The following is a 42,322-nucleotide window of genomic DNA, read 5'->3' on the forward strand; positions in this document are numbered from 1 at the left end:
AAATTACTACCAGTTGTTGAGAAAATACAAAAACAAACGCCATTAACAGCAATTATTACGGCATCTTTTGAAAACGGTTCCAAATTTGATGATTTTTGCAAGCAAAGTAATTTACCATTACCTGATGTTCACATTCCTGTGGATGATATTGCCGTATTGCAATATACAGGTGGTACAACCGGTAGATCAAAAGGTGCAATGCTAACGCATTATAATTTAGTGGCCAATACGCTACAAGCTTATGCTACCTCGCAATCAAGAACCATGTTAGGAAAAGAAAGGGTACTGACTATTTCTCCATTGTTTCATGTGTATGGAATGACAAGTTGTATGAATTTGACATTTTACATCGGTGGAAATCTTATCTTAGTACCAAATTTTGATGTAGAACAAACGGCAAGAATTATTGAACAAACAAAACCGACTATTTTTCCAGGAGTACCTACCATGTATATTGCGTTAGTTAACTATTGTAAAGATCATCCGTTTGACCTTAGCAGTATACGAACATGTACAAGTGGATCAGCTCCCTTACCAATGGAAGTCATACAAGCATTTAATGAAACAACAGGCTCCAGCGTTGCGGAGGGATATGGTTTGTCTGAGGCATCCCCAGTCACTCATCGTAACCCTATTTCTGGTTTACAAAAGCCAGGAAGTATCGGAATACCTATTCCCAATACGAGAGCAAAAATCGTTGATATTGCCTCAGGTGAAGAGGATCTGCCGATAGGTGAAGTTGGAGAAATGGTCGTACAAGGTCCCCAAATTATGAAAGGCTATTGGAAGCAGCCAGAAGAGACGGATAAAGTACTACGTGATGGTTGGTTATATACGGGTGATCTAGCCAAAATGGATGAAGACGGGTTCTTTTATATTGTGGGAAGGAAGAAAGAATTAATTATTGCTAGCGGGTATAACATTTATCCAATCGAGATTGAAGATGTGATTTATTCCCATCCAAATGTATTGGAAGTAGCAGTTATCGGAATTCCAGATAAGTATCGTGGAGAAACCGTAAAAGCTTATGTCGTACGAAAAGATAGTCAGGATCTTACAGAAACAGAATTAATTCAATTTTGTAGAGACAATTTAGCTTCTTTTAAAGTTCCTAGGTTGGTTGAATTTGTGGAGGATTTACCAAAAACAGCTGTAGGAAAGATTCTAAAGCGTGCTTTAAAAGAGCAGTTAGATACAAATAATGCGACGAAATGATAAATAGGGAAAAGGAGAGAGTGCAATGGATTTACGATTATCGGAAGAGCAAAGAATGGTACAAAAAACGATACGGAAATTTGTTGAGAAGGAATTAATGCCTCTAGAGAATGAAGTACTTCGAAATGAACGAAATGGCATGCCAAGCTTATCTGCAGAAAAACAAGAGGAACTTCAATTAAAAGCAAAAGAAGCAGGATTCTGGGGGATCAATACACCAACAGAATATGGTGGAGCTGATTTGGGTCAGATGATGCAAGCAATTGTTACGATGGAAGTTTCAAAGACATTTGTTCCATTTACATTTGGAGGTTCTGCGGATAATATCCTTTATTACGGTAATGAAGAACAAAAGAAAAAATATTTAATTCCGACAATTAATGGAGAGAAGAAATCATGTTTTGCAATGACAGAACCAGGTGCTGGATCTGACACTCAAAATATTAAAATGACAGCTGTAAAAGATGGTAATGAGTGGGTTCTAAATGGAGAGAAAACATTTATAACAGGTGGAAATGAAGCTGATTTTGTTATGGTAATCGCAATAACTGATAAAGACATGCATCAAAAAACAAAAGGAAGAGACGGTGTCACTTGTTTTATTGTTGATCGGAATATGGGCTGGAAATCAGAATATATTCATACGATGGGAGACTGGGGGCCAGCAAGTTTAGTTTTTGACAATGTTAGGGTCCCAGAAGAAAACATACTTGGTGAACTTCATGCAGGTGGCTATAAACTTGGATTAGAATGGATCGGCTTTGCCAGGTGGATAGTCGGTGCCCGGGCAGTTGGTTCTGCTGAACGCTTACTACAAATGGCAATTGATTATTCTAAAGAGCGGGAGACATTTGGAAGGCCAATTTCTGATAGGCAAGCTATTCAATGGCAGATTGCTGATTCTGCAGTAGAGATTGAAGCAGCAAAATGGATTGTATTAAATGCTGCCTTTACTTTAGACAATGGTGAAGATAATCGCCATCTTGCTTCGATGGCAAAATTATATGGTTCTAATATGGGAAATCGTGTAGTAGATCGGGTTATGCAAATCCATGGAGGCATGGGTTATACAAAAGAGTTGCCAATTGAACGCTGGTATCGAGAAGCTAGATTATGGAGAATTTATGATGGTACAGATGAGATTCAACGATTAATTATTTCTCGCAATCTATTAAAAGGAAATGTGAAGCTAGGGCAATATATTTAATAAACAATTCAAAGAAAAGCAGGAAGGAAGGGGAAACATGGTTAAACGTTTTGAAGGAAAGGTAGTATTTGTAACCGGTGGAAGCAGAGGGATTGGCAAAGGAATCTTGCAATTATTTGCTGAAGAAGGTGCAAAAGTAGCTATCATTGATATCAATGAACAAGCATTGCAAGAAACAGAAGCGGAATTTACTGAGAAAGGCTATGATATCTTGGCTCTTCAAGCCAATGTAGTTCATGCAGAGGAGGTAAGTAACGCAGTAGAAGAAGTCGTTCATAAGTTTGGGACAATTGATATTCTTGTAAACAATGCCGGGGTTATCCGGGATAATATGCTTTTTAAGATGACAGATAGTGATTGGCAGCAGGTCATGGATGTTCATTTGAAAGGTTCATTCCATGCTGCCCGTGCTGTTCAATCTCATATGGTAAAGCAAAAGTATGGGCGAATTATTACGATTTCATCCACTTCTGCCTTAGGTAATCGTGGTCAAGCTAACTATGCAACAGCTAAAGCAGGTTTACAGGGTTTTACCAAAACACTAGCAATCGAATTAGGCAAGTTTGGTATTACAGCTAATTCGGTTGCGCCAGGATTTATTGAAACAGATATGACTAAGGCAACAGCAGAAAGAGTTGGCGTACCATTTGATGAATTCGTCAAAGCAAGTGTTAGTCAAATTCCTGTCGGTAGAAGTGGAAAACCTGCGGATATAGCAAATGCAGTAGCATTTTTTGCGGATGAACAATCTTCGTTCGTTAATGGCCAAGTGATTTATGTTGCTGGAGGACCAAAAAATTAATAAGGAGGCATAAGATGTATTACCATCTGATAGGTAAACAATCAAATAAAGTAAAGAACGTTGTGGAACGGGGCTTGGTCAAACGGTTTGCAGAATCAATTCGAGATGCTCACCCGCTGTTTATCGATGAACAAGTAGGTAAGCAGTCTAGATATGGGGAAAACATTGCACCATCTACATTTCCGCGTGTTTTTGACTTTGGTACAGTCCATGGGTTAAACCTGCCTAACAAGGGATTAATCCATGGTGAACAGGTATATCAATACGAACGTCCCCTTTTAGTCAATGAAGTTCTTTATTGTTATACCGTTATTGATGGTTATGATGAGAAACAAGGGAAAAATGGGTTAATGGGATTCTTGAAAATTAAGCGGTATGGTGAAGATGCTCATGAGAAAGTTGTTTTTATGGAAGAATCTACAATCATTATTACAGAGACAGTAAGGAAGGCGATGCAAGTATGAAATACAATGTAGAGGAATTGCAGATGCAAGAATCGCTGGAAACTATCCTTGAGCCTGTAACTAGAATGGATTTAATTAAATACTCAGGAGCGTCAGGGGACTTTAATCCGATTCATACCATTGATGAAGAAGCAGAAAAGGCAGGGTTACCTGGGATCATCGCTCATGGTATGTGGACAATGGGCAATTTATCAAAATTGTTTACGCCATATTATGATCAAGGCTTTATTCAGGGTTTTCAAATCCGTTTTTCCGGGATGGTTTTTCTTCAAGATGTTATTACGTTAAAAGCAGAGTTGAATGAAGCAAAAGTAGATTATTTAGATTTTAATGTTAAAGCTTTGAATCAAAATGAGAAAGTAGTATTAAAAGGAAAAGTACGATTTGCTAAATATCGTTGATGCTATATCGTTATTTACTATAAGAGACGGAGGTTAGTTTCATGAATCGTGATGCTGTTGTTGTTTCTGCAGTTCGAACGCCAATTGCCAGGCAAGGGGGAGCTTTAGCGACTGTTCCCGCTCATATATTTGGGGCAGAAGCTATAAAGGAAGCAGTAAATCGGGTCAATGTCGATCCGGAAGATATTGATGATGTCATTCTTGGCAATGTATTAAGCGGAGGTGGTAATATTGCCCGCTTAACCGCATTGCAAACGAATTTATCTATACAAATTCCTGGCCTAACTGTGGATAGACAATGTGGATCGGGTATTAATGCTGTTGTTTTAGCTGCACAAGCAATTCAGTCAGGCAATGGCGATGTCATTGTAGCAGGTGGAGTTGAAAGTATGAGTAGGGCACCCTACTTAATGGATCGAGCAGAACGTCCATATAGTCCAGCACCACCATCCTTTCGCAAATCAACACTGTCCCCATCTGAAATTGGTGATCCGCCAATGGGGATAACTGCTGAAAATTTAGCCACAAAATATAATATAACAAGAGAGGAACAAGATCAATTTGCCTTAGAAAGTCAGCAAAAAATGTCTAATGCAATGGAATTAGGCTACTTTGATGAGCAAATTGTCCCTATTACCGTACCTATTCGTAAAAGCGACCCTTTCGTATTCGATGAAGATGAGCATCCACGACCACAAACGAATTTGCAAGGTTTAGCGAAATTGCCACCTGCCTTTTTAGAGGATGGTACGGTTACTGCGGGTAGCAGTTCAGGATTGAATGATGCTGCAGCTGCACTAGTAATCATGGCTAGAGAAAAAGCAGAACGTTTAGGGTTAAAACCATTAGCGATTATTCGTCAAGCAGCAGTAGCTGGTGTTGATCCAAATATCATGGGGATTGGTCCTGTACCAGCAACGAAGAAACTGATGGAAAAGGCGGAACAGCGCTTGGATGAGATGGATATAATCGAATTGAATGAGGCCTTTGCTGCCCAAGTAATCGCATGCGATCGAGAATTAGGGTTTGATAAAGCAAAGTTGAATGTAAATGGAGGAGCGATTTCCCATGGTCATCCGCTTGGAGCAACTGGTGCAATCTTAATAACAAAAGCGATTTATGAATTACAACGTCGTCAAGGAAGGTATGCATTAGTCACTGCTTGTATAGGTGGAGGGCAAGGTATAGCCACAATAATTGAGAGAGAATAGGTTGATTTTAGTGTTTTGCAGTGAAACATTGATTTGACTGTATTTATGATGGTATGTAAAATGGGTCGTTCCCAGCAAATAAAAATACCAAATCCCTTTTAGAAAAAAGGGATTTGGTATTTTTGTATTTCGTTTATACATATCCCTGTCCATTTAATTAAACAGCGAGACTTATTTCTAGCAAGCCAGAAGAATAGCTTTCTACTCCTTGCTGTTATCATGGTCATCTTGGGATCTAGTCTCATCCATATATTCTTTCATTCTTTTTTTATTCGGTGTAAGTGTCAAACCTAGGTATTTTCTTTCCTGATTGGCGTCTTTGTAGAATGCTACAGCCATTAATATGACGACTACACTAAATGGTAGTGCTGAGATAATTGCTGCAGATTGTAATGCATCTAAGCCGGTTTCTCCACCCGATAAAAGTAATACATATGCAATTGCTGATAACGATAATCCCCATACAATTTTCACAAAATTCTTAGGATGCAACGTTCCAAAAGCTGTTTGCATACCCAAAACAAATGTTGCAGAATCGGCTGAGGTAATGAAGAAGGACGATATAAGTACCAAAGCGATAATCGATAAAATGATACTTATAGGTAGTTCATTGAATATACCAAACAACTGCGTTTCAGGTGGCAACTCAAATAGTTGCGGTACACTTTGCCCCGCTTCAATTCCTGTTAGACCAAATGCACTAAACCAAAATATACTCACAATGGTTGGAACGAATAATACCGCAAGGATAAATTCGCGGATTGAACGTCCTCGTGAAACCCTTGCAATAAATATACCTACAAAGGGGCTCCAACTCATCCACCAGCCCCAGTAATATATAGTCCAAGACTGCATCCACTCATGTTTTTGCTCATTTAAGGGAGCTACATCCAAACTGCTGAATATTAATGTAGATAAATAGTCACCGGTTGCACTTGGAACCATATTGAGTATAAGTAGTGTTGGCCCAAGAATTAAAATAGCAATAAACAGTAGACCTGCTAATATCATATTTAAATTACTTAAATACTGAATCCCCTTACTTAGACCACTCCAAGCACTATATAAGAACAACACCGTAACAATGGCGATGATAATACCTTGAACGAATATATTGTTCGGGATGCCGAAGAGGTAGTTCAACCCTCCGTTAATTTGCATTGCCCCTACCCCTAAAGAAACAGCTACTCCAATAATTGTGGCGAACACTGCTAACACATCTACAATGTTACCGATAGGTCCATCTACTTTATTTCCTAAAACAGGACGCAATGTTTTGGAAATTAAACCAACTTCCCCTTTTCTAAACTGTGAATAAGCTAAAGCAAGTGCTACAATACCGTACACTGCCCAAGGGTGGAATCCGTAGTGTAGAAATGTTGACCTCATTGCTTCAGCTAAGGCAGCTTTTGTTTCTGCATCAGCAGTTGGGGGAGCAAGGTAATGAGAGATTGGCTCAGATGAACCATAAAATACTAGACCAATTCCCATACCGGCACTAAATAACATTGTTAACCATGATATCGTGTTAAATTCAGGTTTCTCCGTTGGTTTACCCAGTTTGAGTTTGCCGATTGGACTAAATCCTAAAAAGATACAGAATATCAGGATTAAAGTAAAAAGTGTCATATAATACCAACCAAAAGCTTCTGTAATCCAAGCACCAATAGCTCCAGAATATGTACCAAATTGATCAGGAAAAATAGCGCCTAAGAGTACCAGTATTCCGACGATAATTGATGCATAAGTGAATACACTAGAAAAATTCTTGTTGCGTTGATTCATGAAAAAGATGTATCCTCCTTGTTATTATTTAAAAGATGTTTTTTATTCTATCACAATAATAAGGCTATTCACAGTTTATCCTCTAGATTCACTTTCCAATATGCTCTCATAAAAAAGTGACTGTTAGAAACATTTTTCCCTATCTTAGTGATTAAGAATATTCACTGAACTCGAATCGACAGATATCTATTCAATCCGTATAATGATACTCATAATCAATAGAAAGGACGCTGTACCATGAAAGCCAAAATTATGATTAAGAGTATTGATTTATTTGATGAAAAAGGTTTCACGGAGACTTCAATTCAAGATATTGTGGATAGCATTGATGCAACGAAAGGAACATTTTATTATTACTTTACAAGTAAGCAAGAATTATTACGAGATATTCATTTAACCTATATTCATAATTTGCTCAAGGAACAAGCCGAAATTATCAATGATTCATCAAAAAACGTGAAAGAAAAACTTTATACAATGATTTATTCGATTATTAATAAGATCGAAACACAAGGCAAATATGCTCGCATTATATTCCGAGAAATGCGTCATTTAGATGATGCTAATCTGGAACAAATTAAACAAAAGCGAAAGGAATTCCGATTAAACTTTGAAAAATTAATCCAAGAAGGAGTGGACAAAGGGGAATTCCAAAGTCAGGTACGTACGGATATCCTTTCATTTGCGATATTGGGAATGGTCAACCGCACATATTATTGGTTCCAACCAGATGGGGAATTATCAGAGGAAGAATTAACGGATTTATATATGGAAATGATACTGAATGGAATTAACTGAGTTTGTCCATATAAATTGAGGTTTTAGATACCCTTCTTTTTCTAACTATTTCAGAAAGCTAGAAAATGGAAATAAAAAAGGGTTGATTTTTACACTTTATTACTTTATCATAGTGAAGTACTAAAGAGAAAGAAAGTGGGGAACGAACATGGAATGGGTTGTTATTGTATCTGTTCTTGTGATGACGATATTAAGTTTATTACGTGTTAATGTAATTATTGCAATATTAGCAGCTGCTCTTACTGCTGGTTTAATGTCAGGTTTAAACGTTGTCGATTCGATTGATTTGCTTGTTGATGGAGTGGGTGGCGGTGCTAATACGGCATTAAGTTATATATTATTAGGGGCATTTGCTGTTGCCATAAGCTACACTGGAATTACGTCATTGTTGGTGAACTATCTGATACGTATGTTAACTGGTAAAAAGACAATGATGTTATTAGCAATTGCTGGAGTAGCTTCACTTTCGCAAAACCTAGTACCTGTGCATATTGCTTTTATTCCGATTTTAATCCCGCCATTACTTAAATTATTTGATCGCATGCGCTTAGATCGAAGGGCAGTAGCTACTGCATTGACATTTGGATTAAAAGCACCATATATTTTGATTCCAGCAGGTTTTGGATTAATTTTTCACGAGACGATTGTTGAAGGAATGAACCAAAATGGTGCGGATATAACAGTTGGTGAAACAACGATGGCAATGCTGATCCCTGGTTCTGGAATGATTGTAGGATTGTTAATCGCTATTTTCTTCAGTTATCGTAAGGAACGAGATTATGGTTCTTTAGAAAGTGAAACCGAAATGGCTGCAGTGGTAGAACCGAAAGACATTCAGTTTAATAAACAGCACTTATTTACGTTAATCTCAATAGTAGCAGCATTGGTAGTTCAAATTATTACCGATAATTTAATTGTTGGGGCACTTACTGGTCTTGTATGTATGTTCCTGTTCCTTGTTATTCCGTTTAGTAAAGGGGATCGAGTTATTTCTGAAGGTATCGGAATGATGGGGACAATTGCCTTTGTAATGCTGGTAGCAGCAGGATACGGGAACATATTAACGGAAACTGGAGCTGTTGAGGCTCTTGTAGAAGTTTCGTCTGGATTCTTGGATAATAATCAAGCGCTTATTGCTTTTATCTTATTGTTAGTTGGTTTACTTGTAACGATTGGAATTGGTTCTTCATTTGGAACGATACCAATATTAGCTGCTTTATATGTACCAATTTGCTTAGCAGCTGGATTTTCACCAATGGCTACAGCAGCGTTAATTGGCACAGCTGGAGCACTAGGAGACGCAGGATCTCCGGCTTCCGACAGTACACTTGGTCCAACATCAGGTTTAAATGCAGATGGAAAGCACCATCACATTTGGGATACGGTAGTACCAACTTTTATCCATTATAATATTCCATTATTTATTTTTGGTTGGATTGCAGCTATTGTTCTTTAAAAGGCATGTTTTAAAACAAAACCATTGGTTCTGTAGGCTGTCGAGAAAGTTATCGGCAGTCTTTTTTTGCTTTTTTTCCTGAAATTCCATCTTTTTTTGTTATTCATAAGAAGAAAACCTATAGGCGGTAATGGTTTTGTCACTTACTCTAGAAGATTGACCACTACATCGATGTCTTCAAAAAGTACGCAAACAAGCATTACTGAAGGCTTTCTGCAAGAATATGGAGAAGAGTGTCCTTCACCAGAGTCTTTTTCGGTGAAGGGTGGGCGAAATACTACGAGACTCCTGCGGAGAAACGCGATCCGAGACCTCGCAGTGGCGGTTTTTTACGAGGAGGATCGGGCGTTCATCCCCGGAAAGCGAGTGGTTTTTGGCCGCACGGGCGCACAAAAAAAGCTTGTAGAAAAACACGGGGTTTCTCTACAAACTGCAAAACCATTGGTTCTGTTTATTAATTCGAGTAACATTGTACAATAAGAAGAATAAAAACAGGTCGGCAGGAGATAGTAAAAAGAAAAACAGGTGGGATTGTTATGAATAAAATTACTGCGCTCACAATCCTTGTACTTCTTGCTATTTCCTTTATATGTATGTCCACTGTTTCAGCTAATGGCTATGGTTGGGGTTATAGTAAGAATTCAAACCATGAACTTCCAGATATAGGGAAATATAAAGGGATGTTAGATAAATACAATGCTTATTATGCGGACGACTCCGGGGCAAAGAATATTTATCTCACCTTTGACAATGGTTATGAGCAAGGATATACAGATAATATTCTTAATGTATTAAAAAAACATGATGTACCAGCTACCTTTTTTGTAACAGGACACTATGTAGATAGTAAACCTGATTTAGTCAAACGTATGGTAGACGAGGGGCATATTGTAGGTAACCATTCGTATCATCATCCAGATTTCTCTATTATGGATAAAGATGCAATTAAAGAAGAGTTAGAAACATTGGAGGATGCTGTAGCTGAAGTCTCTGATCAAAAGGAGATCAAATACTTACGCCCGCCAAGAGGTATGTTTAATGAAAATACATTAAAATGGTCAAAAGAATTAGGTTATATTCACATTTTTTGGTCACTTGCCTTCATTGATTGGGAGACAAACAAGCAAAAAGGATGGAAGTATGCTTATGATCAAATTATGGATCAAATTCACCCCGGAGCGATTATGTTATTACACACTGTATCGTCGGATAATGCAGAAGCACTTGACCATATTATTAATAAATTAAAGAAACAAGGCTACAGTTTTAAGAGTTTAGACGACCTCGTTTTAAAAGACCAATTACCTCCAGCATTATATGGGTTATAATCTTAGAAAAGCTTCATTCTAGTATACCAATACGAGATGAAGCTTTTTTATTTAAGAACCCATTGCTTTATTTAAAATTTTCGCAACCTTTGGTATACTAGTGAAAAAACAAGGAGTTGTTAATAATGCGACGAGAAGATTTAATTGCTCCACCTAATTATAATATTGCAATGGAAATGGAAAGACATGCAAAAGATCCGAACAAGCTTGCGTTAATCTGGGAAAACCAAGCAGGAGATCAATATTCTATTACATATAATGATTTAGTAAGAAATGCAAATAGAATTGGAAACGCTTTCCTTGAAAGTGGTCTACAGAAAGGCGATAAAATTTTGGTTATGGTGCCTCGTTTAATTAAGGCATATGAAGTATATTTAGCTGCATTAAAAACAGGGATTATAATTATTCCTAGTTCAGAAATGTTAAAGACAAAGGACCTCCAATATCGTGTAACACATGGAGAAGTTCGTGGCATCATAAGTTATTATCCATACATTGACCAATATCTAACGATTGATCAATATGAAGACTTGCATCGGTTCGTCATTGGAAAACCTCAAGATGGATGGCTTTTTTTAGATGGCTTAATGGAGGATGCGAGTGATCAATTACAAGTAGCAGAAACAAGAAGGGACGATATCGCCTTTTTACCTTATACATCGGGGACAACAGGCAATCCAAAAGGAGTTGTCCATACGCATGGATGGGGTTTTGCTCACTTAAAAACAGCCGCAGAAAACTGGTTATCGATTAATAATGGCGATAAAGTGTGGGCGACAGCTGGACCAGGTTGGCAGAAATGGGTTTGGAGTCCATTCTTATCCGTTTTAGGTGTAGGGGCTACAGGCTATATTTACAATGGAAAGTTTGATGCGAAAACATATTTACAATTGTTACAAGAGCATAAAATTAATGTTTTATGCTGTACGCCTACAGAATATCGAATGCTGGCAAAAGCGGATCATCTAGATGGATATGATTTATCTGCATTGCATAGTGCTGTATCAGCTGGAGAACCCTTAAATGTTGAAGTCATTGATACATTTCAACGTTATTTTAACATCACTGTTCGTGATGGTTACGGGCAAACCGAGAATACATTATTACTAGGTTTCTTGAAAGGTATGGAGGTTAAACCTGGGTCAATGGGAAAACCTACTCCCGGAAACGATGTGGATATCATTGATGAAAATGGAGAACCTGTCACACCTGGTGAAGTAGGTGACATTGCTGTTAGACTTGATTGTCCAGCATTGTTTCGTGAATACTATAAAGATGAAGAACGAACGAATATGTCAAGACGAAGGGATTATTATATTACAGGTGATCAGGCTTCCAAGGATGAAGAAGGATATTTTTGGTTTGAGGGAAGAAGCGATGACATTATTATAAGTTCAGGGTATACCATTGGCCCTTTTGAAGTAGAAGATGCTTTAGTTAAACATCCTGCTGTACAGGAGTGTGCCGTTGTAGCCAGTCCAGACGAACTGCGAGGAAATATTGTAAAAGCCTTTATTGTATTACGTGATGGGTCCCGTGCAGAAGAACCACTGATTAAACAGCTACAAGATCATGTAAAAACACTAACAGGACCTTATAAATATCCAAGAAAGATTGAGTTCATTGATGAACTACCAAAAACCACATCAGGAAAGACAAGGAGAGTAGAATTACGAAATAGAGAAAAAATTAAAACGCAATGATTAGTCAAAAAACAAGGAGCATTTCATGCTCCTTGTTTTTTACCGCTGCCTTATGTTTAATAACCAAATTACTTTGGGAATAATAGTTATGAAGTCAGGTTATGACTGGTTTTAAGTAAAGGTTAAAAAAATTTGATCAAACCTCTTGAAAGTCAAAGAAGGTCAGAGTATAATGATAATCAAAGGTCAAAGATAGTCAAAGTCAAACTAGAGTAAACAACATTAAATGATAATTCCAAGGAGGAATGGAAATGCTTTGTCAAAATTGTGGTCAAAACGAAGCAAGTATAAATGTTGCAATGAATATTAATCATCAACAAATGCAAATGCATCTTTGTAATGAATGTTTTCGTGAAATCCAAGGACAAATGATGAATTCCAATGACTTCTTCTCAAATACACCATTTGGAAATGCTTCTAACGCATTTTCTCAGCAAGGAAATGGAGCACAAAAAATGGGCACAAGAACGAAAGAGAAAAATGGGAACCGTGGGAATGGATTAATTGATCAACTTGCCAAAAATGTGACACATGCAGCAAGAGCTGGATTAATTGATCCGGTTATTGGAAGAGATAAAGAAGTAAAACGTGTAACGGAAACCTTAAATCGAAGAAATAAGAATAATCCGGTATTAATTGGCGAGCCGGGTGTTGGTAAAACGGCAATCGCAGAAGGATTAGCCTTGAAGATTACGGAAGGTGATGTTCCTGCTAAATTAATGAACAAGGAAATCTATATGCTAGATGTGGCATCTTTAGTTGCGAATACTGGTGTTCGAGGTCAATTCGAAGAACGTATGAAGCAGCTTATTCAAGAATTGCAAGAACGTCAGGAAGTTATCTTGTTCGTGGATGAAGTTCACCTTATAGTTGGAGCAGGTACGGCAGAAAGTTCACAAATGGACGCTGGCAATATCTTAAAACCTGCATTAGCACGTGGGGAGCTACAACTAATTGGTGCTACAACATTGAAAGAATATCGTCAAATTGAAAAGGATGCTGCACTTGAACGTCGTTTGCAACCAATTATGGTAAAAGAGCCAACGAGTGAAGAAGCGGTGCAAATACTACAAGGAATAAAAGATCGCTATGAAAATTTTCATGAGGTTCGTTATTCTGATGATGCGATTCAAGCTTTCGTAACACTTTCAAAACGTTATATTCAAGATAGATATTTACCAGATAAGGCAATTGATCTGATGGATGAAGTTGGTTCACGCTTGAACCTATCAAATTCTCAAAAAGATTCTGATTCCATTAATCAACGCTTAAACGAAATAATTAAAGAGAAAGAAGATGCAGCAGAAAAAGAAGATTATGAACGTGCTGCTCATTTAAGATATCAGGAGATACAATTACAAAAACAATTAGATAAAGCAAAAGATGAAGAGCAAGTAATCGATGTAGACATTTCTGATATCCAATTAATTGTGGAAGAAAAAACAGGTATTCCGGTTACAAAGCTACAAGCCGATGAGCAAGAAAAAATGAAAAACATTGGTAAAAACTTAGGAGCAAAAGTAATTGGACAAGACGTTGCTGTTAATAAAGTAGCAAAAGCAATTCGTCGAAGTCGTGCCGGCTTAAAATCAACGTATCGACCAATCGGTTCTTTCCTATTTGTAGGTCCTACTGGGGTAGGGAAGACGGAATTAACGAAAGCATTAGCTGAAGAACTATTTGGCTCAAGGGATTCATTAATTCGATTAGATATGAGTGAATATATGGAAAAACACGCCGTGTCCAAAATTATTGGTTCACCTCCTGGTTATGTAGGCCATGAGGAAGCAGGACAATTAACGGAGAAAATTCGCAGAAACCCTTATTCCATTATATTGTTAGATGAAATTGAAAAAGCACATCCAGATGTGCAGAATATGTTCTTACAAATTATGGAGGATGGTCATTTAACAGATTCACAAGGAAGAACAGTGAGTTTTAAAGAAGCTGTCATTATTATGACAAGTAATGCTGGAACTGGGGTTAAGACGGTTAATGTAGGATTCAATAGTGATTCACATGAATCGGTTTCTACTTTGGAGAATTTAAGTGCTTACTTCAAACCAGAATTCTTAAACCGTTTTGATGCGATTATCCAATTCAATGAACTTACTGAAGAAAACTTAATGGAAATTGTTGATCTTATGCTTTCAGATCTACAAAAAACCATGGAAGAGAATAATGTTACCATTACGATAACAAAAGAAGCTAAAGAAGTATTAGTTCGACTTGGCTATGATCGCCGTTTTGGTGCAAGACCTTTACGCAGGGTTATCCAAGATAAGATTGAAGACCAACTAACCGACTTAATTTTAGAGGATAACCATATAGAAACTGTTCAAGTAGATGTTATCGATAATAATATTGTGGTGAAACAAGCATAGGAAATGATAAAAACCGCTGACTGTGAATGAAGTCAGCGGCTTTTTTTATGCCCTCATAACTCCCAGAAACTTACTTTAAAGCAATTAAATAATTCCATCGCTTTTGTAAAAAGATAAGGTTATCTATATAAGAAAGAGGATGCATTTTCATGGGCAAAAGCAGCGTTTTATTTGGAATTATTGCTTTTTTTATATGCTTTAACGGTAATATGCTATCTATACATAGTGAAGCATCTTCATCAGAAATGCAGGTTCACTTTATTGATGTTGGTCAAGGAGATAGCATGTTGATAAAAACACCTGGAAATAAAAATATTTTAATTGATGGTGGCCCCCCTGATGCGGGAAAGAAGGTTGTATCGTATTTAAATGAAAAAAAAATAGACAAGATCGATCTCTTAGTAGCTACCCATCCAGATGTCGATCATATTGGTGGATTACCTTATATAATGAAGCATATAAAGGTAAAGAAGATCCTAGATTCTGGAAAGCTTCACACAACAAGAATGTATGCGAAATATATTCAAGAAATACGTAAACAGGAGATACCAGTCAAAGTTGCCAAACAAAACGAAAAAATATTGCTTGATTCTGCTGTAGATATTCAAGTATTAAACACATACAAGAAATCGAGAAGCAATAATCAATCTTCCATTGCATTAAAGATGTCTTATGAAGCAATGGATATCCTATTTATGAGTGATGTCGAAATTGAACAGGAAAAAGAAATTATGAAAAATGTCGATGTGGATGCGGAGGTTATTAAAGTTGGCCATCATGGTTCAAATACAAGTACATCATTGAAATTCTTAAAAGCAGTAAGCCCAGATACAGCCATTCTAACATATAGCAAAGACAATGATTATGGTCATCCAGTTGACCGTGTTATCAATAATCTCTACCGCGTAAATGCTAATATATATTCTACTGGTGCGCTAGGAAATTTAGTAATTCGTACGGATGGTGAAGATTACCTGGTACTTCCAGAAAGAGAACCATTATATAATTTAGATGCAAGTTAATAATTTACAAAAATATACAAAAATGATATCATATTGATATAAAAAGGGATGGGGAAGGTGTATCAATGATGATTCAAGAAAAACCGGCATGGACGATGAATGGTTTTTTGGGAATTTTACTTATTGCAGGATTACTTGTGGTAACCATATTAAATCTGATTCAGCAACAATTTATCATAGGAATTACTTGCTTGGTTGTTGCAATCACCTTAGGTAGTGGTATTACGTTGGTTCAGCCTAACCAGTCACAAGTTGTTATCTTTCTTGGGAAATATATGGGGAGTATTCGGAGAGAAGGTATAGTAGTGACAGTACCTTTTTCCATACGAAAAACAATTTCACTTCGCGTGCGTAACTTTAATAGCAATCGGCTAAAAGTAAATGATGTAAATGGTAATCCAATTGAGATTGCTGCGGTTATTGTCTTTAAAGTTGTCGATAGTGCCAAAGCAGTTTTCGATGTCGATCGTTATGAACAATTTGTAGAAATTCAAAGTGAAACAGCAATACGTGCTGTTGCAACAAAATATCCTTATGATACTTTTTCGGATGCTGAATTAACGTTAAGAGGCAATGCAGAGGAAGTTTCAAATGAATTGACTAAGGAGTTACAAGCTCGATTAAATGTGGCAGGCGTGCAAGTTATTGAGACGAGATTAACACATCTTGCTTACTCTACAGAGATAGCTCAGGCCATGCTTCAGCGTCAGCAAGCAAGTGCAATCATTGCAGCTAGAAAGCAGATTGTTGAAGGTGCTGTTGGCATGGTTCAAGATGCTATTCATCAATTGGAAAGCAATGGAGCAATGGAACTGGATGATGAACGGCGGGTTGCAATGGCAAATAACCTACTTGTTTCTATTGTCTCTGATCATGGAACTACGCCTGTAGTAAATACAGGATCCCTATATCAATAACTTAAAAGAGGGGTAATATGTCGAAGAAGAAGAGCTTTCCGCTACGAATCGATCCAAAGCTTTATGAACTATTACAGATTTGGGCAAAAGATGAATTCCGGAGTGTAAATAGTCATGTGGAATTTTTACTTCGAGATGCAGTGAAGAAAGCAGGAAGGTTGCCAAAGAGCCAAGATAAAAAAATTGGAGAAGATTGAAGCTACATGCAGCTGCGCATGTAGCTTTTTTTTGCTAAAGAAGGTCCACAATATACGTGCCTATTTATTAATAGAGGTATTGACATTTTTAAGATATGGTTATATGGTTAATTACATAAGTAACGAACCAAATAACGTGAAGGTGAAAACATATGAAAAATCATTTAGACGAAAATAAGCCAATCTTTCTCCAAATTAAAGAACATTTAGAAGACTCGATTATGAATGGTTCTATTAAACCAGGTGAACGTGTACCATCTACAAATGAATTTGCTGCTTATTACCAAATTAATCCAGCCACTGCAGCTAAGGGTATTAATGAGCTCGTTACCGAATTGATTCTGTTTAAGCGAAGGGGTGTAGGTATGTTCGTAACCGAAGAGGCAAAGGAAATTGTCCTGCAGAAACGGAAGCAAATATTCTATGACAATTATATGCTTCCATTAAAAAATGAAGCAAAAAAATTAAGTATTAGTGAGGCAGAATTAAAAGAGATGATTGAAAGGAAGGGATCTATCAATGAACGTTGACGTTTGTAATGTAACGAAACGATATGACCAGGATACAGTATTAGATAATGTATCATTTCGTCTGAATGGCCCGCAAATATATGGATTACTAGGGAGGAACGGTGCAGGAAAAACAACATTTATGGATATTATGGCGGGGAATACTTTGGCTTCCAGTGGCAATGTGCTCATAAACGGAGAGGAACCTTTTGATAATGAAGGGGTAAATGAAACTATTTGTTTAATTAAAGAAAGCAATAATTTTAAACGAGACTTAAAAATAAAAGAAATTCTTCGTGTTTTTTCATTTTTTTATCCAAACTGGGATCAACCATTAGCTGATCAATTAATTCAGGAATATCAATTAAAGCCGCATGCAAAGGTTAAAACATTATCAAAAGGGATGGAATCCGCACTTGGAATTATTGTGGGTTTAGCAAGCAAAGCACCAATTACTATCTTTGATGAACCGTATATTGGGTTGGATGCTGCAGCTCGAAAAAATTTTTACATGAAAATGTTAGAAGAATTTGAAAATGAGAAACGGATGATTATCTTTTCTACCCATCTCATTGATGAAGTCAGTTTAATGTTTCATGAAGTATTGATATTACAAGAAGGAAGGCTTGTTTTACAAGAGTCTGCAGAGGTTCTTCGTCAACGTAGCTGTGCTGTATCTGGAAGTGTCTTGGATGTAGAAGCTTTTATAAAAGATAAAGAAGTAATTGAAACAAAACAATTAGCTGGAACGATGACAGCCTATATCTTTGGAAACATAAAAGAAGCGAAAAAACAAGGTTTTCACGTAGAGGGGATACCAATACAAGAATTAATGATTCATCTAACAGAAAAGGGGAAGGGGGCATCTATTAAGTGAATAATCAATTGAAAGGACTTATCTATTTTTATATGGTTGATATCCGCCATTCTTTAAAGGTTTTTTGGATAATATTATTATCGATTCTAATGGTGTCGATTGCTTTTGGATATTATATAAAAGCAATCGATGGTGGCATGATGACATTCAGCCTAACTGGGCCAATCTATATTTACTGTAGTATCGTTGCATTTATTTCTGTAAGGGAGTACATCCCATTCGCAATTAAAATGGGGGCAACTCGAAAAAACATTTTTATTTCAATTGGGATCTTTTTTCTCCTATTATCAGCAGTCAAAGCTATCGTAGCAAGTCTTTTACAGGAACTTGTTTTATTCCTAATAACTGGAATTGGAATAGATGGATTCTATTTTCTCCATCTAGCCCATTTTATCGACGATACGTGGTATATACGAATCGGTATGGATATCATGACTATCTTCTTTGCAATGTCGTTTATGTTTATGCTTGGTTTAATCTTTTATCGATATGGTTTTTTCGGCGGGGGAATTACCCTCGGTATTGTTGGCGTTATCTTCTTATTCGGGATCGCTACTGGATGGATAGTGGATTTTATCGCCGAAATCATATCGCATCTAGATATGCTATTCTTTATACAACTATTTGCAGTTGGTATCTTCTTCTACTTCTTATCGTTTTTCATTTTAAAAAGGATGACAATTGTAAAGATGCGGTAACCTAAAACAAAAAAGGCTGTTAAGCGATCAAGCTTAACAGCCTATTGTAAACATTAAGGCATAATTAAATAGTTAAGAGAACAATTCCCAATGTAATTAGAATAAAACCAATGACAATTACCCACGATATCGGCCTTCCCCAATTCATTGTCCAGCCAATTCCGAATCGTTTTTCGATGAATATGGTTGGATCATCTTTGTTCACATAAAATTGACCAAGTTTCCAATAACGATCATCATCTCGATTAACTGTTTTTCCATTACTATCCATAGATACTGTGACTCGACTACCACCTTGCCCGGTTTTGTAAGACAGAATAAATGCCCAAATAATAATAGCAAATACAGTAATTACGGCAGTAGTTATTAAGAATCCTTGTGGAATGGAATAGATAAAAGACAGCTGTACAGTAGAGAGTAGCATCGATAATATAATTCCGCCAAATATAGTAAAAGCAGACCATCTTCTACGGAAAATAGTATTCTGATGCATAGATTTTTCCGGGTTTTCCGCACTAAGCTGTTGTTTTGCCTTTCCTGTTAAGGTGTTAACAAAAATAAAGATTAATATAAGATAAAGTTGCGTAATTGGAAGTGCTAAAACAGTGCGATATGATTTTGTTGCGAAATTCGTAATTTCCCCTTGAAAGTTGTATTGCATCGGTATTTTTTCAGGTATATGTTCGTAGGAAAGAAATGTCAAGATAATCGTAGAAAAAATAAGAACAAATGGAACAATGAACCAGTTATTGGAGTATCTTAATTTCTGCTGTCTAAACTGAGTGTGGATGGCTAATTTCTGTGTTCGTTGCCTTCCCCACTTGGTAGTTGATTTTATTTGTTTCATTTTTTGATGAAATATCAAGTAAATCATAAAGCTAATTATCATAAATAAAGTAATCGTTGTCCCAACTAACCAACCAACCATTGATTCACTCATGTTTGTAAATAAACCATATCCTAGGAAAACACATATGGTTAGTAAACTAATAACACCGATGATGATGGTGTATTTTTTACGCATGGATTTCAACGCTGAAGTATCATAAATATCCGCTGGGATAGATACTCCAAAGCTTTCCGTTTTTCGGGTCCAATAAGGAATAAACATAATAGAAATAAACGCTGGTAACAATGTAAGGGTTATAAGAAGGATGAGGTTAGTCATCATTTCTACCTCCAATTTGAAAATCATGATAAATAGTCTGGCACAGGGTGAGGAATTCTTCTTTTGATAAATCTTTGCATATACTTTCAGCAATTAGTGGTCGGAGTTTTTGTTGTACTTGCTCCTTATAGATATTATCAGCTTTAGGAATACCTTCTGGACGGATAACAACACCCTTTTGTCGGTGAATTTGCAAAAAACCATCTTGTTTTAATTGTTGATAAGCCTTGTTGACGGTATGCAAATTAATTCCTATGTCTTGTGCTAAGGAACGAACAGAGGGCAAAGGGTCACCTGGTTGCAGCTCTTTTTTAGCTATTCCTTCAATAATTTGATGAATTAATTGTAAATAAATGGGTTGACTTGATTCAAAATCGAGTGAAATAAACACACCCATACCACCTCCACAAAATAGTTATAACTGTTATATATAATGTATAACAGTTATAACTATTTTGTCAATGGTAAGAAATTTTTAATTAGAAAATAGGAATAGTAGAATTAAGAAAGATTCGCACGGTTTTTTATGGAGATGGAACGAATTCAAAAACCACAAATAAAAAAGCTTGTAAAGGAACTTTCTATTTTCCTTACAAGCTTTTTTGTTTATTATAACTGTCTGTACTGTTGAATTAATTCAGCCATTAATTTATGAATGGAACGTTGTTTTTTTATGGATAAATGCTTCAATTCAAAAATGTCAGCTTTAAATTCTGGATAGGTCATAATGTATTCAATTAGCTCTACGACTTCTTCATCAAACGAAGTAGTAGAGGAGCTATATATTCGCTTAAATTCTCGTAATAGGTCATTTTGAAAAGAATAATTACCTACTAGATGATCAAGTGATACTTGAAAAATAGCAGCAAGTTTTAAAAGGGATGCAATATCAGGTGTAACTGTATTATTTTCCCATTTAGCTACTACAGAACGTGAGAGTAACAATTTCTCAGCTAGCTCTTTTTGCGTCCAGTTATGTTGTTCACGAAAGAATTTAATATTATGTGCAATTTGTTCACTCATGCTATCACACTCAATTGGTTAAAGTTAGAAAATGACTTCGTAGTATCTTTCATCCTATCACGATTTTAAAGATTATTTTGCTTCTTTCTTGTTCTTAAAATACACATATAGTAAAATGTTCTCAAATAGACCAAAAGGAGGGAATGTAATGGTTAGTTGTTTGATCTTGCAACATTCTACAATAACTTCCCTTACGAAGTGTAAAATGCTGCGTTTTATATTCAAGGATTATGTATTTGAAATAGAAGTACTATCCAAAGATACAGCTATTTCATATATTTATGATGTTGAAAAACACATGGTTTGGAGGGCATTTGCGCTGTTCGAAACAACAAATATGATCGTCGGATATGGATTTGGCAAAGACAAAGTAGAGGCAAGATGGTTAGCTGAAGATATGCTAGAGACATGGAATACATTATTGCAACAAACGGAATCTCATCCCCAATTATTTTGATTAGGAGTTTAAGTTATTCTTAGGAAAAACGAAAGAAAAGAAGAATCAATGTAATTAACCTTGATTCTTCTTTCCAGATAGTTGACGATAAACTTGATCTGCATGTTTAAATTCTTTTTGATAAAGAACTTCTTGCGTTTTAGATAAGAACTTACGCTTATATGCTGGGTTTGCTTTTTTCATTTTTACCGTCCTCTGCATTGTTTTTTATTAGGATGTACATGTTTCTTGTCATTTATACTGAAGGTTAACCAACTTCTTCTCCGGTATGATTGACAGGGGTAGATACAAATTGTTGGAACGAAAGATATTGTTCTTTAGTAACAACAAATAAATCATACATTTCCTCATCTTGATTAACCTTTTTATACATTTGAGGGTAGATGGCATTTGCTAAAGTAACATACGGTAATTTCATCACTGCTTTCATGGATCGAATATTTGTCTTCCTAACCTTCATAAACACACCTTCAATCGGAAATTGATAAAATAATTCGTTAAAGAATTGCTCCTTGGCCTGCTGATTATATCCTTTGCCAAAATAAGGCGTGCCAATCCATGTAGCCAAAAAACCGTAATTACCTTCAATATCGAATAAATTAATCGTTCCAATCGGCGTTAGATATTCATCTACAATTGTTCTTGAAATTAGTTCCCCTCTTTCTTCTGCTTCCATTGTTTGCTTCGTAGAGAAATAATATTCATCGCATGTCTCCGCCTTATGACGTACATAGGGAAAAACAGCTGGATCGCGTAACAACTCAAATAACACTGGCACTTCATGTAGCTCTCGTGCTTTTAACATAAAAAATACCCTCCTGTTTTTAGGCGGGTGTATAGAATATCCAAATGAAAAAGGAAATCTAGCACGTTTTACCCACCCGCGAATTTTTAGTTAGCTTTCAACAAAAATTCGGGGTGGGAATCGAACCCACTAGAACCAGCTAAGCTGGTGGCGCACCATTTGCCTTCCCTATTTAATTTCGTCTGTTGCTGGCTTGCTATTGTCATCTCCGTCAACTGTTTTCATTTTATAACTTTATTTTACACAGCCTTTGTGAAAAAAGGAATCTTTTTTTTATCACAACATGTAAAACCTTTTAAAAAAGGAGCTGGAGGCTTAGAAATAACTATAACGGACTTCATAAACCCGATAAGATTTCAGTTACTATGTCTCCATACCTATCGGTAGTAATAAAATTGTCTTCCGAATAGAATCTGGAGCTATTGTCATGCTTTCCGTGTTAGCTACGATAAATATTTTTTAATGCCTCTTCCAAATAGGGAAAGGCAAATGAAAATTGATGATCAAGCGCCTTTTTTGGAATAACGTATTGTCCTTTTGTGATTAACTGACTCATCTCACCTGCAGCGATAAAAATAAATGGTGATGGCACCGGTAACCAGTATGGGCGTTTTAGGACTTTAGCTAGTATTTTCATAAATGCTTTATTTTGTTTAGGATGGGGAGCAGTGACATTTACAGGTCCAGATATTTTGGGGTGATCCAGACAAAATACAATGAGCTTGACCGCATCTTCAATATGAATCCAAGAAAGCCATTGCTCCCCATTGCCAATTTTACCTCCGGCGAATAATTTTACTGGAAGACTCATGAAAGGAAGTGCGCCATCCTTACCTAGAACAATACCGAATCGAGTATATAGTGTTCGAATGCCTAAATCTTCAGCTTGACTAGCAGTTTTTTCCCATTTCGATGTAACATGCGAAAGAAAATCATCACCAGATTCCGATGTGTTTTCTGAAAACATCAGGTCTTCAGAAATGCCGTAATATCCAACTGCAGACCCGCTAATAAATACATCAGGCAATGTAGGCAGTCGTTTGATAAAAGCAATCAATCTTTCTGTGGTTTGTATTCTACTGTTTAAAATTGCTTGTTTTTTCTTTTCAGACCAATAACCAAATAGGGACTCACCTGCTAGATTAATCACTGCATGTATCACAGGTAATTCTTCAGGAGGATATTGATAACTAATAAAAGTGGATTGATTGGTATTTTTATGGTTTTCCGGTGATCGTGTAAGTATGTATGTGTGATCGTTTCGAGTATGCAAATAGGCTGATAATGCTTGACCAACAAATCCAGTACCGCCAGTTAGGAGAATATTCATTTTCAAATCACCTTTCTCTTCCAATTTTAATTAACATTAGTCTATACCAGTATGAACAAATAAGGAATGTTTCATTTTGGTTGAAAAATAAAAGACAGATTCATCTTAAATTTGATATGCTTTATTAGAGGTGTGTATGCATGAAAAAAATTACCCGAATTACAACCCAAAAGAAAAGGAAAGATCGCTATAATATTTTTTTGAATGATGGTGCTGGTGAAGAATATGGATTTAGCGTTGATACGTCCATTTTAATTGAATATCAGCTACGAAAAGGATTGGAATTAGAAAACGCAACCGTTAATGAGCTTATCCAAAAAGATACCATGCATAAATCATATACCCTAGCAATTCATTATTTAAGCTATCGAATGCGTACTAAAAAAGAAATTCATGATTATTTGGTACAAAAAGAGGTTGAACCTGATCATATACCGGTTATTATAAACAAGTTAACAAATGAGAAACTAATCGATGATCGCCAATTTGCAGAAATGTTCATACGGACTCGTATAAATACCTCTTCAAAAGGACCAATGGTTATTAGGAGGGAGCTGTCGGACAAAGGTGTTGCAATGAGCATTATCGACGAGAGTCTTCACCAATACTCTGATCAGGCTCAGTTTGAAAAGGTTCAGAAATTGGTCGATAAAAAGTTTCAACAGAAGAAAAAAGATTCGTTTCGTAAACAAATTCAAAATCTCCAAGCTTCTTTACAGCAAAAAGGTTTTACACAGGATGTCGTCCAAGCAGTGCTTCGTGAAGTAAATGCGAATCAAAATCAAGATGAAGAATGGGAAGCAATTATCTATCAAGGAGAAAAATTACTCAGAAAGCATGAAACAAAACGTACTGGCTATGAACTAAAAAACAAAGTAAAAGAAGGCTTATTTCGAAAAGGATTCGCTATGGATTTAATTACTCGATTTATTGAGGAATTTATCGATGGTCAAGAGTAAGCTTAATTACGATGACGGAGACGATATAGTTTAAATCTAATTCAACAATTGGTAAAATGATGAGGAATTTGAATGGGGGATAAGGATGAGCAATAACTTTCGTTATAGTGATTATTCAATTGAACAATTGAGACAAGAAATAGGTAAATTAAAAGAAAAAGCGCAAAAGGCGGAGCAACTCGGAAATATCTCTGAAGTGGCTGTATACGAACGAAAAATGCAAGTAGCTTTAGCTTACACATTAAATCCGGCTGACTTCAAATCTGGTGAAGTATATGAATTTACAACCGATCCAGGCCAACGGTTTACCATTAATTACATTAATGGTGTATTTGCATGGGGACATCGTATTAACTTATTAGGGGAAGTTTTTGAGAAAGAAGAAGCAATTCCAATTTCGCTCTTAGGCAATAAAATAGACGAATAATAAAACAGCAGGAAAGCATCCCTGCTGTTTTAAATCGGACTTTCTTCTACATATAATTTGTTTTGTAATTTCTTTTCAGAAAAGATCCAGCCAGTGTAGGAACTAATAATTTGCATATTATCATCAATTTGCACAACAGCTACAAAAGGATAGTGTCCTTTTGAGCGGTAGCGTAAATCAATAAATCGGACTTCAGTAAAGTCATCATAATCATTGATTTCCCATCGATAGATTGGTGAAAAGGATAAGAATGCAGAAATATTTTTGTCTTTTTTTGCAATTTCAATAATCGGTGTATCAGGAAGCGGCACTCTTTCAAATTCATCTACGATCTCGATATGGTTGTTTTCCACAACGCCAACATAGAATTTCTCCCCAGCAGTAATGGCTACGCGCCAATAGTTCTGCTTTATCGTTGGTGAAGTGGCAATTTGTTCTACCTGTGGGTAGTAATTTTTAATTTTCTTTACGATTGCTCGTTTGTCAATAAATCGTTTGATATAGTACAACAGTATCACACTATAAATCGTTATCCAAGTATATCCTGGGTTTGCGCCTAATGCCCAAACAGCTATCCCTGCAATATGGAGGAAAAAAATATATGGATCGAACGTATTGATAAAGCCATGTGCAACCCATTTGCTCGTGAAGGGCCGATACGCCTGAGTCCCATATGCATTAAAGATATCCACAAAGACGTGGATAACAACTGCAATCGCAGTCCATAACCACAGGTGGAATAAATTCACTTGTGGAACAAATAAGTGAATCAAACCAGCAATTAAAATACCCCAAAGAATTACAGCTGGGATGGAGTGTGTAACTCCGCGATGATGACGTAAATAAGTTGCATTGTTTTTTAATTTTAAAACCGTATCGAAGTCCGGTGCATGAGAACCTACAATTGTTCCAACCAGTACTGCGTTAAATAAAACAGGATCGTTGTGAACGACTGGATCTAATGTAGCTAATCCACCTAGTGCAACACCCATTACAATATGGGTTCCAGTATCCATAGAAAAGGTCCTCCTTAGACAACGTTTACTATTTTCATGTATCCTACAATTACAATATTCGGTACAGCATATTATTTTTTACTGTCTCATTTTACAAATAGCAACAGGTTACGAACTTTTTTTAATTTACTTATCTGTTTATTGTACCATATAGGATGTGATTTTATGATAGATAAAAAACTACAATATATTGACATTTCAAGATTTCAAAACGATTTAATTACTTGGTATCAAGAAAATAAACGCGACCTACCTTGGCGCCAAGACCAAGATCCATATAAAATTTGGGTATCAGAAATTATGCTTCAACAAACAAAGGTTGATACGGTAATTCCTTACTTTCAACGGTTTATTAAAAAATATCCAGATGTGCATGCCCTCGCTCAAGCTGATCCAGAAGATGTTTTAAAATCGTGGGAAGGCTTAGGTTACTATTCCCGTGCAAGGAATTTACAAAACGCTGTTCGTGAGGTAGTTGCAACTTATAATGGAGAAGTACCTGATAATGGGGATGAATTAGGAGCTTTAAAAGGCGTAGGAGCATATACAAAAGGAGCCATATTATCGATTGCATTTAATCAACCTGAACCTGCAGTTGATGGAAATGTAATGCGAGTTTTCTCCAGGATTCTTCGGATAGAAGAAGATATTGCGTTACAGCGTACAAAGAAATTATTTGAATCGTATGTTCGAGAACTTATTGATGAGTCAGATCCTTCTTCCTTTAATCAAGCAGTAATGGAATTAGGAGCACTTATTTGTACACCTAAATCACCAGCATGTTTACTTTGTCCAGTACAAGAACATTGCCAAGCATTTGCTGCAGGTGTAGAAGAGGAATTACCAATAAAGAAGAAAGCAAAAAAACAAAAGAAAGTCCCTTATGTTGTATTACTTGTAAAGAATAAACAAGAGCAATATATTATTGAAAAGCGATCAGACAAAGGATTATTAGCAAACCTTTGGCAATTTCCTATGGTACCAATTAATGAAATTGGCTGGGATCATCTAGAGAATTGGGTGTATCATGAATATGGTATTCATTTAACATTAGGAGAAAAACAAGCTAATCTAAAACATGTATTTTCTCATTTGATTTGGCAGCTGGATGTTTATGAAGCTAAATTGGAACAACCAAACATGAATGAACGACTTAAGCTAGTCGAAAAAAAAGCGTTAACGAATTATCCGTTTCCAGTATCTCATCAAAAGATTATGTCCTATATCAAATGAAGCTAAAAACGCAAGGGGCATCCCTTGCGTTTTTAGCTTAATCAGTTATGGTTGATGTTGTCAATGGAGGGCTTGAAGGTTGATCCTTCCTGTTATGCATTTCTTTATTAATTTCATGCAAAATGGTTAAACCTTCAGAATTTACATATGGTAATAGCTGTGATAAAGCATGTTGAAAATACATTAATTCTTTTTCGTTCCATTTCGTTTTACTTATCATTGTCAGTTCTGTAAAGTCTCTTCGTGATGTGTCCATTTCTTCATCCTCCAAAATGAATTGCTCTCCTTTAATGTATGTATTTTTCCCTATTCTATTCGCTTGTGGAATTAAAATCCATTTTATCTTTTTATTACTAATTTAAATTTGGATAACAAATCGATAAGTGGACAAATTAATGAGTGCGGAGGTGATATTGATGGCTAAAAAACCGAACAAAACTACTGCAGGTACAAACGTTCAAAAGGTTAAACAACAAAACCAGCAAGCCGCTCAAGGGCAAGGTCAGTACGGAACTGAATTTGGTGCTGAACAAACAAATGCTCAAGAAGTTAAAAAGCAAAATCAAAAATCTCAGCAAAACAAAAAGTAACCTACCCCCAATAACAGAGCTCCCAATTAGGGAACTCTCAGCTTGTAGAGAAACCCTGTGTTTTTCTACAAGCTTTTTTTGTGCGCCTGTGCGGACCAAATACCATTCGCTTTCCACGGACGAACGCCGGTGCCTCCTCGTGAAAATCTCCACCGCGGGGTCTCGGATCACCCGTTTTTCCGCAGAAGTCTTGTAGTATTCGCCCTTCACTGAAAAAGACTCCATTTCACCTAACTCACCTTGGATTGGTGAAGGGCCATTTTTTTCATGTTCTATCAGGAAGTCGTCAGTAATGCTTGTTCGCGTACTTTGAAGAAATCGATGTAGTGGTTAATCTTCCGGAGTAAGTGGTCTTGAGGAACAAGTTCTTCAATTGTCACCATTTTTTTATCGATCTTTTTTTTGATTGAAACAAAATCATCACCGCATTTTTAGGAATTCTCTTAAGGAAAAAAGCAAAAAAAAGACTGTCGATAACTTTCTCGATCGCCTATAGCTCCCTTTATTTTCCCCCATACTTAAAAATGGTTCGTTATGCTTTATATTTGTTTCTATTCCAATTATAATGAATGAAGGATTAGAAACGGTAGGAACATGTGGAAAGGGAGATTGAATGGTTGCTCCGAAAGCAGGAACAAAAATTCAGATAGAAAGTTATAAGCATAATGGGCAACTGCATCGTATATGGGATAATAGTCTAGTACTAAAGGGAACAGAAACAATTGTTATCGGAGCGAATGATAAAACAGAAGTAATGGAAAGTGATGGGAGAAAGTGGCTTACCAGAGAGCCTGCTATTTGTTATTTCCATTCCAAGTATTGGTTTAATATTATCGGTATGCTTCGTAATGACGGTATTTATTATTACTGTAATATTAGCTCACCTTTTATATATGAGGATAATGCGATTAAGTACATCGATTATGATCTAGACGTTAAAGTTTATCCTGATATGACCTTTGATTTATTGGATGAAGATGAATATGAAGAACATCGACAGCAAATGAATTATCCAAGAGTTCTTGATAGGATCCTACATCATCAATTGGAATACTTAGTACGATGGGTGCGACAAAAGAAAGGACCATTTTTACCAGGTTTTGTCGATGAGTGGTATGAAAGATATTTAACGTATCGCTGATAAAGAACCTTGTTACTACTGTAGCAAGGCTTTTCTTTGCACGAGCACATAAATTAGTAAATTAAATTCTAAAAATAAGGAAGTTTCAACGATGAGTTCTATTAAACAATATATGCAATTTGTTAAACCGTATAAGTGGAAAATCGTTTGGACCGTGATAGTAGGAATTGCTAAGTTTGGGATTCCCTTACTCATGCCATTAATATTAAAGTATGTGATTGACAATATTATTGGTGACAATTCACTAAATCCAGACGAAAAAACAAGCCAGTTGATTTGGTTAATGGGTATTTCCTTTGCAGTATTTCTTATATTGCGCCCACCCATTGAATTCATCAGGCAATATCTAGCACAATGGGTGGGGAATAAAATATTATTTGATATAAGAGATCGTTTATTTGACCACTTACAAAAATTGAGCTTGAATTTTTATTCAAAGACAAAAACCGGCGAAATTATTTCCCGGGTAATACATGATGTCGAACAAACGAAAACTTTTGTCATTACAGGATTAATGAATATTTGGTTGGACTTGATTACTATTCTTATTGCCATTGGAATAATGTTATCAATGGATGTGGAATTAACCATTGTCTCCATTATACTGTTTCCACTCTTTGGGTTTTCAATAAAGTATTTTTATGGAAGACTTCGCCTATTAACTCGTGACCGCTCACAAGCGCTTGCTGAAGTACAAGGTCACTTACATGAACGTGTACAAGGTATGCCAGTTACGAGAAGCTTTGCATTGGAAGAATATGAACAAGGCCAGTTTGGAAAAAGAAATAAAAACTTTCTTCAAAAGGCATTGGATCATACAAATTGGAATGCGAAAACCTTTGCCGTTACCAATACCATTACAGATTTAGCTCCGTTACTTGTAATTGCTTATGCAGGTTATCAAGTCATTCATGGTAATTTGACGATGGGAACAATGGTTGCCTTTGTAGGGTATATGGAAAGAGTCTATAGCCCACTGAGAAGGTTAATTAACTCCTCAACTACCCTCGTTCAGTCAATTGCTTCGATTGATCGTGTATTTGAACTTATGAATGAGAAATATGATGTGACGGATCAACCGAATGCGATAACGATGAATCGAATTGAAGGAGAAGTAACGATTGATAAAGTTTCGTTCCAGTATGAGGACGATGAAATGCAAGTACTTAATCATGTGAGTTTACATGTAGAAAAAGGAGAGACCATCGCCTTTGTAGGCATGAGTGGTGGTGGGAAATCTACATTAGTTAGTTTGATCCCGCGTTTTTATGATGTTACGAGTGGGTCTATTAAAGTTGATGGGATTGACGTCCGCCAGATGAAAGCACGATCCCTTCGAGATAACATCGGTATGGTCTTGCAAGACAATACGTTGTTTAGTGAGTCGATTTCCATGAATATTCGTATGGGAAACCCTCATGCTACGGATGAAGAAGTGATCGAAGCAGCAAAAGCTGCAAATGCGCATGAATTTATTGAGAACCTACCTTATGGTTATGATACACTTGTTGGCGAACGAGGAGTGAAGTTATCGGGTGGTCAAAAGCAACGGATAGCTATTGCTCGTGTATTTTTGAAAAATCCACCAATGTTAGTCTTTGATGAAGCTACATCTGCTCTTGATTTGGAAAGTGAACATACGATTCAAGAGGCAATGGAAAAGCTCGCTTCTGATCGCACAACATTTATTGTTGCTCATCGGTTGGCGACAATTACACATGCAGATCGAATCGTACTGATTGAAGACGGCGAAATTAAAGAAGTCGGATCTCATGAAGAATTGATGAAAAAACAGGGACATTATTACAACCTATATCAGGTTCAACATTTAGATGATAAAGTGGAAGAATAAAAGGGAGGCCAATAATTTGGCCTCCCTTTTGTTTTTAATTCATATTTCTAATGACCTAGCTTAGCAAATTGCGTAAATGCTCTTTCATCTTCTATGTTTCCACAAACTGCACATTGTACTTTATAGTCTGGACCTTGATAGATAATGTGAAATGCTTCAATGTTTCCATTTTGGTAAGAATCTACGGTTTCACCAGTTTGAGCGTCCATTTTTATTGGCTGTGCAATTTGTTCAATTTTATTGAATCTAGTCTTGTTTGTTTTGCAATTTGGACAGCGATATGGATTACTCATAACTATCTCCTCCAATATTTAATATATGCTTAGAATGGATTAAATGGAGAAAAATATGCAATGCCTCATCAAAGGCCTTGAGCTCCCTCGAAAAATTGACGTGACCTATTAATACGCACAGCACAAAGGGAAAGAAGAAGTCTACCGATAACTTACTCGATAGCCTGGAATTTGCCGCAGAAGGCAGTGATTGTTATTGTTTACCCATTATTTGAAATGCCTTTTCAACAGCTTCAATGGTATAATCAATATCCTTGTCTGAATGTGCTGTAGTCAAAAACCAAGCTTCATATTTAGAAGGAGCTAGGTTTATTCCTTGCTTAAGCATGAGTCGGAAAAAGTCAGCAAATGCTTCACCATCGCTCGCTTCGGCTTGATCATAATTGGTAATTGTGCCTTCACCAAAATAAACTGTTAAAGCACCACAAAGGCGGTTCACAGATATGGCAATGCCGTTTTCTTTTGCTTTTTTTAGGATGCCTTTTTCTAAACGTTCTCCTAACTTATCTAACTTTTCATAAATGCCTTCTTCTTGTAACACTTCTAAACAAGCAATGCCTGATGCCATTGAAGCTGGGTTACCAGCCATTGTACCAGCTTGATAAGCAGGTCCAAGTGGTGCTACTTGTTCCATAATCTCTTGTTTGCCACCATAAGCGCCAATAGGAAGTCCACCGCCAATGATTTTACCCATTGCTGTCATATCAGGTTCAATGCCATAGAGTTGTTGTGTACTGCCATATGTAAAGCGGAAAGCCGTAATAACCTCATCATATATAACCAGTGCACCTGCACGGTGGGTAAGCTCATTCACTGCTTGCAGGAAGCCTTGTTTTGGTTCGACAATGCCGAAATTACCAACAACCGGTTCTACTAAGACAGCTGCAATTTGGCTTCCCCATTTCGCTACAGCCTCTTTAAATGTATCTAAGTCATTAAAAGGAACTGTAATTACATCTTGGGCTACCGCTTCTGGTATTCCAGCAGAGTCAGGTGTCCCTAATGTTGCAGGACCAGATCCGGCTTCCACAAGGACAGAATCAAAATGGCCGTGATAACAACCAGCAAACTTAATAATCTTTGTCCGATTTGTATAAGCACGAGCTACTCGGACAGTAGTCATTACTGCTTCCGTACCAGAATTAACAAACCTTACTTTTTCAAGTGAAGGTATCGCTTCTTTTAACATTTGAGCGAATTGATTTTCTAATCGGGTAGGTGTTCCATATAAAACACCAGTACTAGCTGCTTGCGCAATCGCTTTAGCGATATGGGGATGGGCATGTCCTGTAATAATTGGACCATATGCTCCCAAGTAATCAATATATTTATTTCCATCAACATCCCAGAAGTACGCTCCTTGGCCACGTTCCATATAAACTGGTGAACCTCCGCCAACTGCTTTATAAGCGCGAGACGGAGAGTTTACACCACCTACAATATGGTCTAGGGCTTCTTGATGCAGTGCTTCTGATTTAGTGAACTCCACGATAATGCCTCCTTTAGAATTACATGACCTTCTTTAGCTTGGACGTGTAGATATTTCGGATAAAGATAAAATTGATAAAATGAACGATAAAATAGAACAGGATAATATAGGTGCTCGGTAGTACAACCGATGATACGAGTATATTTTGTAATGCTTTATAGGCAAATCCTGCATGAATAACAGCAACGATAAACGGAAGGAAAAATAAATAGGCAAGTTGTTTCGTTGCGATCTTTTTCATTTCCTTATTGGTTAAACCAATCCGATATAGCGAATGATAATGGCTTAAATCTTTATCAATATCCTGATACATCCGAAAGTATAGAATTGATCCAGCTGCTAAAAAGAAAAGGACACTAATAAATATACCAAAAAAGAAGAGATAAGACATGCTTTCCTTCATTGATGTATAGAAATCAGCTTGTGCGTCAGGAAATATTTCATCTCCATGCATGGTAGAGTAAATCTCTGTAATTTGGTCTGTATGCTCTTCCCAATCTGGTATATTCATCACATAATAATCATAGTTCTCTTGAACTTTCGCCGTTTGGGAGAACTGTTGGAATACATCATCAGCAACGACAAGTTGAAATGTACTAAATGGCGTTGTATTTAATTGAGAAGAATCTCTGTCCACCGTCGAGACCTTCATTTTTTTATTCGTTGATGTAAAAGTTAACGATTTTGGCAGCTCCGTATTATATGTATGAATAATGTCTTGTGTCAGGATGATCGCTTCATTGGCTGATGGCTGAGCAGGTATTTCCTTATTATTTAGTTGTAGCATTGATTTATAGTCTGAATAGGAGAAGACTAGGAATGAGATATCATCCCATTCAGAAACCTCAGATTGTGAATGTACGAGTGTCGGTTGAACACGCATTGCTTCATAAGGAATGTAATTCTCCTGAAATGCTTCTTCTAATTTATTTACTCTTGTTTCAAAGGCTTCATTAGCCTCTTCATTGGCAATTAAAGTGAAATCCTGAGGTACAAATCGTTCAGATTCCGATTCGGCACTTTGGAAAAGGCCAAATAATACCCCAGAAGAGGTAAAGGCAACTGCACTCAAAATAGTAACCATAAATAATAAACGAGAGTGGTCTTTTAATTTATACGTTAAATCCGAAACCATTAATAAGTTTAAATTCTTATATAAGAACTTCTTGCGACTTCGTAATAAACTGGTTAGGGCAATGCTAAATTGAGTAAATAACAAGTAAGTACCTGGAATAATTAAAGCGAGAATAATGAACATTCGGTACAAAATTGAAATCATATCGGATGTGTAGGCTAAAAAATATGCGTACCCGATTAGGGAAAGGGCAATTAGACTTAATATCCAAGAGAAGCGTGGTCGTTTCTTAGGTGCCTTTGCTCCTCGAAATACTTCCATAATCGATTTTGTACGTAATGACCAAACAACGACGAACGAATTAAGTTCAAACATAATAAAGAATAGAATGACGGTAATTCCAATTGCTTTCCATGATAAATAAAAAGGGAGTATTTCTCCTGTACCAAGTATCGCTGAAAAGATCATGAGAAACAATTTTGTTAGCAAAGCACCGACAAAGATTCCAGCAACAATGGAAGCTAGCCCAATTACCGTGTTTTCCATAATCAGCATTCGGTTTAACTGTGATTTGCTAATACCTAATGTCGTTAAAATTCCATATTCTTTCATCCGTGATTGGATAAATGAAGCAGTAGAATAAAGTACAAATAAAAATGAAAACAAATAGATAATGACTTCAGATACCAGAATCCCTCGCTGCACGATGTCTATAAAATCATACTCCGCTATTTGCGGATGGAAAATAACCACAGCATACATGAAAAAGACAATAACTGCGAACATGCAACTTAGAAAATAGCTTAGATATACACGAGTATTCCGTTTTACATTATTAAAAGCGAACTGTTTGAAGGTCATTCATATCTCCTCCCAACAAGGACTGCACATTTAAAATATCCTGGAAAAAGCTTTGCCGATTATCCCCACGGTGAATTTCATTAAACAACCTACCATCTTTTATAAAAATGACCCGACCACAAAAGCTAGCCGCAAATGGATCATGGGTAACCATCACGGTTGTAGCTTTTTGTTTGTCTTGTAACAGACTTAATGCTTCCATTACTTGAAGAGAGGCTTTCGAATCTAAATTCCCAGTGGGTTCATCGGCAAATATAATGGAAGGGTCATGTATAATCGCCCTAGCAATGGCAGCACGCTGCAATTGTCCACCAGATACTTCCATTATGCGTTTATGGATAAGTTTATCAATGCCTAGCTGTTTGGCTACAATGACTAACTTTTTCTCCATCTCTTTTACTTTTACTTTATTTAATGTTAATGGGAGCAGAACGTTTTCTCCAATTGTCAAGGTTTCCAATAAGTTATAATCCTGAAAGATAAATCCCATTTCCTTCCTTCTGAATTTCGCTAGTTTTTGTTGGGAGAAGGAAGTAACAACTTGATCATTTATCATAATTTTTCCTGAACTAGGAACATCAATTGTTGATAGAAGATTTAATAATGTTGTTTTACCGCTGCCTGATGGGCCCATAATTCCAATGAATTCTCCCTTATTAACGGTTAAATGAAAATGATGCAATGCTTCATGTGATATTCCTCGTTTACTTCCATATATTTTAGATAAGTTATCCGTTTTTAACACGTGCATGATGAATCCTCCTAATCAAACATTTCAACATTAGTATATCGAATCTACATTAAAATTCACTATGGGTCTATCTTTCAAATGAAAAAATTAACCTTACATTGTTGTAAGGTTAACTTGAGTGGAAGTGAATGGATACAATCGTCCCATGATCTTCTTCTGAAGTAATTGTCAATTCATGTCCAAGCTCTTGGCAAATTTGTTTTGATAAATAGAGGCCCATTCCGGTGGACTCTCTAAATTTTCTTCCATTGTTACCAGTAAAAAAGGGATCAAAAACACGATTGATATCTTGTTTCGGTATGCCATGACCAGTATCTTCGATTTCAAGTACAAGTTCCTTCTTTTGTAATACCGTTCGGAAATAAATATGACTGGAGCCGGCTTTCGAATATTTAATTGCATTGGATACAGCTTGACTAATCACAAAGCGAAGCCATTTTGGATCGGTTGCTACAACATACTGCTCATCAACCGCTAAGTCTGGAAAAGCTTGATTACGAATGAAGCTTGATTTGAAATCTTGAATCACTTCTTTTACGACAGCTCGTAAATTAACTTGCTGTACTTGGAAATCGCGATCAAATTTTTGTAAACGCGATTGATACAATGCTAGGTCGAGGCCTTGCTGCATTCGTTCTAATTCTTCCTGCATACTATGAAGGAACTCCTGAGGGAGCTGTAGTTTCTCCTTTTGTAATGTAAGATGCATCACGGATACTGGTGTTTTCATTTGATGAACCCATTGTTGAATGAAATGAAATTCCATTTGCTTTTGCTGTTTTAACAGCTCAATTTCTTCCGCATATTTATTGGATTGCTGATCGTATTGCCGTTTCAAGTTTTCCAATAGGTTGGTTGGTGGATCTGGTAACCAATTGGGGTTTTCTTCATCCTGCTGGATAACTACATAATAATCACGTAATCGATAGTAACGATAGGCTAAAAATAAGATCAAGCAACAGGTAAGTAAAATAATCAGATAAGAGATCAAGTCCCAGCTTAAAGGAACCGCTGTGATTCCATAAAACAACTGGACAATAGCAATCAAAAGAAATAGTTGAACGTAAAAGAATCCTATAAACGGCAAGCTATCTTTTAAAAAATCTTTCATTCGTTACCGCCCCATGTCTCAGTCATTTTATAGCCGGCTCCTCTAACTGTTTGGATACTCTGGTGAATACCAATATCTTCTAACTTTTTTCGTAATCGGGTTATATTTACAGATAAGGTATTATCATCAACAAATTGTTCGTCATCCCATAGCATTTCCAATAAGTAGGTACGTGATAACACATGATTAAGGTGATCCATAAAGGCTTTTAATAAGATAAATTCATTTTTTGTAAGAAGTGATCTTTGGTCTATATAACTAACCTCCATGGCTGTCAGGTAAAGTTTTAGCTCCTTTATCTCTAATATATCTGATTGTCTATTCACTGCATATTCTCCATAGATCCTCCGCATGATTCCCTTAATTTTTGCTTGAACGACATCGAAGTTAAATGGTTTTGTAATGTAATCATCCCCACCATTTTCGATTGCCATCACCTGATCCATTCCAGAATCACGTGCAGAGATAAATATAATCGGACAATTGGATACACTTCTTATTTTACGACACCAATAAAACCCGTCATATCTGGGTAGATTGATATCCAGCAAAATAAGATGTGGATCATGGTTATGGAATTCTTCGAGGATTTGATCAAATGCTTGAACCACTTCAACGTGGTATTCATATTTTTCTAAATAATCCTTTAGTAATCCAGCAATCTTTGGGTCATCTTCGATTAAGAATATTTTTTTCAATATTATACACCGTCCTTTTAATCAAGATCAGCACTACCATGTATGAAGTTCATTTTACTCTATCTTATCCTCAATAGAAAATAATTGACAAGCTATGTTATTTCTCCGCATAAGCATGAGATATAGACTTAAATAGAAGGGGATCATATGGGGGTTCTAATTTGGTTTATTATGGGCGGTATTTTTGCCATACTAGCAAGGAGTCTACTTGTATTTATTCGTGGAAAACATATGAGTAAATCGGTTCGCCAAGGTGGGTTTTCACTCGAATTATTTTATGCACTCCTCGTTATTTATTGCATTGTTATTATTGGTTTTGGTCTTATTTATTTTTTACTATCTATGCAGGGAATTGTACTTGTTGAAAATGGGGAACTACGTCAGGTTAGTGTCCTAGGTTCTATGATCCATTCTTTTTATTTCAGTGGAGTAACTATCTTAACGATTGGCTATGGAGATATAACACCGATTGGTATTGGTAGACTGATTGCGTTAATCGAAGCGCTAATTGGTTACATTCTTCCGACGGCGTTTGTACTCCGTCTTGTTCAATCACAAGAACGAAGCAGAGATCAATGATTCCTCCTAGTTATTATGCTATAGTAGAGAGAACAGATATTTTGGAGGGATAAGATGACAGTCCAAATAGGGGAACAAGTCGCTAATTTTTCACTACCAGATCAAGATGGCAACAACGTAAGTTTAGCTGATTTTAAAGGAAAGCATGTTGTTCTATATTTTTATCCAAAGGATATGACTCCTGGATGTACAACGGAAGCTTGTGACTTTCGAGATGCGCATGAAAGTTTCAAGGAAATAGATGCCGTTATCATAGGGATCAGTCCAGATCCTGTTGAATCACATCAGAAATTTATTAACAAACATGACTTACCATTTTTATTATTAGCCGATGAAGACCATCGAGTGGCTGAAGATTTTGGTGTATGGAAGTTAAAGAAGAATTTCGGAAAAGAATATTATGGCATTGAACGTTCTACGTTTATTCTGGATAAATCAGGAACATTACAAAAGGAATTCCGTAAAGTACAGGTTAAAGGTCATGTTGAAGCAGCGTTAACTTATATTCGTGAGCATTTAAATTAAGGTGAATTATTAAAAAGCAGCCAAAAACGGCTGCTTTTTGTCATAGATTGCTAACATTTCGAATAGATTGTACTACTAAATCTAGTAGTTAAATCTGAGGTGAAAACATTGGAGATTCAGGGGAAAGTAACAAGAGTTGGTAGAATAACTAGTGTTGAAAGCAGAAGTTACCGATATGTGAAACGCTTATTTGATATTATGTTAAGCTTTATCCTGCTTTTGCTGTTTGCACCAGTGATTCTCTTTGTTTATCAAAAAATAAAGAGCCAAGAAGGAAAGCCGGTTTTCTATCAAGAACTTCGGACAGGAATGAATGATCAATCCTTTATTATGTATACATTTCGTACAACGACAATTCCGTCACGAGTGATTCATGGGCTACCTCCTTATCCATTTCCATCTTCTTGGCAATATGGTGTGCCAAATGAATTTACTTATATTCCGAATCCCACTGTGACGCTGACTTCTACCGGTATATGGTTAAAAAAACATAAATTAGATAAACTACCTCTATTACTTCATGTATTAAAAGGGGATATGAGTTTTATCGGTCCTGAGGCAGAGCTTCATGAGATAACCAGGTTTTATAATGTCTATCAAAAACAACGACTGAAAATACGACCGGGTATTACGGGGGTTGTTCAATTAGCTGACAAACAGAAATTAAGTTATAAACAACAGTTAGAAATGGATTTAAATTATATAAAGTATCGCTCATGGAAAAAGGATGTAAAAATTCTCGCTAGAACGATAAGAAAACTGCTATAGTCCGTAAATATATGATTGATATGATATTATATAATAAAGAAATCGATAAAAAACGATAAACATGTACAAGCTAAATGTGAGAAGAAAAGGGGTAACTGGCATGCGGATTTATACCCGTTCTGGAGATAAAGGGGAAACATCTTTAATATATGGAAAACGAGTTCCTAAAAACGATCTACGTGTAGAGGCTTACGGCACTTGTGATGAAGTAAATTCAATGATTGGGTTAAGCTTAAGTTATATAGACCAACAATCATTTGATGAAAGGGAGATATTAACCCATCAGCTGCATCGGATACAGACCATCCTGTTTCATGTTGGAGCTGAGTTGGCCACACCTAAGGATAAAAAAGTAACTTGGAAATTAAAACAGGAACATGTTAATGAATTAGAGAGCCAAATTGATAAGTGGGATGCCAACCTTGAGCCGTTAAAAAGCTTCATTCTACCTTCGGGTCATCAAGTATCCGCTAGTTTACATGTGGCTAGAACTGTTGCTAGAAGAGCAGAGCGTTTGGCAGTAGGGATGGAAGGAGTAAATCCTTTAGTGATCGCTTACTTAAATCGCGTATCTGATTATCTGTTTGTTGTAGCAAGGTATTGTAATCATGCCCTTGATGGGAAAGAATGGCCATTGCAAGCAGATGGATAATCTAGAGACAAATGAAAGAAGGAACCATGTTTAACTAGTTCTATTTATTCTCAAATATAATATACTTATATTGACAGAACCCCGTTATAAAGCGTACACTATTTATAAAGATTATAAATTAATAATAAACTTATAATTATAGAAAATACTGAAAGTGAGGTGGATGAGGGTGTCTGAAAAACGATTGCAGGCAGCAATAAGTACATTAAAAGAGTCAGGCGTCCGGATTACACCACAACGTCATGCGGTACTTGAGTATTTACTCAATGCGATGGTCCATCCAACGGCTGATGATATATATAAAGCACTTGAAGGTAAATTCCCGAATATGAGTGTTGCAACAGTATATAATAATCTTCGTGTGTTACGTGAAATTGGTCTTGTAAGAGAACTTACTTATGGAGATTCTTCTAGTAGGTTTGATTGTAACACGTCAGATCATTATCATATTATTTGCGATTCTTGTGGTAAGATTGTTGATTTTCACTATCCTCCATTAGACGAAGTGGAATCATTAGCCGAACAAGTAACAGGCTTTGAAGTTAGTCATCATCGCATGGAAGTGTACGGTAAGTGTGAGGATTGTCAAAAGACGGCTACACAAAAGCACTGATTCTTTAATTTACGTAACTCCAAATGCTCGTGTGGGCATTTGGAGTTTTTAAATAAAAATTCGCTATCTCAGCGAATTTTTATGACTTATTATGTTGTTCTTCTTTTTCCTTCGCTTTAAGTTCTTTTCGATATCGTCTTGTATTATATTTCTCATCAAATGCTTTACCTTCTAAATCTTTATCCAATGTCAGCGGTTCTTTGCAATGCATACATGCATCAACCCGGCCAAGCATTTTCGTGGGCTTTTCGCAGTTTGGACAAACAATTGGCACTGCTTTTAATGAGAGTGTTCCAATCCATAAATAAACCGCACAACTTAGAACTACCATTAGCACACCTAGGATAAAGAATGTTACCATTAACCATTCTATTCGTTTCGTTAAGATACCAACATACATTAAGAGAATACCAGCAAATACGAGAATTAAGGCAAACGATCTAATTTTATTGATTTTGCTCGAATATACGATCTGAGCCATGTTAAACCTCCTTCAGCTTACAATAGGTAGTATAGCATATTTTGCTAAAAATTTTGATTGTGAGAGAGGATTTCATATATCTACAACGAATTGTAGTATAGTGAAGATAGAAAATAATTACTAATAGAAAGTAAAATAAAACTGGAGGAAATGAGGCAATGGAAAATTTCCTGAGACCGATTTATCAAGAACATGCGAGTGATACAAATACATTAGGGATATTAGTGCTAGAAAAAACAAAACCAGATAGTCCCATTACAGATAATTTTGATGTGATCTTATTAATTATTGTTCAAGAGGGAGAACAAGCTTGGTACGTAAAACATTACGAATTTGATGATAAGACATGTGCGTTACATATCGTTAAAGAGGATCTATTAATGAAATGGATTGATACGAGTGGATATCGAACAGCTGTTGAATGGATTATTTATGGGAAGGTGATTTATGACAGAAATGAATTTATTTATAATTTGAAAGGTCAATTAAGAGATTTTCCAGATAGTAAGCGAGATCTTCGTAAAGCAATTGAATTTGGTAAGCTTGTTAAAAGCTATAGTGAAGCTAAAGAGCTGTTTGAATCGGAGGAGTACAAGGATTCCAATAGCAAGATCTTATATTCGCTGCATTATTTAGCGAGGTTAGCTGTCATTGAAAAGGGGTATTATCCAGAAGTCACGGTTTGGAGTCAAGTAAAACAGATTGACCTCGAGGTATATAAGTTATATGAAGAATTTATTGAGAGTAATGAAGAAATCAAGAAACGAATTCAACTAATGCTTATTGCAATGGATTATGTAATAAAAAATCGAGCAAAGGTTTCAGTAAAGCATTTATTGGATATTATGGATACTAGAGATGATGCTTGGTCCTATGCGGAATTAAAGTCATTGCAAATGATTACACCGTATTCACTGGACTTATCTGCAATCATTGCATATTTAGTTGAGAAAGATATAATTACAACGGTCAGGCAAGAAACCAAAGGAGTTGGCGTTTACCACCGAAAATATAAAATGCATCAATAGTGGAACGTTTTTATGATAATAGGCATAAATTGTGTATGGGCATTGCAATTCGTATACATGGTGTAACGCTATTGCATGCCTTCTACAATTTTTTCGTCGTTATGCAAATAAATGTAAAATAACCGTTGACATTGTAATATAACCATGATAAAGTTAATTCCGTCGCAAAAATTCAGTTGAGTTAAGCGACATAAGACAAAAAAATATATTAATTGTTTGTTGACATGAATCTAGCAAACATGGTATATTAATAAAGTCGCCAATTTGAGAAGCAAAACAGTTGATGATAAAAACTTGAAAAAAGTTATTGACAAACGCTAATCAAACTGGTACAATAAAAGAGTTGCTGCAAAAAGCGACTAAGAAATATTCGCTCTTTGAAAACTGAACAAAACAACCAGTATGTCAAGAAAAACAGGGAGC

Annotated in this window: 47 protein-coding genes (1 of these 47 only partly in view); 31 read left to right on the forward strand and 16 right to left on the reverse strand. The window is 36.3% G+C overall.

Annotated features, from left to right (window positions below; all coding sequences use genetic code 11):
• The 6 genes in view from BN990_RS21075 to BN990_RS21100 are tightly spaced (at most 41 nt apart) and all read left to right on the forward strand, a layout consistent with a single transcriptional unit that may run on beyond the window.
• Window positions 1-1,215, forward strand: partial view of a long-chain-fatty-acid--CoA ligase gene (locus tag BN990_RS21075; RefSeq protein ID WP_038247441.1) — the 3' portion only. It extends 381 nt beyond the left edge of the window; the window shows 1,215 of its 1,596 coding nt (coding positions 382-1,596); its start codon lies beyond the left edge, outside the window; the stop codon is at window positions 1,213-1,215.
• A gap of 25 nt (window positions 1,216-1,240) precedes the next feature.
• Entirely contained in the window at window positions 1,241-2,422 is a 1,182-nt protein-coding gene (locus BN990_RS21080) for an acyl-CoA dehydrogenase family protein (RefSeq protein ID WP_038247443.1), read from the forward strand.
• A 37-nt stretch (window positions 2,423-2,459) separates the two neighbouring features.
• Entirely contained in the window at window positions 2,460-3,224 is a 765-nt protein-coding gene (fabG, locus tag BN990_RS21085) for a 3-oxoacyl-ACP reductase FabG (protein WP_021290614.1), read from the forward strand.
• A gap of 14 nt (window positions 3,225-3,238) precedes the next feature.
• On the forward strand, window positions 3,239-3,688 hold the full coding sequence (locus BN990_RS21090; protein ID WP_038247445.1) for a MaoC family dehydratase N-terminal domain-containing protein: 450 nt from the start codon (window positions 3,239-3,241) through the stop codon (window positions 3,686-3,688).
• Entirely contained in the window at window positions 3,685-4,089 is a 405-nt protein-coding gene (locus BN990_RS21095; RefSeq protein ID WP_021290612.1) for a MaoC/PaaZ C-terminal domain-containing protein, read from the forward strand. The genes BN990_RS21090 and BN990_RS21095 overlap by 4 nt, the downstream gene beginning before the upstream one ends.
• 41 nt (window positions 4,090-4,130) lie before the next feature.
• On the forward strand, window positions 4,131-5,300 hold the full coding sequence (locus BN990_RS21100) for a thiolase family protein (protein WP_021290611.1): 1,170 nt from the start codon (window positions 4,131-4,133) through the stop codon (window positions 5,298-5,300).
• 201 nt (window positions 5,301-5,501) lie between these two features.
• Here BN990_RS21100 and BN990_RS21105 read toward each other — a convergent pair whose 3' ends face one another.
• On the reverse strand, window positions 5,502-7,085 hold the full coding sequence (locus BN990_RS21105) for a BCCT family transporter (RefSeq protein ID WP_021290610.1): 1,584 nt from the start codon (window positions 7,083-7,085) through the stop codon (window positions 5,502-5,504).
• Window positions 7,086-7,322: 237 nt separating this feature from the next.
• Here BN990_RS21105 and BN990_RS21110 point away from each other — a divergent pair, with 237 nt between their 5' ends.
• From BN990_RS21110 to BN990_RS21165, 12 genes are all read left to right on the forward strand, one after another.
• The gene (locus BN990_RS21110) at window positions 7,323-7,883 is read left to right on the forward strand and encodes a TetR/AcrR family transcriptional regulator (protein WP_038247446.1); all 561 of its coding nucleotides are present in this window, start codon (window positions 7,323-7,325) and stop codon (window positions 7,881-7,883) included.
• A gap of 148 nt (window positions 7,884-8,031) precedes the next feature.
• Window positions 8,032-9,339, forward strand: coding sequence for a Na+/H+ antiporter family protein (locus BN990_RS21115; protein WP_021290608.1), 1,308 nt, complete (start codon window positions 8,032-8,034; stop codon window positions 9,337-9,339).
• Between the two features lie 318 nt (window positions 9,340-9,657).
• Window positions 9,658-9,819, forward strand: a complete 162-nt coding sequence (locus tag BN990_RS23305; protein WP_222860460.1) for a hypothetical protein — start codon at window positions 9,658-9,660, stop codon at window positions 9,817-9,819.
• Between the two features lie 56 nt (window positions 9,820-9,875).
• Window positions 9,876-10,667 (forward strand): delta-lactam-biosynthetic de-N-acetylase, encoded by a 792-nt coding sequence (gene pdaA / locus BN990_RS21125; RefSeq protein WP_021290606.1) that lies wholly within the window; start codon window positions 9,876-9,878, stop codon window positions 10,665-10,667.
• A gap of 125 nt (window positions 10,668-10,792) precedes the next feature.
• The gene (gene mbcS / locus BN990_RS21130) at window positions 10,793-12,370 is read left to right on the forward strand and encodes an acyl-CoA synthetase MbcS (RefSeq protein ID WP_038247448.1); all 1,578 of its coding nucleotides are present in this window, start codon (window positions 10,793-10,795) and stop codon (window positions 12,368-12,370) included.
• Between the two features lie 251 nt (window positions 12,371-12,621).
• The gene (locus tag BN990_RS21135) at window positions 12,622-14,754 is read left to right on the forward strand and encodes an ATP-dependent Clp protease ATP-binding subunit (protein ID WP_021290604.1); all 2,133 of its coding nucleotides are present in this window, start codon (window positions 12,622-12,624) and stop codon (window positions 14,752-14,754) included.
• 149 nt (window positions 14,755-14,903) lie between these two features.
• A complete protein-coding gene (locus BN990_RS21140; protein WP_038247454.1) occupies window positions 14,904-15,776 on the forward strand; it encodes a ComEC/Rec2 family competence protein in 873 nt (290 codons plus the stop codon).
• Between the two features lie 71 nt (window positions 15,777-15,847).
• Window positions 15,848-16,693, forward strand: coding sequence for an SPFH domain-containing protein (locus BN990_RS21145; RefSeq protein ID WP_038247495.1), 846 nt, complete (start codon window positions 15,848-15,850; stop codon window positions 16,691-16,693).
• Between the two features lie 17 nt (window positions 16,694-16,710).
• Window positions 16,711-16,890 (forward strand): type II toxin-antitoxin system antitoxin, encoded by a 180-nt coding sequence (locus BN990_RS21150; RefSeq protein WP_021290601.1) that lies wholly within the window; start codon window positions 16,711-16,713, stop codon window positions 16,888-16,890.
• Between the two features lie 152 nt (window positions 16,891-17,042).
• Entirely contained in the window at window positions 17,043-17,420 is a 378-nt protein-coding gene (locus tag BN990_RS21155) for a GntR family transcriptional regulator (protein WP_038247456.1), read from the forward strand.
• Window positions 17,410-18,276: an ABC transporter ATP-binding protein gene (locus BN990_RS21160; RefSeq protein ID WP_038247458.1), complete on the forward strand. Its 867-nt coding sequence runs from the start codon at window positions 17,410-17,412 to the stop codon at window positions 18,274-18,276. Before BN990_RS21155 ends, BN990_RS21160 begins: the two co-directional genes overlap by 11 nt.
• On the forward strand, window positions 18,273-18,974 hold the full coding sequence (locus tag BN990_RS21165; protein ID WP_038247460.1) for a hypothetical protein: 702 nt from the start codon (window positions 18,273-18,275) through the stop codon (window positions 18,972-18,974). The genes BN990_RS21160 and BN990_RS21165 overlap by 4 nt, the downstream gene beginning before the upstream one ends.
• 64 nt (window positions 18,975-19,038) lie before the next feature.
• On the opposite strand, the gene BN990_RS21170 is transcribed toward BN990_RS21165, so the two are convergent.
• From BN990_RS21170 to BN990_RS21180, 3 genes are all read right to left on the reverse strand, one after another.
• Window positions 19,039-20,142, reverse strand: a complete 1,104-nt coding sequence (locus tag BN990_RS21170) for a DUF1648 domain-containing protein (RefSeq protein WP_038247462.1) — start codon at window positions 20,140-20,142, stop codon at window positions 19,039-19,041.
• Entirely contained in the window at window positions 20,135-20,533 is a 399-nt protein-coding gene (locus BN990_RS21175) for a GntR family transcriptional regulator (RefSeq protein ID WP_031335398.1), read from the reverse strand. The genes BN990_RS21170 and BN990_RS21175 overlap by 8 nt, the downstream gene beginning before the upstream one ends.
• Window positions 20,534-20,751: 218 nt before the next feature.
• Window positions 20,752-21,165 carry a helix-turn-helix domain-containing protein gene (locus BN990_RS21180; RefSeq protein ID WP_021290595.1) on the reverse strand — a complete coding sequence of 138 codons (414 nt, stop codon included), beginning with the start codon at window positions 21,163-21,165 and terminating at the stop codon, window positions 20,752-20,754.
• 148 nt (window positions 21,166-21,313) lie between these two features.
• Here BN990_RS21180 and BN990_RS21185 point away from each other — a divergent pair, with 148 nt between their 5' ends.
• On the forward strand, window positions 21,314-21,622 hold the full coding sequence (locus BN990_RS21185) for a hypothetical protein (protein ID WP_038247464.1): 309 nt from the start codon (window positions 21,314-21,316) through the stop codon (window positions 21,620-21,622).
• A gap of 54 nt (window positions 21,623-21,676) precedes the next feature.
• Here the strand turns inward: BN990_RS21185 and BN990_RS22180 are convergent, their stop codons facing one another.
• From BN990_RS22180 to BN990_RS21195, 3 genes are all read right to left on the reverse strand, one after another.
• The gene (locus tag BN990_RS22180) at window positions 21,677-21,805 is read right to left on the reverse strand and encodes a YfhE family protein (RefSeq protein ID WP_021290593.1); all 129 of its coding nucleotides are present in this window, start codon (window positions 21,803-21,805) and stop codon (window positions 21,677-21,679) included.
• A gap of 64 nt (window positions 21,806-21,869) precedes the next feature.
• Window positions 21,870-22,427 carry a GNAT family N-acetyltransferase gene (locus BN990_RS21190; RefSeq protein WP_038247468.1) on the reverse strand — a complete coding sequence of 186 codons (558 nt, stop codon included), beginning with the start codon at window positions 22,425-22,427 and terminating at the stop codon, window positions 21,870-21,872.
• Window positions 22,428-22,866: 439 nt separating this feature from the next.
• The gene (locus BN990_RS21195) at window positions 22,867-23,757 is read right to left on the reverse strand and encodes a TIGR01777 family oxidoreductase (protein ID WP_038247469.1); all 891 of its coding nucleotides are present in this window, start codon (window positions 23,755-23,757) and stop codon (window positions 22,867-22,869) included.
• A gap of 140 nt (window positions 23,758-23,897) precedes the next feature.
• Between BN990_RS21195 and recX the strand changes: the two genes are divergently transcribed.
• Window positions 23,898-24,716, forward strand: coding sequence for a recombination regulator RecX (recX, locus tag BN990_RS21200; RefSeq protein WP_038247470.1), 819 nt, complete (start codon window positions 23,898-23,900; stop codon window positions 24,714-24,716).
• A gap of 85 nt (window positions 24,717-24,801) precedes the next feature.
• Window positions 24,802-25,143 carry a YfhH family protein gene (locus BN990_RS21205; protein WP_021290589.1) on the forward strand — a complete coding sequence of 114 codons (342 nt, stop codon included), beginning with the start codon at window positions 24,802-24,804 and terminating at the stop codon, window positions 25,141-25,143.
• A 29-nt stretch (window positions 25,144-25,172) separates the two neighbouring features.
• Here BN990_RS21205 and BN990_RS21210 read toward each other — a convergent pair whose 3' ends face one another.
• Window positions 25,173-26,159: a metal-dependent hydrolase gene (locus BN990_RS21210; protein ID WP_021290588.1), complete on the reverse strand. Its 987-nt coding sequence runs from the start codon at window positions 26,157-26,159 to the stop codon at window positions 25,173-25,175.
• Window positions 26,160-26,324: 165 nt separating this feature from the next.
• On the opposite strand from BN990_RS21210, the gene mutY reads away from it, so the two are divergent.
• Window positions 26,325-27,392, forward strand: a complete 1,068-nt coding sequence (gene mutY, locus BN990_RS21215) for an A/G-specific adenine glycosylase (protein WP_038247475.1) — start codon at window positions 26,325-26,327, stop codon at window positions 27,390-27,392.
• Window positions 27,393-27,429: 37 nt separating this feature from the next.
• Here mutY and BN990_RS21220 read toward each other — a convergent pair whose 3' ends face one another.
• Window positions 27,430-27,648 carry a hypothetical protein gene (locus BN990_RS21220; RefSeq protein ID WP_031335396.1) on the reverse strand — a complete coding sequence of 73 codons (219 nt, stop codon included), beginning with the start codon at window positions 27,646-27,648 and terminating at the stop codon, window positions 27,430-27,432.
• A gap of 160 nt (window positions 27,649-27,808) precedes the next feature.
• Here BN990_RS21220 and BN990_RS21225 point away from each other — a divergent pair, with 160 nt between their 5' ends.
• The 3 genes from BN990_RS21225 (at window position 27,809) to BN990_RS21235 (ending at window position 30,975) form a co-directional block, all read left to right on the forward strand.
• Window positions 27,809-27,982 carry a gamma-type small acid-soluble spore protein gene (locus BN990_RS21225; protein ID WP_021290585.1) on the forward strand — a complete coding sequence of 58 codons (174 nt, stop codon included), beginning with the start codon at window positions 27,809-27,811 and terminating at the stop codon, window positions 27,980-27,982.
• A 613-nt stretch (window positions 27,983-28,595) separates the two neighbouring features.
• Complete coding sequence (gene ntdP, locus BN990_RS21230) at window positions 28,596-29,123, forward strand: nucleoside tri-diphosphate phosphatase (protein WP_021290584.1); 528 nt, start codon at window positions 28,596-28,598, stop codon at window positions 29,121-29,123.
• 91 nt (window positions 29,124-29,214) lie between these two features.
• The gene (locus tag BN990_RS21235; RefSeq protein WP_038247476.1) at window positions 29,215-30,975 is read left to right on the forward strand and encodes an ABC transporter ATP-binding protein; all 1,761 of its coding nucleotides are present in this window, start codon (window positions 29,215-29,217) and stop codon (window positions 30,973-30,975) included.
• A gap of 47 nt (window positions 30,976-31,022) precedes the next feature.
• Here the strand turns inward: BN990_RS21235 and BN990_RS21240 are convergent, their stop codons facing one another.
• The 6 genes from BN990_RS21240 to BN990_RS21265 all read right to left on the reverse strand — a co-directional run bounded on the left by BN990_RS21240 (window position 31,023) and on the right by BN990_RS21265 (window position 37,253).
• A complete protein-coding gene (locus tag BN990_RS21240; protein WP_021290582.1) occupies window positions 31,023-31,268 on the reverse strand; it encodes a hypothetical protein in 246 nt (81 codons plus the stop codon).
• A gap of 193 nt (window positions 31,269-31,461) precedes the next feature.
• A complete protein-coding gene (locus BN990_RS21245; RefSeq protein WP_101953578.1) occupies window positions 31,462-32,763 on the reverse strand; it encodes a glutamate-1-semialdehyde 2,1-aminomutase in 1,302 nt (433 codons plus the stop codon).
• Window positions 32,764-32,776: 13 nt separating this feature from the next.
• Window positions 32,777-34,693 carry an ABC transporter permease gene (locus BN990_RS21250; protein ID WP_038247479.1) on the reverse strand — a complete coding sequence of 639 codons (1,917 nt, stop codon included), beginning with the start codon at window positions 34,691-34,693 and terminating at the stop codon, window positions 32,777-32,779.
• On the reverse strand, window positions 34,668-35,444 hold the full coding sequence (locus BN990_RS21255) for an ABC transporter ATP-binding protein (RefSeq protein WP_038247480.1): 777 nt from the start codon (window positions 35,442-35,444) through the stop codon (window positions 34,668-34,670). The genes BN990_RS21250 and BN990_RS21255 overlap by 26 nt, the downstream gene beginning before the upstream one ends.
• Window positions 35,445-35,553: 109 nt before the next feature.
• Window positions 35,554-36,555, reverse strand: a complete 1,002-nt coding sequence (locus tag BN990_RS21260; RefSeq protein WP_021290578.1) for a sensor histidine kinase — start codon at window positions 36,553-36,555, stop codon at window positions 35,554-35,556.
• Window positions 36,552-37,253: a response regulator transcription factor gene (locus BN990_RS21265; protein ID WP_021290577.1), complete on the reverse strand. Its 702-nt coding sequence runs from the start codon at window positions 37,251-37,253 to the stop codon at window positions 36,552-36,554. Before BN990_RS21265 ends, BN990_RS21260 begins: the two co-directional genes overlap by 4 nt.
• Before the next feature lie 147 nt (window positions 37,254-37,400).
• On the opposite strand from BN990_RS21265, the gene BN990_RS21270 reads away from it, so the two are divergent.
• The 5 genes from BN990_RS21270 (at window position 37,401) to perR (ending at window position 40,390) form a co-directional block, all read left to right on the forward strand.
• Window positions 37,401-37,832 (forward strand): potassium channel family protein, encoded by a 432-nt coding sequence (locus BN990_RS21270; RefSeq protein WP_021290576.1) that lies wholly within the window; start codon window positions 37,401-37,403, stop codon window positions 37,830-37,832.
• Between the two features lie 54 nt (window positions 37,833-37,886).
• Window positions 37,887-38,357 carry a thioredoxin-dependent thiol peroxidase gene (gene bcp / locus BN990_RS21275; protein WP_021290575.1) on the forward strand — a complete coding sequence of 157 codons (471 nt, stop codon included), beginning with the start codon at window positions 37,887-37,889 and terminating at the stop codon, window positions 38,355-38,357.
• Between the two features lie 99 nt (window positions 38,358-38,456).
• Entirely contained in the window at window positions 38,457-39,125 is a 669-nt protein-coding gene (locus tag BN990_RS21280) for a sugar transferase (RefSeq protein ID WP_148530752.1), read from the forward strand.
• Window positions 39,126-39,225: 100 nt separating this feature from the next.
• A complete protein-coding gene (locus tag BN990_RS21285) occupies window positions 39,226-39,777 on the forward strand; it encodes a cob(I)yrinic acid a,c-diamide adenosyltransferase (protein ID WP_038247481.1) in 552 nt (183 codons plus the stop codon).
• A 163-nt stretch (window positions 39,778-39,940) separates the two neighbouring features.
• Window positions 39,941-40,390, forward strand: coding sequence for a peroxide-responsive transcriptional repressor PerR (perR, locus tag BN990_RS21290; RefSeq protein ID WP_038247482.1), 450 nt, complete (start codon window positions 39,941-39,943; stop codon window positions 40,388-40,390).
• A gap of 79 nt (window positions 40,391-40,469) precedes the next feature.
• On the opposite strand, the gene BN990_RS21295 is transcribed toward perR, so the two are convergent.
• The gene (locus tag BN990_RS21295) at window positions 40,470-40,871 is read right to left on the reverse strand and encodes a YgzB family protein (RefSeq protein WP_021290571.1); all 402 of its coding nucleotides are present in this window, start codon (window positions 40,869-40,871) and stop codon (window positions 40,470-40,472) included.
• Between the two features lie 158 nt (window positions 40,872-41,029).
• Between BN990_RS21295 and BN990_RS21300 the strand changes: the two genes are divergently transcribed.
• On the forward strand, window positions 41,030-41,899 hold the full coding sequence (locus BN990_RS21300; protein WP_021290570.1) for a nucleotidyltransferase-like protein: 870 nt from the start codon (window positions 41,030-41,032) through the stop codon (window positions 41,897-41,899).
• Window positions 41,900-42,322: the final 423 nt, after the last annotated feature.

Source organism: Virgibacillus salexigens, assembly GCF_000723585.1.
GTDB classification, from domain to species: Bacteria; Bacillota; Bacilli; order Bacillales; family Amphibacillaceae; genus Virgibacillus; species Virgibacillus salexigens.

Coding starts and splice junctions, on each gene's coding strand:
- BN990_RS21080 (WP_038247443.1), top strand. CDS start 1,241: ATGGATTTACGATTATCGGAAGAGCAAAGAATGGTACAAAAAACGATA.
- fabG (WP_021290614.1), top strand. CDS start 2,460: ATGGTTAAACGTTTTGAAGGAAAGGTAGTATTTGTAACCGGTGGAAGC.
- BN990_RS21090 (WP_038247445.1), top strand. CDS start 3,239: ATGTATTACCATCTGATAGGTAAACAATCAAATAAAGTAAAGAACGTT.
- BN990_RS21095 (WP_021290612.1), top strand. CDS start 3,685: ATGAAATACAATGTAGAGGAATTGCAGATGCAAGAATCGCTGGAAACT.
- BN990_RS21100 (WP_021290611.1), top strand. CDS start 4,131: ATGAATCGTGATGCTGTTGTTGTTTCTGCAGTTCGAACGCCAATTGCC.
- BN990_RS21105 (WP_021290610.1), bottom strand. CDS start 7,085: ATGAATCAACGCAACAAGAATTTTTCTAGTGTATTCACTTATGCATCA.
- BN990_RS21110 (WP_038247446.1), top strand. CDS start 7,323: ATGAAAGCCAAAATTATGATTAAGAGTATTGATTTATTTGATGAAAAA.
- BN990_RS21115 (WP_021290608.1), top strand. CDS start 8,032: ATGGAATGGGTTGTTATTGTATCTGTTCTTGTGATGACGATATTAAGT.
- pdaA (WP_021290606.1), top strand. CDS start 9,876: ATGAATAAAATTACTGCGCTCACAATCCTTGTACTTCTTGCTATTTCC.
- mbcS (WP_038247448.1), top strand. CDS start 10,793: ATGCGACGAGAAGATTTAATTGCTCCACCTAATTATAATATTGCAATG.
- BN990_RS21135 (WP_021290604.1), top strand. CDS start 12,622: ATGCTTTGTCAAAATTGTGGTCAAAACGAAGCAAGTATAAATGTTGCA.
- BN990_RS21140 (WP_038247454.1), top strand. CDS start 14,904: ATGGGCAAAAGCAGCGTTTTATTTGGAATTATTGCTTTTTTTATATGC.
- BN990_RS21150 (WP_021290601.1), top strand. CDS start 16,711: ATGTCGAAGAAGAAGAGCTTTCCGCTACGAATCGATCCAAAGCTTTAT.
- BN990_RS21155 (WP_038247456.1), top strand. CDS start 17,043: ATGAAAAATCATTTAGACGAAAATAAGCCAATCTTTCTCCAAATTAAA.
- BN990_RS21160 (WP_038247458.1), top strand. CDS start 17,410: ATGAACGTTGACGTTTGTAATGTAACGAAACGATATGACCAGGATACA.
- BN990_RS21170 (WP_038247462.1), bottom strand. CDS start 20,142: ATGACTAACCTCATCCTTCTTATAACCCTTACATTGTTACCAGCGTTT.
- BN990_RS21180 (WP_021290595.1), bottom strand. CDS start 21,165: ATGAGTGAACAAATTGCACATAATATTAAATTCTTTCGTGAACAACAT.
- BN990_RS21185 (WP_038247464.1), top strand. CDS start 21,314: ATGGTTAGTTGTTTGATCTTGCAACATTCTACAATAACTTCCCTTACG.
- BN990_RS22180 (WP_021290593.1), bottom strand. CDS start 21,805: ATGAAAAAAGCAAACCCAGCATATAAGCGTAAGTTCTTATCTAAAACG.
- BN990_RS21190 (WP_038247468.1), bottom strand. CDS start 22,427: ATGTTAAAAGCACGAGAGCTACATGAAGTGCCAGTGTTATTTGAGTTG.
- BN990_RS21195 (WP_038247469.1), bottom strand. CDS start 23,757: ATGAATATTCTCCTAACTGGCGGTACTGGATTTGTTGGTCAAGCATTA.
- recX (WP_038247470.1), top strand. CDS start 23,898: ATGAAAAAAATTACCCGAATTACAACCCAAAAGAAAAGGAAAGATCGC.
- BN990_RS21205 (WP_021290589.1), top strand. CDS start 24,802: ATGAGCAATAACTTTCGTTATAGTGATTATTCAATTGAACAATTGAGA.
- BN990_RS21210 (WP_021290588.1), bottom strand. CDS start 26,159: ATGGATACTGGAACCCATATTGTAATGGGTGTTGCACTAGGTGGATTA.
- mutY (WP_038247475.1), top strand. CDS start 26,325: ATGATAGATAAAAAACTACAATATATTGACATTTCAAGATTTCAAAAC.
- BN990_RS21220 (WP_031335396.1), bottom strand. CDS start 27,648: ATGGACACATCACGAAGAGACTTTACAGAACTGACAATGATAAGTAAA.
- BN990_RS21225 (WP_021290585.1), top strand. CDS start 27,809: ATGGCTAAAAAACCGAACAAAACTACTGCAGGTACAAACGTTCAAAAG.
- ntdP (WP_021290584.1), top strand. CDS start 28,596: ATGGTTGCTCCGAAAGCAGGAACAAAAATTCAGATAGAAAGTTATAAG.
- BN990_RS21235 (WP_038247476.1), top strand. CDS start 29,215: ATGAGTTCTATTAAACAATATATGCAATTTGTTAAACCGTATAAGTGG.
- BN990_RS21240 (WP_021290582.1), bottom strand. CDS start 31,268: ATGAGTAATCCATATCGCTGTCCAAATTGCAAAACAAACAAGACTAGA.
- BN990_RS21250 (WP_038247479.1), bottom strand. CDS start 34,693: ATGACCTTCAAACAGTTCGCTTTTAATAATGTAAAACGGAATACTCGT.
- BN990_RS21255 (WP_038247480.1), bottom strand. CDS start 35,444: ATGCACGTGTTAAAAACGGATAACTTATCTAAAATATATGGAAGTAAA.
- BN990_RS21260 (WP_021290578.1), bottom strand. CDS start 36,555: ATGAAAGATTTTTTAAAAGATAGCTTGCCGTTTATAGGATTCTTTTAC.
- BN990_RS21270 (WP_021290576.1), top strand. CDS start 37,401: ATGGGGGTTCTAATTTGGTTTATTATGGGCGGTATTTTTGCCATACTA.
- bcp (WP_021290575.1), top strand. CDS start 37,887: ATGACAGTCCAAATAGGGGAACAAGTCGCTAATTTTTCACTACCAGAT.
- BN990_RS21285 (WP_038247481.1), top strand. CDS start 39,226: ATGCGGATTTATACCCGTTCTGGAGATAAAGGGGAAACATCTTTAATA.
- perR (WP_038247482.1), top strand. CDS start 39,941: ATGAGGGTGTCTGAAAAACGATTGCAGGCAGCAATAAGTACATTAAAA.
- BN990_RS21295 (WP_021290571.1), bottom strand. CDS start 40,871: ATGGCTCAGATCGTATATTCGAGCAAAATCAATAAAATTAGATCGTTT.
- BN990_RS21300 (WP_021290570.1), top strand. CDS start 41,030: ATGGAAAATTTCCTGAGACCGATTTATCAAGAACATGCGAGTGATACA.